At 68.6% G+C, this 57671-nt stretch carries 47 protein-coding genes and 2 pseudogenes (1 of these 49 running past the window's edge); 18 read left to right on the forward strand and 31 right to left on the reverse strand.

Annotated elements, in window-relative coordinates:
• The 4 genes and pseudogenes from U9983_RS04605 to U9983_RS04620 form a co-directional block, all read right to left on the reverse strand.
• Nucleotides 1–810 (reverse strand): annotated as a pseudogene (locus tag U9983_RS04605) (hypothetical protein); the annotation flags it as partial.
• Nucleotides 811–815: 5 nt separating this feature from the next.
• Nucleotides 816–1655 (reverse strand): hypothetical protein, encoded by an 840-nt coding sequence (locus U9983_RS04610; RefSeq protein WP_322752825.1) that lies wholly within the window; start codon nt 1653–1655, stop codon nt 816–818.
• A 72-nt stretch (nt 1656–1727) separates the two neighbouring features.
• Nucleotides 1728–2144 (reverse strand): DUF6112 family protein, encoded by a 417-nt coding sequence (locus U9983_RS04615; RefSeq protein WP_322749536.1) that lies wholly within the window; start codon nt 2142–2144, stop codon nt 1728–1730.
• Entirely contained in the window at nt 2141–4156 is a 2016-nt protein-coding gene (locus U9983_RS04620; RefSeq protein WP_322752826.1) for a hypothetical protein, read from the reverse strand. The genes U9983_RS04615 and U9983_RS04620 overlap by 4 nt, the downstream gene beginning before the upstream one ends.
• A 200-nt stretch (nt 4157–4356) precedes the next feature.
• On the opposite strand from U9983_RS04620, the gene U9983_RS04625 reads away from it, so the two are divergent.
• The 3 genes from U9983_RS04625 to U9983_RS04635 are packed head-to-tail and all read left to right on the forward strand — an operon-like array spanning nt 4357 to nt 6251.
• On the forward strand, nt 4357–4575 hold the full coding sequence (locus U9983_RS04625) for a helix-turn-helix domain-containing protein (protein WP_322749537.1): 219 nt from the start codon (nt 4357–4359) through the stop codon (nt 4573–4575).
• 50 nt (nt 4576–4625) lie between these two features.
• Nucleotides 4626–5252 carry a hypothetical protein gene (locus tag U9983_RS04630; protein ID WP_322752827.1) on the forward strand — a complete coding sequence of 209 codons (627 nt, stop codon included), beginning with the start codon at nt 4626–4628 and terminating at the stop codon, nt 5250–5252.
• A 3-nt stretch (nt 5253–5255) separates the two neighbouring features.
• Nucleotides 5256–6251, forward strand: coding sequence for a bifunctional lytic transglycosylase/C40 family peptidase (locus U9983_RS04635; protein WP_322752828.1), 996 nt, complete (start codon nt 5256–5258; stop codon nt 6249–6251).
• Nucleotides 6252–6265: 14 nt separating this feature from the next.
• Here the strand turns inward: U9983_RS04635 and U9983_RS04640 are convergent, their stop codons facing one another.
• The 3 genes from U9983_RS04640 to U9983_RS04650 form a co-directional block, all read right to left on the reverse strand.
• Nucleotides 6266–6418, reverse strand: coding sequence for a hypothetical protein (locus U9983_RS04640; RefSeq protein WP_322749540.1), 153 nt, complete (start codon nt 6416–6418; stop codon nt 6266–6268).
• A 170-nt stretch (nt 6419–6588) separates the two neighbouring features.
• Nucleotides 6589–8913, reverse strand: coding sequence for a serine/threonine-protein kinase (locus U9983_RS04645; RefSeq protein WP_322752829.1), 2325 nt, complete (start codon nt 8911–8913; stop codon nt 6589–6591).
• 36 nt (nt 8914–8949) lie between these two features.
• A complete protein-coding gene (locus U9983_RS04650) occupies nt 8950–11385 on the reverse strand; it encodes a protein kinase domain-containing protein (RefSeq protein ID WP_322752830.1) in 2436 nt (811 codons plus the stop codon).
• A gap of 548 nt (nt 11386–11933) precedes the next feature.
• Between U9983_RS04650 and pgi the strand changes: the two genes are divergently transcribed.
• A complete protein-coding gene (pgi, locus tag U9983_RS04655) occupies nt 11934–13607 on the forward strand; it encodes a glucose-6-phosphate isomerase (RefSeq protein WP_322752831.1) in 1674 nt (557 codons plus the stop codon).
• 312 nt (nt 13608–13919) lie between these two features.
• A complete protein-coding gene (locus U9983_RS04660; protein WP_322752832.1) occupies nt 13920–14300 on the forward strand; it encodes an STAS domain-containing protein in 381 nt (126 codons plus the stop codon).
• A 68-nt stretch (nt 14301–14368) separates the two neighbouring features.
• Here the strand turns inward: U9983_RS04660 and U9983_RS04665 are convergent, their stop codons facing one another.
• Nucleotides 14369–14656, reverse strand: coding sequence for a hypothetical protein (locus U9983_RS04665; RefSeq protein WP_322752833.1), 288 nt, complete (start codon nt 14654–14656; stop codon nt 14369–14371).
• A gap of 123 nt (nt 14657–14779) precedes the next feature.
• Here U9983_RS04665 and U9983_RS04670 point away from each other — a divergent pair, with 123 nt between their 5' ends.
• Nucleotides 14780–15208 carry a hypothetical protein gene (locus tag U9983_RS04670; protein WP_322752834.1) on the forward strand — a complete coding sequence of 143 codons (429 nt, stop codon included), beginning with the start codon at nt 14780–14782 and terminating at the stop codon, nt 15206–15208.
• Between the two features lie 18 nt (nt 15209–15226).
• On the opposite strand, the gene U9983_RS04675 is transcribed toward U9983_RS04670, so the two are convergent.
• Together U9983_RS04675 and U9983_RS04680 are read right to left on the reverse strand one after the other, a co-directional pair.
• Nucleotides 15227–18451: an AAA family ATPase gene (locus tag U9983_RS04675; protein WP_322752835.1), complete on the reverse strand. Its 3225-nt coding sequence runs from the start codon at nt 18449–18451 to the stop codon at nt 15227–15229.
• 99 nt (nt 18452–18550) lie between these two features.
• Nucleotides 18551–19051, reverse strand: a complete 501-nt coding sequence (locus U9983_RS04680; protein WP_322752836.1) for a MarR family winged helix-turn-helix transcriptional regulator — start codon at nt 19049–19051, stop codon at nt 18551–18553.
• A gap of 117 nt (nt 19052–19168) precedes the next feature.
• Between U9983_RS04680 and U9983_RS04685 the strand changes: the two genes are divergently transcribed.
• From U9983_RS04685 to U9983_RS04695, 3 genes are all read left to right on the forward strand, one after another.
• Entirely contained in the window at nt 19169–20680 is a 1512-nt protein-coding gene (locus U9983_RS04685) for a DHA2 family efflux MFS transporter permease subunit (RefSeq protein ID WP_322752837.1), read from the forward strand.
• Nucleotides 20681–20771: 91 nt separating this feature from the next.
• Entirely contained in the window at nt 20772–21344 is a 573-nt protein-coding gene (locus tag U9983_RS04690; RefSeq protein WP_322752838.1) for a hypothetical protein, read from the forward strand.
• A gap of 274 nt (nt 21345–21618) precedes the next feature.
• A complete protein-coding gene (locus U9983_RS04695; RefSeq protein ID WP_322752839.1) occupies nt 21619–23529 on the forward strand; it encodes an acyl-CoA dehydrogenase in 1911 nt (636 codons plus the stop codon).
• A 151-nt stretch (nt 23530–23680) separates the two neighbouring features.
• Here U9983_RS04695 and U9983_RS04700 read toward each other — a convergent pair whose 3' ends face one another.
• The 4 genes from U9983_RS04700 to U9983_RS04715 form a co-directional block, all read right to left on the reverse strand.
• The gene (locus U9983_RS04700) at nt 23681–23917 is read right to left on the reverse strand and encodes a hypothetical protein (RefSeq protein WP_322750716.1); all 237 of its coding nucleotides are present in this window, start codon (nt 23915–23917) and stop codon (nt 23681–23683) included.
• Nucleotides 23918–24168: 251 nt separating this feature from the next.
• Nucleotides 24169–25497 carry a dihydrolipoamide acetyltransferase family protein gene (locus U9983_RS04705; RefSeq protein ID WP_322752840.1) on the reverse strand — a complete coding sequence of 443 codons (1329 nt, stop codon included), beginning with the start codon at nt 25495–25497 and terminating at the stop codon, nt 24169–24171.
• Nucleotides 25498–25537: 40 nt separating this feature from the next.
• Nucleotides 25538–26524 (reverse strand): alpha-ketoacid dehydrogenase subunit beta, encoded by a 987-nt coding sequence (locus tag U9983_RS04710; protein WP_416211271.1) that lies wholly within the window; start codon nt 26522–26524, stop codon nt 25538–25540.
• 2 nt (nt 26525–26526) lie between these two features.
• Nucleotides 26527–27867: a thiamine pyrophosphate-dependent enzyme gene (locus U9983_RS04715; RefSeq protein ID WP_322752841.1), complete on the reverse strand. Its 1341-nt coding sequence runs from the start codon at nt 27865–27867 to the stop codon at nt 26527–26529.
• A 306-nt stretch (nt 27868–28173) separates the two neighbouring features.
• Between U9983_RS04715 and U9983_RS04720 the strand changes: the two genes are divergently transcribed.
• Entirely contained in the window at nt 28174–29082 is a 909-nt protein-coding gene (locus U9983_RS04720) for an LLM class F420-dependent oxidoreductase (protein ID WP_322752864.1), read from the forward strand.
• 31 nt (nt 29083–29113) lie between these two features.
• Nucleotides 29114–30328, forward strand: a complete 1215-nt coding sequence (locus U9983_RS04725) for a CapA family protein (RefSeq protein ID WP_416211273.1) — start codon at nt 29114–29116, stop codon at nt 30326–30328.
• A 21-nt stretch (nt 30329–30349) separates the two neighbouring features.
• Here U9983_RS04725 and U9983_RS04730 read toward each other — a convergent pair whose 3' ends face one another.
• The 7 genes from U9983_RS04730 to U9983_RS04760 all read right to left on the reverse strand — a co-directional run bounded on the left by U9983_RS04730 (nt 30350) and on the right by U9983_RS04760 (nt 36513).
• Nucleotides 30350–30868 carry a Fur family transcriptional regulator gene (locus tag U9983_RS04730; RefSeq protein WP_416211272.1) on the reverse strand — a complete coding sequence of 173 codons (519 nt, stop codon included), beginning with the start codon at nt 30866–30868 and terminating at the stop codon, nt 30350–30352.
• A gap of 69 nt (nt 30869–30937) precedes the next feature.
• The gene (locus U9983_RS04735; RefSeq protein ID WP_322750711.1) at nt 30938–32152 is read right to left on the reverse strand and encodes a pyridoxal phosphate-dependent aminotransferase; all 1215 of its coding nucleotides are present in this window, start codon (nt 32150–32152) and stop codon (nt 30938–30940) included.
• Between the two features lie 95 nt (nt 32153–32247).
• On the reverse strand, nt 32248–33246 hold the full coding sequence (locus U9983_RS04740) for a DUF2637 domain-containing protein (RefSeq protein WP_322752843.1): 999 nt from the start codon (nt 33244–33246) through the stop codon (nt 32248–32250).
• A 272-nt stretch (nt 33247–33518) separates the two neighbouring features.
• Complete coding sequence (locus U9983_RS04745) at nt 33519–34463, reverse strand: metal ABC transporter ATP-binding protein (RefSeq protein WP_322752844.1); 945 nt, start codon at nt 34461–34463, stop codon at nt 33519–33521.
• A gap of 251 nt (nt 34464–34714) precedes the next feature.
• The gene (locus U9983_RS04750; protein WP_322752845.1) at nt 34715–35314 is read right to left on the reverse strand and encodes an OmpA family protein; all 600 of its coding nucleotides are present in this window, start codon (nt 35312–35314) and stop codon (nt 34715–34717) included.
• 128 nt (nt 35315–35442) lie between these two features.
• The gene (locus U9983_RS04755; protein ID WP_322752846.1) at nt 35443–36039 is read right to left on the reverse strand and encodes a hypothetical protein; all 597 of its coding nucleotides are present in this window, start codon (nt 36037–36039) and stop codon (nt 35443–35445) included.
• Between the two features lie 195 nt (nt 36040–36234).
• Entirely contained in the window at nt 36235–36513 is a 279-nt protein-coding gene (locus U9983_RS04760; RefSeq protein ID WP_322752847.1) for a hypothetical protein, read from the reverse strand.
• A 321-nt stretch (nt 36514–36834) separates the two neighbouring features.
• Here U9983_RS04760 and U9983_RS04765 point away from each other — a divergent pair.
• Nucleotides 36835–37122, forward strand: a pseudogene (locus U9983_RS04765) (type II toxin-antitoxin system VapB family antitoxin); the annotation flags it as partial.
• Nucleotides 37123–37243: 121 nt separating this feature from the next.
• Here the strand turns inward: U9983_RS04765 and U9983_RS04770 are convergent.
• The 5 genes from U9983_RS04770 to U9983_RS04790 all read right to left on the reverse strand — a co-directional run bounded on the left by U9983_RS04770 (nt 37244) and on the right by U9983_RS04790 (nt 42179).
• The gene (locus tag U9983_RS04770; protein WP_322750542.1) at nt 37244–37600 is read right to left on the reverse strand and encodes a hypothetical protein; all 357 of its coding nucleotides are present in this window, start codon (nt 37598–37600) and stop codon (nt 37244–37246) included.
• A gap of 225 nt (nt 37601–37825) precedes the next feature.
• Nucleotides 37826–39115 carry a YibE/F family protein gene (locus tag U9983_RS04775; protein ID WP_322752848.1) on the reverse strand — a complete coding sequence of 430 codons (1290 nt, stop codon included), beginning with the start codon at nt 39113–39115 and terminating at the stop codon, nt 37826–37828.
• A gap of 208 nt (nt 39116–39323) precedes the next feature.
• A complete protein-coding gene (locus U9983_RS04780; protein WP_322752849.1) occupies nt 39324–40112 on the reverse strand; it encodes a YcnI family protein in 789 nt (262 codons plus the stop codon).
• A gap of 223 nt (nt 40113–40335) precedes the next feature.
• Nucleotides 40336–41019 carry a hypothetical protein gene (locus U9983_RS04785; RefSeq protein ID WP_322752850.1) on the reverse strand — a complete coding sequence of 228 codons (684 nt, stop codon included), beginning with the start codon at nt 41017–41019 and terminating at the stop codon, nt 40336–40338.
• Nucleotides 41020–41024: 5 nt separating this feature from the next.
• Nucleotides 41025–42179: a hypothetical protein gene (locus U9983_RS04790; RefSeq protein ID WP_322752851.1), complete on the reverse strand. Its 1155-nt coding sequence runs from the start codon at nt 42177–42179 to the stop codon at nt 41025–41027.
• Nucleotides 42180–42272: 93 nt separating this feature from the next.
• Here U9983_RS04790 and U9983_RS04795 point away from each other — a divergent pair, with 93 nt between their 5' ends.
• The gene (locus tag U9983_RS04795; RefSeq protein WP_322752852.1) at nt 42273–44111 is read left to right on the forward strand and encodes a copper resistance protein CopC; all 1839 of its coding nucleotides are present in this window, start codon (nt 42273–42275) and stop codon (nt 44109–44111) included.
• A 14-nt stretch (nt 44112–44125) separates the two neighbouring features.
• On the opposite strand, the gene U9983_RS04800 is transcribed toward U9983_RS04795, so the two are convergent.
• The 3 genes from U9983_RS04800 to U9983_RS04810 all read right to left on the reverse strand — a co-directional run bounded on the left by U9983_RS04800 (nt 44126) and on the right by U9983_RS04810 (nt 47638).
• Nucleotides 44126–45313: an RNA polymerase subunit sigma-24 gene (locus U9983_RS04800; RefSeq protein WP_322752853.1), complete on the reverse strand. Its 1188-nt coding sequence runs from the start codon at nt 45311–45313 to the stop codon at nt 44126–44128.
• 365 nt (nt 45314–45678) lie between these two features.
• Entirely contained in the window at nt 45679–47382 is a 1704-nt protein-coding gene (locus U9983_RS04805; protein ID WP_322752854.1) for a trypsin-like peptidase domain-containing protein, read from the reverse strand.
• A 109-nt stretch (nt 47383–47491) separates the two neighbouring features.
• Complete coding sequence (locus U9983_RS04810) at nt 47492–47638, reverse strand: hypothetical protein (RefSeq protein WP_322752855.1); 147 nt, start codon at nt 47636–47638, stop codon at nt 47492–47494.
• A gap of 376 nt (nt 47639–48014) precedes the next feature.
• Here U9983_RS04810 and U9983_RS04815 point away from each other — a divergent pair, with 376 nt between their 5' ends.
• The 5 genes from U9983_RS04815 (at nt 48015) to U9983_RS04835 (ending at nt 56134) form a co-directional block, all read left to right on the forward strand.
• Nucleotides 48015–49454, forward strand: coding sequence for a bifunctional glycosyltransferase family 2/GtrA family protein (locus U9983_RS04815; protein ID WP_322752856.1), 1440 nt, complete (start codon nt 48015–48017; stop codon nt 49452–49454).
• A gap of 697 nt (nt 49455–50151) precedes the next feature.
• Nucleotides 50152–50805 carry a hypothetical protein gene (locus U9983_RS04820; RefSeq protein WP_322752857.1) on the forward strand — a complete coding sequence of 218 codons (654 nt, stop codon included), beginning with the start codon at nt 50152–50154 and terminating at the stop codon, nt 50803–50805.
• Between the two features lie 262 nt (nt 50806–51067).
• A complete protein-coding gene (locus U9983_RS04825; protein WP_322752858.1) occupies nt 51068–51580 on the forward strand; it encodes a hypothetical protein in 513 nt (170 codons plus the stop codon).
• A gap of 47 nt (nt 51581–51627) precedes the next feature.
• Entirely contained in the window at nt 51628–54252 is a 2625-nt protein-coding gene (locus tag U9983_RS04830; protein ID WP_322752866.1) for a helicase-associated domain-containing protein, read from the forward strand.
• Between the two features lie 235 nt (nt 54253–54487).
• Entirely contained in the window at nt 54488–56134 is a 1647-nt protein-coding gene (locus U9983_RS04835; protein ID WP_322751775.1) for a DNA repair helicase XPB, read from the forward strand.
• 55 nt (nt 56135–56189) lie between these two features.
• On the opposite strand, the gene U9983_RS04840 is transcribed toward U9983_RS04835, so the two are convergent.
• Together U9983_RS04840 and U9983_RS04845 are read right to left on the reverse strand one after the other, a co-directional pair.
• A complete protein-coding gene (locus U9983_RS04840) occupies nt 56190–56783 on the reverse strand; it encodes a Uma2 family endonuclease (RefSeq protein WP_322752859.1) in 594 nt (197 codons plus the stop codon).
• A gap of 81 nt (nt 56784–56864) precedes the next feature.
• Nucleotides 56865–57671: the 3' portion of a phospholipid scramblase-related protein gene (locus U9983_RS04845; protein WP_322752860.1), read on the reverse strand. Its footprint extends 6 nt past the window's final position; only the last 807 of its 813 coding nucleotides appear in the window; its start codon lies off the right edge, out of view; the stop codon is at nt 56865–56867.

The raw sequence follows: 57671 nt of genomic DNA on the forward strand, positions 1-57671 counted from the left end.
GAGGAGGGCGAGTGGCGAGAAGACCGCGGCGGCCATAATCACAATGCCGCTGAGAATCGTCAGTGTCTGGTCCATGGCTGACCCGGTCGCGTCGCTGGCAATGCTCGCGCCCAGGGTGAAGATCGCATAGATGACGGGCTTGGCGAAGACGAGCGCGGCGATGATCTCCACCGCTCGCTTCATCCAGTTGCGGGTCGACATCGCCGGCTGCCCGGCAAGATACAGCGGGATGAACACGGCAACCGCGATGATGGCTACCTTGCGGATGTAGAGAACCAGGAAGAGCGCGAACGAGAACAGCGCGACGAGCAGCGACAGAACCATGTCGAGAGCGAAGTTGCCCTGTTGGGGGAGAGCTCGAAGCTGGGCCACCAGGCTTGCGCCCAGCGGCGCGCCGTCGCCGAACGATTCGGAGATGCCGTCGCTGGCGGAAAGCAGCATCTGTAGAAGAGCCAGCACGACAAAAGAACCGATGATCGCGGTGCCGGTGGACGCGAGAGCGCGGCCGAGAATGTGCGGGTCCCCGCGCACGGCGCCGACAATACAGGCACACATGAACAGGCCCGTGACGACCAGGATCGCCACGCCGAAGACGATGTTGTAGTTCTTGACGACGTAGTCCTGGTTCAGGTCGATCGCGGTCTTCTGCGCGGCGAAGCTGAACACGGATGCCGACAGGTCAGCCGCCATGTTGGCGAACGCGGCACCCACCGAATCCAGGAAGCTCGCGGACTTCTCAGAAACGGAATCCACGGTCCCGCTGAGAGGATTGAATCCGATTGCGAGAAGCTGTCCGCCTTCCGCGGTCACCGCGCTCACGTTGTCGGCCTTCCTATGAAGGTGAACAGCTGGATTGCTTCTGCTTCTCTACTTGTGATACTAGGACCGTCTGACCCGTCGTTTGCGTCAGAAAGCTTCCAGTCGCCGCCGTTCCATGAAACCTTGCAAATATCTGTGCCCCACTTTTCTTGCGGAGACAGCGTTGGATTATTGTCGCCGTATACCCCGACAGACGAGGTGGACCAGACGGAGACGGTCACGTTATCATTCTTGCTCGAAAGTGTTTTATACCCGACTACTCGAAGCAAGAAGCCAAGTTTTGGATCGTTTATCGAGGAGATGTCGAATTTTTTCGTCAGTTCCAAGTCTGCGTCCGAAACTTTTTTTGATAGTGATTCAATGCTAGTAGGGATTGCTATTGACTCAAATATTGGCCGGATCCTTGTCCCGTTTCTATTTCCGGGCGCTTGGATGGCTGAAATATAGTTGCCGCAGGCGCTTATGGCGCCGGCTTCGGTGTGGGGGTAGCCGACCGGAATCCCGAACTCGTTGGTGCGTGTCGGCATGCCCGGCAGTCCGCGCCCGGCCGGTGTCGCGGCGGGTGTCTGGGGCGGGTTGGTCCCGGGCTGGCTGGTACCGCTGTCGCTGGGCCTTGCCACGACGGCGGTGGACGCCTCCGCATCGGGCCGGGCGCTTCCCACTGGCTCGACCGGCGACCGGGCAACGGGTGCCTTCGATGCGGGAAGCAGGTAACGGCCGAGGAGGATGCCGATGATGATCGCCACCGCGCCGACTACCGCCAGGAGGCCGACGAGACTGCGTGAATCCCAGTCAGGCTCGTTGACCAACGTCCCCTCCCTCGGTGTGACAGCCATGGACGTGCCTGCTCCGGCAACGACAGCCGACCCATCATCCCAATATCAGCCGGTCGGGATGGCAGGAACAGGTCAGAACGGCCACGGCGGGGGCGTCTGGTCGTGGTCCCCGGGGTCGAGGACCCGGACGACAGCCGGTCTGTCCAGCGCCTTGGGCTGGTCCGGGGTGCCGGACGACGCGGTCGCTCCGGTCGCGAGGAAGAAGTTGACGACGGCCGCCGCGGCCCCGACGAGGAAGGCGAGCCCGAAGCCGGCGAGCACACCGCTCTTGCCGATCGTCGAGGCGCGGTCGAGGCCCATCCGCTCGCCGAGCGCCCAGGCGATGCCGCCGAGAAGCACGGCAGCCACGGCTGCGATCACGGCATACGCGGCGAGGCCGTTGACGAGATCCTTGAGCGCGTTGATCCCAGGCGCTTTGGTGTCGTCGGGCTTGATCTGGACCTGGGCGAGGACGACCGTTACCTGCGCGGTCGCGGCTTGAACGATCATTGCTGTTCCCTTCCTGGGTTCAGGTCGGCGCGCAGATCGTCGGATGATACGCCCGGAACTGAGCTGCGATCATGTACGGCGTGGCTGTGAACGGCGGTTGTGTCGTCGGTCTCATTGTTGTCGACGCCGATGTCGTCCGGCTCGCGGCACGCGTCAACGACGGTGGCGGCCAGCCGGAGAAACGCCCGCCGGCTGCGCCACCGCAGTCGGGAGAACGGAATCGGCACCGCGTTGCGCTGCCCTTGACCAGCGTTGTCTCCCCGCTTGGCGCTGTTTCCCGGACGGGTACGAGCTGCCTCCGTAACAGTGTCGTCCAGCCGTGCGTCATAGGGAATACGGACCATCGCATCGACCCGCCGAGCCAGCTTGGCCGCGGCAGACCGGGTCTGAGGCGACCATCGGCCGCGCCGGACCGATATTGCGGCGACGATCACGGTTGGCGGCGGGCCGCCAGGGTGCGTCCGAGGACCGCCTGAGCTGCGCAACGCGGCTGCCGCCTCGGCGAGATCGCCGGGGAGCGCCGGCACGACCAGCACGACGACGCCGGCTCCGCCGAGCGTGACCGACGCCAGCGGCGAGGTCGGGTCGAGCGGGGCGTCGACGAGCACGAGCGGGTATGCCGACTCCAGCGTGCTGAAGGCTGAGGCGAGTACCTGGGGGGTGAGCGGGCCGGGTACCCCGGCCGGCACCAGCGCGGGCGGGGCCGTTGCGGTGTGACCGGCCGGACCCGGTGCGCCAGCGCGTGGCCGGCCCGACGGGGGAGTTGCCGGCACGACGGGTTCGCTCGGCCGGCAGCCAGGCAGGACGTCCAGGCCTGCGCAGTCTTCACTCGGGTATGCGCCGTCGGTGCCACCGTTGATCAGCCAGCGGAGTTCACCGACCGGTCGTGCCGCTCCACCCCGGCGGGCCCGATAGGAGATCGCGTCCGCGACGAGGTCGCTGACGGTCGCCGACGGGCATGCGCCGGCGCGCTCCGCAAGCGGGATACCGAACGCGGTGTCCATGCCGTGGTCCGTCGCGTCCGCGGTGCGCTCCAGATCACCGGAGAGGTCGACGGCGACCACGGGTTCAGCGCGGACACCTGCGAGCGTCATGCCGATCATTGCGGTGACGGTGGTGCGTCCCGAACCGCCGGTCAGCCCGGTGACCGCCACTCGCCAGGAGCCTTGCAGCGGTGCGGCGGCCCGGTCCGCGAGCGACTCCCGGATGGGGATCTCCTCCCACGGCTCCAGCGCGGCGACGTCATCCCACGGTTCCTGCCAGGGCCACAGCTCCTGGCTGCTCCGGTGTTGGGACACCACCGCGGGTAGACGTGCGGACTCTGCCGGCTCAACCGGCTCAACCGGCTCAACCGGCTCAACCGGCTCCGCGGGCTCTGCGGGCTCTGCGGGCTCCGCTGACGGTGCCGGCTCAACCGCCTGTACCCGCGTTGGCGGCGCAGCCGCGGAAGCGGCATGAGTGCGCCGCCTTCTGCCGTCCAGGCGCACGACTGTGGGCCGGGCGTCGGTGGCATCCGGCGGGCCACTGACGGCCGGCTCCGGGTCGACGGCCGGGCGTGCGTTGACGGCCGGTGGGGGCGGCGGGGCCGGTGCCGGCGCCGCGGTCTGTTCGGGGATTTCGGTCTGTTCGGGGGTCACGGTCTGTTCGGCGATCACGGCCATGGGGCTGTCGGCGGCCAGCAGACCTGCCGTGTCATGGAGGAGGAAGGTCTCGGCCTGGCGGGGGTCGTCGACCGCGGCGCGGTCCTCGTCGTTCGGGCCACCGCGCAACCGGCGGCGCAGGCGACCGCCCGCCCGTCCTGCGCCCGCTGGGTCCTCACCGCCGGCGCCGGCGCTGGCACTGCCGGTCCCTGAGCCGGTAGCGGACCTGGGTGTCGGGATCGGGTCGGTGGGGGCCGCGCCACGGGTCGTCGAGGCCGGACGTGGGGTCGGCGCGGGTATGCGGGCACCGATCAGCGAGACGGGACGTGCGTCACCGTCCTCACCGTACGGTTCCTGCGATACATCGGTCACGCGCTGTCGACCTCCGTGGTAGTCTCCGGCTGGTTGATGCCTATTGCCGTTACTTGTGGTTAGTTGGTTCGAGCTTTGGACGGATCGATGTAACACGAGTAGTTCAAGTATGACAAGGCCCCTTCGGGGCTCGTCACGGTGCCTTGTATGGGTGTAACTTCCGGCGCCAGCGACGATGTGCTCGGGAAGGGGGTCGTCGCGTGGCACAGGAAGGCGTCCCGGTGGCGGCGTTGGCGACAGGCAGAGATCCTGCGGACGATGACGTGCTGACGGTCGACGAGCTTGTCGCGTGGTTGCGGCTCTCGGAGAGCACGGTGCTCAAGCTCCTGTCCGAACGGGAGATCCCGGCCCGAAAGGTGGGGCACCAGTGGCGCGTCCGCCGTGGCCGGGTCCGGGACTGGCTGGACGGCAGGGAGTGATCTGTCCTGGCTCGTCCGTTGAGTCGACGCCATCCCGGCGGGCGTCCAGGATGATCGTGCTCGTGATCGCGCTGCTGCTGCTGGCGGGTGGCGGGTCCGCCTGCGCGGCGATCCGTGACGTCGCGGCTCGGGCGAGCGCCGTCCCGTCCACGACCGGACCGCCGCCGGCCGCGAACGTGCCGCCCGGCCCTCCCCTCGCCACCGCCTCACCGCCCGCCTCCACTCCGCTGGACACCCATGATCCTGCAAGTGTCGCCGCGGACTGCTTCGTGCGCTGGCAATCCTTTGACGCGCGGGCCGACAGCGGGCCGAACGCCGGCCTGCCGCGTGCCCGCGACTGCATGACCCCGGACTTCTTTGCCCAGCTCAGTGGGCAGGGTTTCGGTGACGACTCCGCGCAGGGACCGACCAGGGCATGGCTCGAACTGCAGGCGGCCGGCACCCGGTCCACCGTCGTCGTCCTGGCGACATCCCCGCTGGGCGGTATAGACACCAGGGCGACCGGTCGGGTGGTGCTGCTGCTCAACGTGCGGCGCACGACAGTGAGCGACCACACCGGCGGCCGGGTGGAGACGGTGTCCAACCCGCTCCTGACGTTGCTGCGCCAGACCGACGGCACCTGGCTCGTGGCCGCGGCGGATCTCGCGAACTCCTACGGCGATGCGCCGGGCCGGTAAGCCATGGCGTCGGGAGCCGGCCGGGTGCATCGGCGGCAGTGGTTGCTCTGGACCGGTGTGGGCCTCATGGGCTCCATCATCGCGTTCGTCTTCGTGGTCATGGCAGTAGTTGTGATCATTGCCGGCCCCTTCATCGGCAGCAACGGCTCCGGCCGGAGCAGGGTCATCACCAATGGGGACGGGATCCCGCCCGAGTACCTGCCAATGATCGTCGATGCGGCGGCCAACGCCGGCTGCGGCGAGGTCACCCCGGCTGTGCTGGCCGCCCAGCTGCATCAGGAGTCCGGCTTCAACCCGACCGCCCAGTCCGGTGTCGGTGCGATGGGTATCGCCCAGTTCATGCCAGGGACGTGGGCGCTGCACGGCCATGGGGATGTGTGGAATCCGGCCGATGCCATCCCGGCCGCGGCCCGTTACGACTGCGCGGTGGCCGCGTCCGTGGCGTCGGTTCCCGGTGATGCGCAGGAGAACATGCTCGCGGCCTACAACGCGGGGCCCGGGGCCGTACTGGCCTACGCGGGTCTCCCGCCGTATCCGGAGACCCGCAATTACGTGCGGACCATCCTCGCGCGGGCGCAGGTCTACGGCGATTCCGTCGCGACCGGTGCCCCGGTGTCGGCCGCCGCGGTCGCTCCGGTGGTGGCATTCATGCGCTCCCAGCTCGGCAAGGCCTATGTGTGGGGCGCGACCGGGCCGGACACCTGGGACTGCTCGTCGCTGGTCCAGGCGGCCTACGCCCAGATCGGGGTGTCGCTCCCGCGGGTCACCGTCGATCAGATGCGGGCTGGCCCGGTCGTCTCCGGCGTCGATCCGCAGCCCGGTGACCTGCTGTTCATTCCGGGTGCGGACGGTACGCCCGCGGCACCCGGCCACGTCGGGATGTACGTCGGTGACGGCCGGGTGATCGCCGCGAAGGGTGCCCGGTGGGGCGTCGTCGAATCTGACCTGTCGGACTGGGCGTCGATCGTCGCGGTGACGCGTCCGCTCGCCGGTCCGTGAGTGTGCGGGCGTCGTCATGCGACAGCGGTGACAAAGTGGGAGATTCCGTCCGCGATGCTTGCGAGCAGACTGACCGCCGACTGGACCAGACCGGCCGCGTCGGCGGGTGTGTTCGCAACGTAGAAGATCACAAACGCGATTGCGCACACCGGTGCGAGCTTCTTCATGCCAGACCTCGCGGGGAAGACGGGGTGGACAGGCGCCGTCCACGATGACCGGAGCCTGTCGCTACTCACGGTGATCCGACACGCTGACAACTCGTTTGAGTAACCAGGTGGCTACGGATGGTGCATTCTGTCCGGACCGCCGGGTGACGTCGATGACCGATTCATCTGTTTCATTGGTTGTGCTTCAGCACGGTCGAAATGGACCCGTCGCCGGCGATTCGTCTGACCAGGCCGTCGTACTGCGCGACGTAGACCGCGCCGGTACCGTCTACGGCCACACCGGTCGGGCCGTAGACGCGGGCTTCGCGGGCGTCACCTCCGTCGCCGAGCACTGTCGCCGCATGTGCCCCGGCGACGGTGCTGATGCGGCCGGTGGCTGCGCTCACCAGGCGGATGGCGTTGGTCCCGTACTCGGCGATGTAGAGGTCACCGTTGGGCGCCAGCGTGATCCCGTCAGGCTCGTCGAGCGCGACATCAGTCGCCGGGGAACCGTCTCCGATGCTGCCGATCGCCGGCGGCGAAGGTGTGGCTGACGGCGTGAACGGCGTGGATGGCGTGGAGTGCGTGGAGGCTCCCGTCGGTGGTGCCTTACCCGCGACGCGGGTGATGATCCCTTTCGGGTCGATCTTCCTGACTGTCTCGGTGCCGGTGTCGAGGATGTAGATGCTGCCGTCCCCGGCGACGGCGATGTCCGTCGGTCGGGTCAGCAGAGCCTGGGTGGCCGGGCCGCCGTCGCCGGAGCTTCCGCTCCTGCCGGTCGGGCCGCCGGTCCCGGCGATTGTGTCAATCTTGCCGTCGGCGCTGACCCGACGCACGCGGGTGCCCTCGGTAATGAGGATGTTGCCGTCTCTGTCGATCGCAACACCCTGCGGGGAGGACAGTTCCGCGCTGGTCGCGTTACCCCGGTTGTTTCCCGTGAATCCCTGTTTTTTCGGACCAGTGCCCGCGACCACGGTGATGGCGCCGCTGCGTTCGATTGCGAAAACCTGGCCGTCAGAGGCACCGGAGACGACGTAGACCGATCCGTCCGGGCCGACCGCCACGGCGACCGGCTGATCGATCACCTCTTTTTGAGCCGCTGTCGGGCTGACCGGCTCCGTGCCGTTGGGCGGCCTGGTTGTCGACGGCGCGGTGCTTGTCGGCGTCGTCGCCGTGGACTGTGGCGGTGACCCCGCCAGCCAGGTGGCGTGCCCGGCCGGGTCGATGGTGATGACCCGGCCGAGGGTCGCGTTCGTGATGATGATGTTCCCGTTCCGGTCGATCGCGAGACCCGCTGCCAGCGGCAGTTCGTAGACCAGGGTGTCGCCCGCGTATGCGCCTGTGCCCGGCCTGGGGCCGGAATCGGCGAAGGTGAGCGCGAGCGCGAGCGCGGCACCGGTGGCGACCAGCGCCGCGGCGAGTGCGGCAGCCATGATCCGGTTGCGCCGTACACCGAGCAGGCGGCGTGGGCCGGGCTGTCGCCGCGTCGGATTCGGCCCTGCGTCGAGCCTCGCCGCCAGCACTGCATTCGGCCCTGCATTCGGCACCGGCACCGGCACCGGCACCGGATCGGCCGCCGCCCTGACGGTGAACGGGCCGGAGTTGGTGGTGTTCGCGGACACGCCGTCGCGGGCCGCAGCGGTGATGACGTCGGGCAGGGTTGTCGGCACCTCGCCGGCGGTCAGCCAGCCCGGGCCGAAGGCCCCCGCCGCGGCCACGGCGAGGTCGACTGCGAACGCCTGCGCGGATGCCTGCCGCGCCAGGGGGTTCTTCGCCAGGGCACGCCCGATCACGGCGGCGATCGCCGCCGGTGCCTCGACGAGCGGCGCCGGCGCTACGTTGAGGTGGTGGTGCAGGATCGCCGGGACCGTCAGGTTCTTCTCGAACGGCGGCCGCCCCGCGAGTAGCTCGTAGACGACCAGACCGAGCGCGTACAGGTCCGTTGCGGGGCTGAGGCGGTCGCCTGCGATCTGCTCGGGTGCCATGTAACGGGGCGTACCGACAAGCCCGGTGGTCGTCGCCGCCGTGGCTTCGAGGATCTTGGCGATGCCGAAGTCGGCCACCTTGAGCAGGCCGGTGTCGGTGAACAACAGGTTGTCCGGCTTGACGTCCCGGTGCAGCACGCCCTTCGCGTGCGCCGCGGCAAGCGCGGTGGCGGCGGCCAGCCCGATGGCGCAGGCCCCTGGTTGGCTGAGCCCGGATGCGAACCGTTGGCGCAGGCTGCCGCCGGTCAGCTTCTCCATCACCAGCAGGCACAGGCCGTCGCGTTCCACGTAGTCGTAGACGCGGACGACGTGGGGATGGTCGAGTCCGGCCAGAACCCGCGCCTCCGCCACGAAGCGTTCCCGGATGTCCTCGGCCCCGCTTGTGTGGTCATGCAGGACTTTGATCGCGACATCCCGGCGGATCAGCCGGTGGCGGCCGGCGAGCACGGCGCCGAAGCCCCCGCGGCCGAGTTCGTCACCGACGTCGTAGTCCGGCAACGCGGCCGCCACTCGCTCCCGATCGACTGGCATGTCGTACTTCCGCCTGTTCTGCTTGACCCTCTGGGACTATCCGGTCCTGGCGATGGTCGTGATGACACCTGTGGAGTCGACCCTGCGGACCCGGTCGTTCTTGTCGTCGGCGATGTAGAGGTTGCCCGCGCCGTCGACAGCGGTGCCGGTCGGGCTTGACAGCTGCGCCCGGGTGGCCGGGCCGCCGTCGCCTGCGTAGCCTTCGGTCCCATTGCCGGCCACGGTCGCGATCCGTCCGTCGGCACCTACTCGCCGGATGCGCTGGTTGCCGTAATCGGCTATGTAGAGGATCCCGTCGGGGCTGACCGCGACGCTCGGGATGCGCAGTTCCGCGGCGGTCGCCAGGCCGCCGTCCCCGCCGTAGCCGTAGGACCCGTTGCCGGCCACGGTGCTGATCATTCCGTTCGGGTCGATCTTGCGGACGCGCTCGTTGCCGAGATCCGCCACGTACAGCGTGCCGTCGGCGGCGATCGCCAGCCCGTTCGGGTTGTTGAACTCGGCCGCAGTAGCGGGTCCGCCGTCGCCGGCGAAGCCCTTGGTTCCGTTACCGGCCACTGTTGTGATCACACCGTCCGGACTGATCCGCCGGATGCGCTGGTTGCTGTAGTCGGCGACGTACAGGGTGCCGTCGGCGGCCAGCGCCAGCCCGTTCGGTTCGTTCAGCTGGGCCGACGTGGCCAGGCCGCCGTCCCCGGTGAAGCCGGCCGTCCCGGTACCCGCGATCGTCCTGATGATCCCATTTGTATCAATCTTCTGGATGTGGTTGTTACCGGAGTCGCTGAGGTAGATGTTCCCCGCCGCGTCCAGGAGCGTCGCGGCCGGGCTGTGTAACTGTGCCTGGTTCGCGGGTCCGCCGTCCGGGGTGGAGCCACTGGTCCCGGTGCCGGCGACGGTGACCACAGTCCCGTTTTTACTGATCTTGTGGACCTGGTGGCTCGTCCAGTCGGTGATGTAGAGCGCGCCCGCCTTGTCGATGGTGACGTCATAGGCGTCCAGCCCCGCCACGGTCAGCGTCGGGCCGGCATAGGCCACGCCGGGGGAGTACGTCGCGGACAGCGCGGCTGACCTGGTGCGGTGGTTTCTGGCTGTTACCAGTGCGACACCGGTGATCAACGCGAGTACCACGGCGCAGGAGACACCCACGACGAGCCAGGTCCGGCGCGACGGCCGGGCTGATTGCGTAGGGTAGTTTTTCCATTCCGGCGGATAGCCGGATGTCGGTTGCGGTCCGGACGGTCCGGACGGTCCGGACGGTCCGGACGGTCCGGACGGCCCGGGACCCCGACCGGCCGGTGGGACGAACGGGTTCGCCTGCCACCAGCCGGAGCCGGCCTGCGCCGGCTGCGGCCGAGGTTGGCGGGCCGCCGCGGGATCGGGATGGGCCGGCGGGAACTGCCCCGGGGCGAGCCGGGTTGGCGGCGTGACCGCTGCCGGCGGTACCCACGGGTCGGCATTCAGACGCTGTCCGCGTGGATCGCCGGGCGCAGCGGTCGCCGGCGGCCGGAGACCGGACCGGCCCGGCCACGGGTCCTGGCCGCCCGGTATCCGGCTGCCCGGCGGGTGTGGGTTCGACCGGGCCGGCGGCCGCTGCGCCGCGTGTCGGATCTCGTCGTCGAGGCGGACCTTGATGCCGGACTCGGCGAGCCAGTCCGGGCTGAACGTGTGCGCGGCGGCCCCGGCCAGTTCGAGCGCGAACTGGGTCGCGCTCGGGAACCGGGCGGTCGGGTCCTTGGCGAGCGTGCGCATGATCATCGCGCTGATGGCGTCGGGCACGCCGTCCAGCGGCGGTGGCGTCACGTTGAGGTGATGGTTGACCAGCGCGCCCACGGACAGGGTCCGACCGAAAAGTGGCCGACGGGCCAGTAGCTCGTAGAGCACCCCGCCGAGTGCGTAGAGATCGGTGGAGGTGTACAGGCGACCTCCGGTGATCTGCTCGGGGGCCATGTATCGAGGCGTCCCGAGAACACCGCTCGCCGTCGTCTCGGTGCCTTCGAAAATCTTGGCCACGCCGAAGTCCGTGACTTTGAGAAGCCCGTCCGAGGCGAACATCATGTTGTCGGGCTTGATGTCACGGTGCAGGACGTTGTGGGCGTGCGCGGCATCCAGTGCGGCCGCCGCGGCGAGGCCTAACGCGCAGACGGCCTCGGGCGACATCGGGCCGACCGCCACGCGCTGACGCAGTGTGCCGCCGGGAAGCAGCTCCATGACCAACAGGCAGGTGCCCTGATGTTCGACGTAGTCGTGGATACGCACGACATGCGGATGGTCGAGTTCGGCGAGTACCCGCGCCTCGGCAAGGAAGCGACCGCGCAGGTTCGCGTCGTCGGCGGTGTCGAGCAGGATTTTGATCGCGACATTCCGGCCGATCAACCGATGGCGGCCGCCGAGCACCAGCCCATAGCCGCCACGGCCCAGTTCACCGTCAACCTGGTAGCCGGGGAGCGCGGCCTGCACCAGCGAGCGATCGATCAACAAAGGTCAGGTTCCGTTCGCCACCGTACGGATGACATTGGCCGCATTCGTGCCCGTCGGTGGCCGGGCCGACAACCGACATCTCTTTCTGTGCTCCAGAGACCGCGGCCACCGCGTGCGCGATCTGACGATCGTCGCGCGCCCGTTGGCCCTCCAGTCACAAATCAATGGCCTCCGGGTGTGCGATCTGACGATCGTCGCGCACCCTTTGGCCCTCCAGCCACAAATCAATCGTGAGTGTACGACTGTGGCCACCCGTCGCTCTCCCGGTGGTCCCGGGCGACTGTGACAAATTGGTGACAGACATCACAGTAGCTCCAGATTGATGACCTTATGGATCCATTTGTTTACTTTCTGTTATAGGGTGGCATGTCCGCGATGGCGGCGATCCGGTGCCCCGCGGCACCGCCCGCCCGGTGACTCACCCGGTGACGCGCGCGGTGACCTGGCCGGTGACGTGGTGACGTGGACCTGGCGTGGGGCATGCAGGATCGTGAGCGTGTCGCCGACGCGCCCGCGGCCATCGGACTGGGAGGTCCCGAAAGATCATGTCGCCTATCGAGCCGTCCATTGATGCTGTCCAGCACGCGTCCCCCATCATGGGAACGCCGGAATGGGCAGCGCTCGACAAGCACTTTGCCGAGATCGCCGACGTCCACCTGCGCAACCTGTTCGCCGACGACCCGAACCGGGGCGAGACATTCGCCGTGGAAGCCGACGGGCTCTATCTCGACTATTCCAAGAACAGGGTCACCGACCGGACGGTGGCTTTGTTGACGGCCCTTGCCGAGCGGGTGCGACTGCGCGCGCAGATCGAGGCGATGTTCACGGGACAGCGGATCAACACGACCGAGCGCAGAGCCGTGCTCCATGTCGCGTTGCGCGCTCCCGCGGATGCCGTCGTCGAAGTGGACGGCGTGAACGTCGTTCCCCAGGTTCACGCCGTGCTCGAGCGGATGTCGGTGTTCGCGGACAAGGTCCGTTCCGGCGTCTGGACCGGAGTTACCGGCAAACACATCCGGACTGTCGTCAACATCGGGATCGGAGGTTCGGATCTCGGGCCGGCCATGGCATACGAGGCTCTGGTGGACTACTCCGACCGGTCGATACAGTTTCGTTTCGTATCGAATGTGGACGGCACCGACATCTGGGAGGCGACCGCCGACCTCGACCCGGCCGAGACGTTGTTCGTCGTGTCGTCCAAGACCTTCACGACCCTGGAGACGCTCGCGAACGCCCGCACCGCGCGGGCCTGGGTGGTCGACGCACTCGGTCCGGACGCGGTTCCGTTTCATTTCGTGGCAGTCTCGACGAACACGGAAAAAGTGACGGAGTTCGGTATAGACAGCGCGAACATGTTCGAGTTCTGGGACTGGGTGGGCGGGCGCTATTCGCTGGACTCGGCGATCGGCCTGTCCCTGATGCTGGCGATCGGGCCGGACAACTTCCGGGACATGCTCGCTGGATTCCACGCGATGGACGTCCACTTCCGGACCGCTCCGTTCGAGCGGAACCTGCCGGTGCTGCTCGGTCTGCTCGGCCTGTGGTATCGGGACTTCTTCGGTGCGCAGACCCATGCCGTGCTGCCTTACAGTCATTATCTCGGCCGCTTTCCCGCCTATCTCCAGCAGCTGGACATGGAGAGCAACGGCAAGTCGGTGGACCGGGCCGGGCGGGCTGTTCCCGTCCCCACCGGCCCGATTGTCTGGGGAACTCCCGGTACCAACGGCCAGCATGCCTACTTCCAGCTCATCCACCAGGGAACCGCGTTGGTTCCCGCCGACTTCATCGGTTTTGTCACGGCGAATCACGACGTGCGCCAAGGCGGTGCGGACCACCATGTCCTGCTGATGGCGAACTTCTTCGCCCAGACCGAGGCGTTGGCCTTCGGCCGGACCGCCGAGCAGCTCGCCGCCGACCGGGTGGACCCCGAAATCATTCCACACCGGACATTTCCTGGTAACCGTCCCACCAACACGATTCTCACCGACCGGTTGACTCCCTTCCGGCTCGGCCAGCTGGTGGCCCTGTACGAGCACAAGGTCTTCACCCAGGGTGCGATCTGGAACATCAACAGCTTCGACCAGTGGGGGGTGGAGCTCGGTAAGGTACTTGCGGAGAGGATCATCCCCGAACTGTCGGCGGACGGGCCGCTGGAGTTGGCCCACGACAGCTCCACCAACAGCCTCATCCGCCGTTTCCGCGCCGCCGGCACGGGCTGAGAGTCCCGGACCTGTCTGGCCGATATATCCAAACCATCCGGTTCAGGACTGATTCCCGAATCTGCCGTGACTCTGCGTCGGCGGAATTCGGAATCTTGGTTACCGTCGGTAGTATCGCTGCATCGGGTGTACGTATCTCGTGACTCGGGGAGAGACCACGCTGTTGGCGATTCCGGTCCGGGAGACCTGCCGGGTCGCCAGGACAACGCAAGCCAGGAGGTGTCGCCCCGGTGTCAACCGGCCGGGGGGCGGGGCCAGGGGTCGGGCGGCGCGGTACGACGAGCGTCGGCAGGAGTAGCGGGGGGCGGAAACATGCAGGTCGAGGCTGGTCATCTGCGGATGTCGGTGACCCATTCCGGGTGCGATGTGGTCATCGTGCTTGACGGCGAGCTCGACACCCGCGGCCGGCTGCGGTTTCGCCAGGAGATCCATGAACTGCTGGGGCGTGGCGGCACCGCCGTGACCGTGGACGTCGCCGGCCTACGGGCCATCGACATCGCCGGGATGGCCGCCCTGCTCCGGGCCGAGTTGCTGCTGCGAGGCGTTCACTCGAGCCTGCGGGTTCGCGGCGCGTCCCCGGCGTTCATGGCGTTGCTGCGTTCGACCGGCCTGACCGGTCGCCTGCAGGTCGACGCGGGGCCACGCTGGTCGGGCGCGACCGCATCCGCCACCACCGGTGGTACCACCCGTTGAGGCCGGGCGGCCGCACGCCCCGCTGGCCGGGCGGCCGCACGCCCCGATGGCCGGGCGGCCGCACGCCCCTATGGCCGGGCGTTCGTGGACTGGCGCGACACGATCAGTCGCAGCAGCCGGGTCGGGGGCGGTCCGCCGCCGCTGAGGTCACCGTGGGGCTCGTCGTCGGGATCCGGGACCAGTCGGAGTCGGGGCCGGCGTACTTTCTCGATCATTTGTTCCACCTGGTGCATAGCCAACATGCCGATCATGAGTACCAGTGGGAATCCCAGCACAATTGCTACGGATCCGGCCATCGCGTCCTCCGAGCTTCGCCCGAAAACACGGAAAGTCCCGTTGTGATCTTTCTGTGTCATCCGCAGTCCTGTTACCCGCGGTCGCGCGAAATTCACATCCAGGCGACGGTTTCGTGCGTCCGGGGTGAGTGCCGCCGCGTCCCTAGTGCCGGGCGCCCTTGGCTTCCTGTCACCATGTCTGGTATGTCGAGGCCTGCCGCCACACAACCGGCGGGCTCCGGCGGTGCCCAGCCAGGTGGCCCGGCAGGTGGCCCGGCAGGTGTTCCGTCCGCAGGCCCACCGCTGCGCGGTCCCTACCGCGGTCCGTGGCCCGTCCAGCGCGCCATCCCGACCGAGGCCCACCTGCGGGCGCGGATGCGGATGCTGGCCGAGCAGATCGAGATCTCGCAGGCCGAGATCGTCCTGTATCGGGCGGCCTATGAGCGGGCCAGCGAGGAGGAGACCGCGGACCGCCCATGGCTGCGCGGTTCCCTTGAGCGCCTCGCCATCCCCCGCCTGGCCCGGGCGCTGGCCCGTGAGCTCGACGCCATGGAGCGGTTCCGGTTGTGGGCGGAGGAGCTCTACTACCTCCAGGAAGAGGCCCGCGCCAACGGTCTGCTCCGCTCGACGTAGAACTCACACCGGTGCCGCTCACACCGGGACGGAGAGCTCTTCGAAAAGTCGGCGGGCCTGGGCGGCTCCGGTGATGTTGCCTTTCTTCTCGTAGCAGGAGATGGCTGCATCGATCTTCGGTCCGGCCGCGTCGACCTGGCCGGTTCGGTGGAGCACCTCGGCGTAGGCCAGCCACGCCTGCGCCTGTCCGTCCCAGTCGTCGGTTCGCCCGGCCAGGTCGCATGCGGCCTCGGCGAACCGGACGGCCTCGACCTCGCGTTCACGGCCACGCATCGCCAGTACCTTCGCGTGTACCCCGCACCAGCCGGCCTGGGCGGGGACCTGGTCACCGGCAGCGGCGTCGCGGGAGCGGGACACGTAGGTGGCCGCCTCGTCGAGGCGGCCGAGTTTGACCAGGACGTCGGCGAGGGCCGCGGCACGCGTGGCCAGGTGCGCACGCTCGCCCATCCGGGCCAGCCGACGGCAGCTGCGCCGCAACTCGTGCTCGGCCGTGTCGAGGTCGTCGGTGAGCAGGGCGACGCGGGCAACGACGAAGCCCCCGTAGAGCGGGTCTCCGCGGGGGCTCCGGACGTCCCAGACGATCTCTTCAGCCCGGCTCAGGTGGTCCCTGGCGGCGTCGAGGTCCCCCGCCATGGTGAACAGCAGGGCCAGCTGGGCGAGCAGGGAACGGCGCAGGCCGCGGTCGTCCCCGACGCCGGCCAGCGCCCGGGTGGCCCGCTCGACCGATTCGCCGATCGGGCGCGGGGCGAAACTCAGCAGGTGGACGAGGTCACGGCGCATGGTCTGGGCGTCACGCAGCACGCCGGACTCCTCGGCATGGCGGACGGCGGCCTGCATGGCCCGCTCCGCCTGGGCGTAGCGGCCGGCCGCCATGTGGGCGGCGGCCTGACCACGGCAGGCGAGCGCGGCACCGACCTCGTCCCCGTCCCGGATGAAGATCGGTAGTGCCCGGGTGGCCTCACCGAGGGTCTCGGCGACCAGCCCCTCCGGGCTTGTCGTGAACATGAGCCGCAGGTGGGCGAGGCGCGCGTGCGCCCGCAGACCGGCGTCGCCGATCCGGGCGGCCCGGTCGGTGGCTTGGCGCAGCATGCGTTCGGCGTCGCTGAACCGGCCGAACGAGTGCAGCGCCCAGCCAAGGTCGATCTCGGCGCGGATGCGTAGTGGATCGGTGACAGGCAGAAGTTTGATCGCTCGTTTGAGTAGGCCGGCCGCTCCTGTCTCGTCGCCCTGGCGGACCCGGTCGGCGGCTTCGATCAGACAGGTCGCGGCGTGGCGTCCGAGCTGCGCGGTCTCGGCGTCGCGCAGCCCGAGCTCGACCCGGTACCGGTAGGCCTGTTCCAGGTGATAACCGACCAGCTCGTCGTGCTCGCCGGGACGCCCGATCATCCGGGCCTGCAGCCAGGCGGCGAACCCCTGGTGCAGCTGCGCACGCTGGCGTTTGGACGTGGCCTGGTAGGCGCAGTCGCGCAGCAGGACGTGCAGGAACCGGAAGGCGTCCACGCCGGGCAGGTCTGAGCGGTCGGCATGGACCAGTTCCTTGCGTACCAGCGACTGGCAGTGCGCGGCCACGCCGGCCCGGTCGGCCGGGGCGGACAGCTCGACCACGGCGTCGAGGTAGAACCGTTGACCGACCACGGCAGCGCGTTCCAGCACCCGCCGTTCGTGCATGTTGAGCCGGTCGAGACGGGCGGCGAGCAGCGCGGAGATCGTGGGTGGAACCTGGACCGAACCGAGGTTGCCGGTCGCGATCCACCGGTCGCCCTCCCGGCGCAGCAGCCCGTCGTCGACCAGGGCCGCAAGCGTCTGCTCGACGAACAGCGGGTTTCCCGCGGCCGAGTCGGTGATCCTCGACACCAGCGCCGGGTCGAGGTCGTTGGAGCCCATCAACGTGCGGATCAGTCGCTGGCAACGTTCCTCGCTCAGCGGCTGCAACAACATCGACGTGGCGTTGAGCTTGCCTCCGCCCCAGGTCCGGCGCTCCTCCAGCAGCTCGGGCCTGGCCAGGCACAACAGCAGGATCGGCGCCTCCCGGGACCAGTCGGCGACATGCTCGATCAGATCCAGCAGGGTCGGCTCGGCCCAGTGCACGTCATCGAACCAGATGATCAGCGGACGCTTCTCGGCGAGCGCGGCCAGAAACGTGCGGACTGCCCAGAAGCTCTCCTGCGCACCGACCTCGGCTCCGCCCAGGCCGATCAGCGGCGCCAGCCCGTCCACCACGGCGGCGGCGTCGCCGATGACGTTGTCGACCCCGTCCAGCAGCTCGCGCAGGCGGCGCCGGCCCTCGGGCGCGCTCTCGTCCGCGGACATGCCGGTCGCCTGGCGGACCATCTCCATCAGCGGCCAGTAGGTGATGCCCTCGCCGTAGGACAGGCAGCGTCCGGTGAGCACCGTCGCCCGCGGCGCCATCGCCTCACAGAACTCCCCGACCATCCGGGATTTTCCGATGCCGGCGGGACCGAGCAGGGTGAACAGGTGGCAGGTGCGTTCCTCGATCACCTGTTCGAGGACGTCGCCCAGGCGACGGCGTTCCCGGTCCCGGCCGATCACCGGTGCGGCGAAGCCGTCCGGGGCGAACCGCGCGCCGGGGCCGATGCCGGGGTGCGCCAGGCCGATCAGGCGGTGGGCCCGCAGCGGGGCCTTCTTGCCCTGGACGACCAGGGGTCCGACCGGTTCGCTCCGCACATCCGAACGGATCATCCGCAGGGTCGTGTCGGCGATGAGGATCTCGTCGGGGTCGGCGGCCTCCTCCAGCCGGGACGCGATGTTGACCGCGTCCCCGGTCACGCCGCCGCCGGTGCCCGGCCCGCCGACGGTGACCTCGCCGGTGTTGATCCCGATGCGGATCCGGAACCGGAATCCCCAGTCCCGTTGCAGATCGGCGTTGAGCGCGGCCATGCTGGCGCGGATCTCGAAGGCCGCGCGGGCGGCGCGCAACGCGTCGTCCTCGTGCAGCACGGGGATGCCGAAGACGGCGAACACCGCGTCCCCGATGAACTTCTCGACGGTGCCCCCGTGGGCCGAGATCACTTCGCGGGCGGCGCTGAAGAACCGCCACATGACCTGCTGCAACGGTTCGGAGTCGAGCTGTTCGCCGATGGCGGTGTAGCCGGTGACGTCGCAGAACATGATCGTGACAGTCTTGCGTGCGCCGATCCCGAACGTGGGCAGCGGCGTACCGCAGGAGAAGCAGAAGCGCGCTTCTTCCGGGTTGGCCTTTCCGCATGTCGGGCAGGCGACCATGTGCCGGATCGTAGGCCGCGGGGATGCCAGACGGGACGCTGATACACGTGTCAGTCGTTTCGGATGATCGTGATCTGTCCCACAGCCCTGGGCGGGGGATCAGCTACAACCGTTTCCGGCGACGGTTTCCGGCGGCCCGTCCGGCCCGTCCGGCCCGATGTCGGCGGCGGTGCCCTCGATGGCGTCGAGCACCGATCGCAGTAGCTGGAGGAACTCCTCGCGCTGGGCCGCGGACAGATGTCTGGTCATGGCACCGACCTCCGCGGTCCGGTGTCGGTCCGCGGCGGTCAGTCGAGCGCGACCGGCGTCGGTGAGGGCCACGAGCAGGGCGCGCCGGTCGGTCGGATGCGCGGTGCGGATGACCAGCCCCTCGCCTTCGAGCCAGTCCACCGTCTCGGTCATGGTCCGGGCGGTGACGTCGGTGGCGTCGGCGATGTCGCGCAGGCGGGAAGGTCCGCGCCGCTCGACGAGTTGCAGGACCTTGAAGCGGGAGAGCGTGAGCCCGGCCGTGACCTGAAGGGTGTCGTTCACGCGATGACGCAGTCGGTGACTGACTGCCAGCAGAGTATCGATGATCTCATCGCCGGTTTGCGGCTTCATTGTTCAGCCATCTTTATTTTGAGGGACATGGATAGTGAGGTAGCCTCATAAAGTACCACCCAGCCGACCGAGGTTGCGATCCGTTGCGGTTGGTCACCCATGGTTAGGGAGAGGCCTATGAGTCCCGTCCGGAGCCCTGCTCGGATCCGGCGTGCGGCGCCCGCGCTCGACCAGCGCGTCGCGGCCGCGGTCGTCTTCGCCGCGACGATGTTCATCAGCATCATGGACGTCACGATCGTCAATGTGGCCCTGCCCTCGATCGCCCGTGACTTCGGCGCCTCGACCGGTTCGATCGAGCTGGTGGTGATCGGCTACCTGGTCAGTCTCGCCGTCTTCATCCCCGCGTCCGGATGGTTGGGTGACCGGTTCGGGACCAAACGGGTCTTCCTGGTGGCGCTGGCGGCGTTCACGGCCGCGTCCGCGCTGTGTGGTGCTGCCACCAGCCTTGATGCCCTGGTGGGGTTCCGGATGCTACAGGGAGTCGGCGGCGGCATCCTGATGCCGGTCGGGACGGCCATGCTGTTCCGGGTTTTCCCGCCCGAGCAGCGGGTGCGGGCCGCACGTGTGGTCATCGTTCCCACTGTGATCGCGCCGGCGGCCGGTCCGGTGCTCGGTGGCATCCTCACCGACCACCTGTCGTGGCACTGGGTGTTTCTGGTGAACCTACCGGTCGGGTTGGCCGTGTTCGTGTTCGGCCTGGTCTTTCTGGCCGAACACCGCGAGCCTGGCGCTGCCGGCCGCTTCGACCTGGTCGGGTTCGTGCTCGCGGCGGCGGGATTCGCCCTGATTCTCTATGCGCTCAGTAGCGGGCCGGGCAGCGGCTGGGCATCGGCCAAGGTCGGTGTCGCCGGGTCCGTCGGCCTTGCCGCGACTGTCCTGATGGTCATCTGGGAGCGTCGTCGCGACCGTCCGCTGCTCGCGCTGAGACTGCTCGGCGAGCGGCTGTTCCGGGCGACCAACCTCACGATGCTGTTCGCGACGATGGCCTTCCTCGGCACGCTCTACCTGATCCCGCTGTTCCTGCAGGACGCCCGTGGCGTGAACGCGACCACGGCCGGCCTGGCGCTGTTTCCTGAAGCGCTGGGGGTGCTGGCCGGGTCCCAGCTAGCCGGGCGCGGCTACCCGCGGATAGGGCCGCGGCGACTGATGGTGTTCGGACTGCTCCTGGTGGCAGCCATGCTGGCGTCGATCTCGCGGATGGACCTGGCCACGTCGATATGGCTGATCCGGGCCATGATGTTCCTCGTCGGCACCGGGATGGGATTTGTCTTTCTTTCCGCCCAGACGGCCGCGTTCGCACGTATTTCGCCGGTGGACACCGGTCAGGCGTCCACCCTGTTCAACATGCAGCGACAGCTCGCGTCGGCGCTCGGTGTCGGGTTGGTGACAACGGCGTTGACCCTGTTCGCGCCGGCCGGCGCAAAAACCACGGCCGCGGCTGCGGGAAATGCCGCAGCGTACCACGGCGCGTTCCTGGTGGCGGCTGCGCTCGCCGTCGTCGCCGCGGGGTTCGCGTTGACGGTGCGTGACTCGGATGCGGCCAACACCATGCGTCCACACACGCCTGACGGGCTTACCGCGCCACGGGACGACGACCTGGTCGACGGCGGGATCCCGGTGGCCGCCTGAGGCGGTGACCAATATCCACCGGGCGCTCTAAACCGGGTGTTCACGGACTATGTTGCTCCGCGTATCGGCAGTCCTACCTAAGCTGGTTGGTGTGGCGGCTGGACATCGAGGAGGCGACACCGCGGGTAGCGCGGCTCGCGCGGGCACCGGGGCGGTCAGCGGCGTGGGGCTTGCGGCTGCCGTCATCGCGGCGCTCGGCCTGTTGGCCGTGCTGCTGGTCGGGTGTGGCTCGACCGACGCCGGCACGCAGGCACGGACACCGTCCCAGCCCTTGGCACCGTCACCGCTAGCCGCAGCCCCGCCCGTGACCACCCCGCCCGTGACCACCCCGCCCGAGACAGGCCGGGACGATCCGTCGCAGCCCGGCGGTGGTCCGACGGAACGGATGCGTGCTGTGTTCGTTGGGGAACCGTGTGTTCCAGCCGTTGATTCTGCCCCGCGGCAGGCCGTCAACGGACTGTTCCTTTATTGCGGGCCGAGCGCTGCGGGCCAGCCGCGGTGGGGCGTGACGAGTCCGCAGCCGAGGCAGCTGGTCGTCCCGGCGCCGGGTGCCGAGTGCAACGCTGCGACGGACGGTGACGAGCTTCTCCAGGACGCGAACGGGCGCCCCATCGCCTGCCTGCGTGATCATGATGGCAGCTTCCGTTGGAGCGATGTCTCGTAACTCCTGCACTCCTGCACTCCTGCGCTCCTGCGCTCCTGCGCTCCTGGTGATCGGTTCGGACAGACGCTGTCCGCATGCTGTGTGCGGCGCGCATCATGCCGAAATATAACTGAGCGTAGCCATTGTGGTGGCATATTGTCAGTTGTCTCGTTGTCCTGGTATTTGTTCCCAGGATGGTTACCGGCGGGTAGCATGGGTATTAGTTACTGGCCAGTAGGAGTACGCCGGTTCCCTCGGTGACAACCGATGCCGGCACTTCCCCGGGGAGACCGCCATGGGGCACTACAAGAGCAACCTCCGCGATATCGAGTTCAACCTGTTCGAGGTACTGGGTGTCGACCAGACGCTGGGTCATGGTCCGTTCGCGGAGATGGATCGCCAGACGGCCCATGACGTGCTCGCCGAGGTCGACAGGTTGGCCACCGGTCCGCTCGCCGAGTCCTTTTCGGAGGCTGACCGCAACCCGCCGGTGTTCGACCCGGAGACCGGCACGGTCACGTTGCCGGCGGCGTTCAAGAAGTCCTATGCCGACCTCATGGACGGTGAGTGGTGGCGGCTGTTCCTGCCGTCACACCTGGGCGGTCTGGGTGCACCTCCGTCGGTCATCTGGGCCGCTTCGGAGCTGATCCTGGGGTCCAACCCGGCGGTGTTCATGTACATGAGCGGTCCGACCTTCGCCGGGATTCTCGACCGGCTCGGCAATGCCGCACAGAAGAAGTTCGCCCGCCAGGCGATCGAGCGGCAGTGGGGCGCGACGATGGTGCTCACCGAACCCGACGCGGGTTCGGACGTGGGGGCGGGCCGCACCCGGGCGGTGGCGCAGGCCGACGGCACCTGGCACATCGAGGGCGTGAAGCGTTTCATCACCTCGGGTGACTGGGACGTTCCGGAGAACATCTTCCACCTCACCCTTGCCCGGCCGGAGGGAAACGGCCCCGGCACCAAGGGCCTGTCCATGTTCCTGGTTCCGAAGTTCCTGGTGGATCCGGCGACTGGCGAACCCGGCGAGCGAAACGGCGTCTACGTCACCGGCGTCGAGAAGAAGATGGGCCTGAAGGTCTCCGCCACCTGCGAACTGCGGTTCGGCGAGAAGAACCCAGCGGTCGGCTGGCTTGTCGGGGACGTCCACGACGGCATCGCCCAGATGTTCGAGATCATCGAATATGCCCGGATGATGGTGGGTACCAAGGCCATCGCGACGCTGTCCACCGGCTACCTCAACGCTCTGGCGTTCGCGCGGACCCGGGTCCAGGGCGCCGATCTGACCCGGTCGACGGACAAGGCCGCGCCCCGCGTCACGATCATCCATCACCCGGACGTCCGGCGGATGCTGATGGTGCAGAAGGCGTATACGGAAGGCATGCGGGCGCTCGTCCTCTACACCGCCACCGTTCAGGACCGGGTCGCCGCGGCCAACGTCGCGGGAACAGTAGACGATCTCGCCGAACGGCTCAACGACCTGCTGCTGCCGATAGTCAAGGGCGTCGGTTCCGAGCGATCCTATGAGCTGCTGGCGACGTCCCTGCAGGTTTTCGGTGGCTCGGGCTACCTGCAGGACTATCCGATCGAGCAGTACATCCGCGACGCCAAGATTGACACCTTGTACGAGGGCACCACGTCCATCCAGGGCCAGGACTTCTTCTTCCGGAAGATCGTGCGAGATCACAGTCAGGCGCTCACCGCGCTGTTCGCCGAGATCCAGACCTTCGCCAAGGACGGCGCGGGGGACGGTTCGCTACGCCGGGAACGGGAGATCCTGGGCGCCGCGCTGGAAAACGTGACATCCATGGTCGGTGTGCTGGTCGGCTTTTTCACCGACGCCGCGACGGATACCCGGCAGGTGTACAAGGTCGGTCTGAACACCACGCGGCTTCTGATGAGTGTCGGCGACCTCGTCATCGGCTGGTTGCTGCTACGCCAGGCCGAGGTCGCGACGGACGCGCTAGCGGGCCAAAGGGCGCGCGACGATCGTCAGATCGCGGGCCCGGAGGCCGCAGTCCTCGGAGCATTCACGGGATCGGCACCAGCCAGGGCCGTGCCAGCCAGGGACCGGGCCTTCTACGAGGGCAAAGTGGCCACGGCCCGTTGGTTTGTCGCGAACGTGCTGCCCGAGCTGTCAACCCGACTCGGTGTTCTGCAGGCAACCGACCTTGATCTGATGGACCTGCCCGAGGACGCGTTCTGACGCAGGTTGGCACCTGACGCCCGTCAGATCCGGAGCGGGTGGCCGCCGGGCGCGCGAGCTGGAGCTACGATCGCGCGCCCGGCGGTGACGCGTCAGTAGGACGTGCCAGGTGTTGTGGTAGGGCGGGGCGAGCCGCGAACCACCGGTCGTTTCATGATGTGCGCAGCGGCGGGAAAGCCTGGTCCAGCTCATTGCGCATATCCCGCTTGAGCAGGTCGTCTGCCTCGGACGTGCCCTGCCCCTCCAGGAGGAACCTCGCTACCCGCAGGGTCAGATCGACCCGTTCAGCGAGGTTGAGAGCGCCGTTGAAACGGCCGCTGGAGCCTGCGGAGGTCAGGACCTTGGCGACGAATTCGTCGGCGGCCTGTAGTGCCTCCACGCGCGTCATGCGTTTCACCCCTTTGTACGGAAGCTGTGCCGGAAGCCGTAAGCAAGGCGCAACCGTACCAGGCGAGCTCCTTCCTCCGTTGTCCGCCCCATCCCGTGCTCTTTGCCCTGGTTGAGGTTCCAGGTTGGTCCGTTGTGTCCGGTCTTGCCTGCTCCTGTGCGTTGCTCGCCGCGCCCTCGCCATCGTCACTCAGAGCAAGCATGGATGGGCCCGGTCCGGCTATTCGGAACAGGGCCGATCAAGGAATTGGATCAGTTCCAGGCGAGGGCCACGGCCGGGTCGGCGAGCATTCTGGCGACATCCGCGAGCACCTTTGCGCCGAGCTCGCCATCGACGATCCGGTGGTCGAAGGTCAGGGCGAGCTGCGCCACCGTCCGGACAGCAAGGTTCCCGTCATGCACCCACGGCATCGGGCGGATCGCGCCGAGGGCGAGGATTGCCGCCTCCGGCGGATTGAGGATGGGTGTTCCGGTGTCAATGCCGAACACGCCGATATTGGTAATGGTGATGGTCCCGCCGCGTAGTGCGCCTGGTGTGACTGTCCCGGTCCGGGCTGCCGCGGTCAGCTCGTGCAGGGCGTGTCCGAGCGCGACCAGTCCCATCTCCTGCGCAGCCGGAATATTCGGCACGACGAGCCCGCGGGGTGAAGCCACCGCGATCCCGAGGTTGACGGTCTCATGGATGACGATCTGCGCAGGCTCGTCGCCGGACGCTTCCTCCCAGCAAGAATTGATCATCGGATGACGCTGGACGGCGGTCAGCAGCGCCTTCGCGACGAACAACAGCGCGGTCACCTTCACACCCGCGAACTCGGGCAGCGCGGCGATCCGGTCACGCGCGGCCATCGTCTCGGTGACGTCGACACTGACGAACTCGGTGACCTGCGGCGCGGTGAACGCGCTGGTCACCATGGCCGCCGCGGTCGCGCGCCGGACGCCGGTCACCGGCACCCGGCGGACCCGGGCGCCCCGCTCGTCGTGGGCGGAGGTGCGGGCCGCCTCGACATCCGCCCGGCTGATCGTTCCATGCGGTCCGGTGCCGGTGACCCGCCAGATGTCGACACCTAGATCCCGAGCGAGCTTGCGGACCGGTGGCTTCGCGAGTACAGGCCCGTCCCGGTCTGCTCTGGCCTGGTCTGCCTTGACCGGTGTGGGCTGGACGGTCGGCGCGGTCCGGCGCCGGGTCCGTGCCGGTCCAGCGGATGTGCGCGGGCCATACCCGACCAGCACCGGTGTCCGCCCGTCCGGTGGGCGGTCCGGTGGGCGGTCCGTCCCCTGGTCCGGTCCATGAGCGCCGTTCGGTGCTGGTACGCCGTTCGAAGCTGGTACGTCGTTCGAAGCTGGGACGTCGACGGTGACCAACGGTCGTCCCACCTCGACGGTGTCGCCCGGTTCGGCGTGCCGCACGGCGAGCACGCCGGCCAGTGGTGAGGGCACCTCCACCAGGGCCTTGGCGGTCTCCACCTCGACGAGCGGCTGATTGACCGCTACCGGCTCGCCCACCTCCACCAGCCACCGGACGATTTCGGCGTCCGGTAGGCCCTCGCCCAGGTCGGGGAGGCGGAACTGTTCATGTGGCACGGGTGACCTCCAACTTGCTGCCCGGCATCGGACCCACCGGTCAGTACTGGAAGGAACGGTCGACGGCGTCCATGATCCGGTCGACGTCCGGTAGGTAGTGGTCCTCCAGCCGGGCCGGCGGGTACGGGGTGTCATAACCGGTGACGCGTAGTACTGGAGCCTCCAAGGAGTAGAACGCGGCCTCGGTCACCCGGGCCGCGATCTCCGCGGACAGGGACACGTTCGACGGCGCCTCGTGAACGACGACACACCGGCCGGTCCGGCGCACGGACGTGAGCACCGGGGCCAGGTCGAGCGGGGACAGGGTGCGCAGGTCGATGACCTCAAGCTCGCGACCCTCGTCGGCCATTGCCACGGCCGCGTCCAGGCAGGTCCGTACCATCGGGCCGTAGGCGACCAGTGTTGCGTCGTCGCCGGTCCGCACGACCCGGCTGGTGTGCAACGGGATCGCCCCGGTCAGCGGCTCGTCGGTTTCGACATCTCCCTTCTCCCAGTACCGGCGCTTGGGTTCGAAGAAGATCACCGGATCGTCGGCCGCGACCGCCTGCCGGATCATCGTGTGGGCATCGGTCGGGCTGGAACAGGCGACGACCTTGAGGCCGGCGGTATGGCAGAAGTAGGCTTCCGGTGACTCGCTGTGGTGCTCGACAGCGCCGATGCCACCACCGAACGGGATGCGGACCGTCACCGGCAACCGGACCCGTCCCCGGGTCCGGTAGTGGATTTTCGCCAGCTGGGTGACGATCTGGTCGAAGGCCGGGTAGACGAAGCCGTCGAACTGGATTTCGCATACCGGCCGGAGCCCACGCATGGCCATCCCGATCGCGGTTCCGATGATCGCGGACTCGGCCAGCGGTGTGTCGATGACGCGCGCCTCGCCGAAGTCGGCGAGCAGCCCCTCGGTGATCCGGAAGACGCCGCCGAGCCTGCCGACGTCCTCACCCATCACCACGACCTTCTCATCGGCGGCCATGGCCGTGCGCAGTCCGGTATTGAGAGCCTTGGCCAGCGTCAGCGTCGAGCGCACCGTCAGTTCGCCTTTCGCGGTTCGAGCGTTGCCGGTGCCAGTTCGAGCTCCAGACAGGCGTCCCGCGCGGCGCTCAGGGTCTCGGGTTCGTCCACGTACACGTGATCGAAAAGGCTCTGCGGGGACGGGTCGGGCAGCCGCACGCACCGGCTGCGCACCGTCGCCGCGAGGGCGTCGGCCTCGGCGTCGAGAGCGGCGGCGCCAGCGTCGTCCAGAAGCCCGCAGCCGCGTAGGTAGGTGGTCATCCGTGCCACCGGGTCCCGCTGGCCCCAGTGCGCCAGCTCCGCTGCGTGACGGTACCGGGATGGATCGTCAGCGGTGGTGTGCGCGCCCATCCGGTATGTCACCGCCTCAACCAGTGTCGGATGTCCCCGGCGGGCCGAGTCCAGCGCCCAGCGGGTCACCGCGAACGTCGCCAGCACGTCGTTGCCGTCAACCTGGACGCCCCGGATACCGAACCCGGACGCTCGCCGGTAGATCGGCGCCAGGCTCTGCCGTCGGGCCGGTTCGGAGATCGCCCACTGGTTGTTCTGGCAGAAGAACACCACCGGAGCTGCAAAGACACCCGCCCAGTTGAGCGCCTCGTTGACGTCCCCCTGGCTGGACGCCCCGTCACCGAAGTAGACCAGCGTCGCTGACATGTCCTGGTCCTGGTCCTGGTTCCGGCTCTGGCCGTTGCTGCTGCTGGTGCCGGTGCTGCCGGTGCTGCCGGTGCTGCCAGTGCTGCCAGTGCTGCCAGTGCCAGCGGGGCCAGCGGGGCCAGCGGCATGCTCGCGGGAGACGGCCATCGCATAGCCGGTGGCGTGCAGGGCCTGCGAGCCGACGACGATCGCATAGCACTGGAATCCGTGCTTGTCCGCGTCCCATCCGCCGTGGGTGACCCCGCGGAACAGGCCGAGGACGTCGAGCGGGTCGACCCCGCGGCACCAGGCCACCGCGTGTTCGCGGTAGGACGGGAAGACCATGTCGTCGTCGCGCAGTGCCCTGGCCGAGCCGACCTGGGCCGCCTCCTGACCACGCAGGCTGGCCCACAGGCCGAGTTCGCCCTGACGCTGGAGAGCCGTTGCCTCGTCGTCGAGGCGGCGCGCGATCACCATGTCGCGCAGGAGCCCGTACAGGTCGGCGTCGGTGAGGTCCGCGAGGTAGGGATCGTAGGTCGGGTCGGGGCGCCGCTCGCCCTCGGGCGTGAGCAGCCGTACCAGCCCCGGGTCGGCATCCCGCGCGTCATGTGGATCGCGCGGGACGGGCGGGACGACGCTGTTCGGCCGGTCTGTACCGGGAGCGGACTCCGGATCGGGCACGGACTCCGGATCGGGCACAGGCTTCGTGTCAGGCACGGACATCGTGTCCTCCGGTCATACGTGGCCGTCCCCGAGATCGTCGGTCGCAGCCGCCGGTTGGGGCAGCCGGCCGCCGCGGGTAAGCGGGACCGTTCGCCGCGGAGCTGACGATAGTCGTCCCATGGTGGCGAGCAACCCGGACACGGGCTGCGGGTACCCGCCGTGGTTGACGCACCCGGATAGCGTGGTGCAGTGACAGCTGCCCCCTCATCCGCGACCGTCGCGGACACCGCCACAGCCACCGATGCCACCGCCGGCGCGGGTGTCGATGCCGGCGCGAGCGTCGATGCCGGCGCGGGTGCCGGCGCCGTGCGCCCGCCCGTCCGCCGCGACCTCGGCCGGGTCGGGATCTGGAGCGGCCAGTTCGACTTCTCCCCGGCCTCGGTTGTCCAGGCGGCCGTCGCCGAACTCGATGAGCTGGGCTATCCCGCGATCTGGACGGGTGAGGTCAAGGGCAGGGAGGTCCTGGTGACCGCGGCCCTGATGCTCGCGGCGACATCCCGGCTCACGGTCGCCACCGGGATCGCGCAGATTCTCGCCCGACATCCCCAGACGATGATGGCCGGCCACATGACGCTTGCCGAGGCGTTCGGGGACCGTTTCCTGCTCGGCATCGGCGTGTCACACGCGTCCCTGATGGAGATCCGCGGCGTTCCCTACACCAAGCCGTTGTCGCAGCTACGGGCCTACCTCGACGAGATGGACCGGGCCGCTGCGGAGCAGTACCGGGCGGTGCCACCGACATCGTCGACGCGGGTCCTGGCCGCGCTCGGCCCGAAGATGCTGGAGCTGGCGCGGGTCCGGGCGGACGGCGCGCACACCTACTTCGTGCCGCCGGAGCACACGGCCGGCGCGCGGGAGATCCTGGGGCCGGGCAAGCTGCTCGTCCCGGAGCAGGCGTTCGTCCTCGACACGAACCCCGAGACCGCGCGGGAGCTGGCCCGGCGGCACACTGGTTCGTACCTGCGGCTACCGAACTACACGAACAACCTGCGCCGCTTCGGCTTCACCGACGACGACCTCACCGGTGCCGGCTCAGACCGGCTTGTCGACACGATCGTGCCGTGGGGTGATCCCGACGTCCTGCTTGCCCGGATCACCGAGCATCTCGATGCCGGCGCCGACCACGTATGCGTTCAGGTCCTCGACCCGGACCGCCGTGGTCTGCCCCGCCGGCAGTGGCGTGAACTCGCCCCGGCCCTGCGCAGCCTCGGCTAGGGCCGCTGCGGTGGGACGTGCTGGCGTGCGGATGCCGCTGGTGTGGCTGCCGCTGGTGTGGCTGCTGTCGCCGTGGATGTTGTTGGCGTGGATGCTGGCGGTCTGGACACTGCTGGCGTGCGGCGGGTCCGGTCCACCGTCGGCGGGCGGCGTCCCGGCGGCGACGGTACCGGCCCTCGACGGCACGGGGTTGATCGTGTCCTCCGCGGGGCCGGTAGCCGGCGCTCCAGCGGGGACGGCGCCTCCCAGCCCGCCGTCCGGTCCGGTGGGCGTGTCCGGACGGCGTCCGACGGGCAGTCCGATCACGATCGCCTTCGGTGGGGACGTGCACTTCGCGGGTAGGTCCGGGGCCCGCCTGGCCGCTGATCCCGCCACCGCGCTCGGGCCGATCGCGCAGGCGCTGAGTCGCGCCGACCTGGCGATGGTCAACCTGGAGACGGCGGTGACCACTGCTGGTACACCGGTTCACAAGGCCTTTGTCTTCCGCGCGCCATCGTCGGCGTTCGTCGCGCTGCGGGCCGCCGGCGTCGATGTCGCCACCCTGGCGAACAACCACGGCATGGACTACGGCGTGGACGGTCTGCGTGACACCATCGCCGGTGCCCGGTCCGCCGGATTCCCGATCGTCGGGATCGGCCTCGATGACGCGCAGGCCTACGCCCCTGTGCGTACGACCGTGAAGGGCCAGCGGATCGCCGTCATCGGCGCGACCCAGGTGATTGACGACGAGCTGGCTTCGGACTGGACGGCCGGACCCGGCAAGCCGGGCCTGGCCAGCGCGAAGAACATCCCACGGCTGCTGGCGGCCGTCCGGGCCGCCCGTAGCGGAAGCGACACTGTGATCGTCTACCTGCACTGGGGTGTGGAACGCGCATCCTGCCCGACACCGGCACAGCGGGCGTTGGTGCCACAACTTGTCGAGGCCGGCGCGGATGTGATCGTCGGGTCGCACACGCATGTGCAGCTCGGCGGCGGTTGGGGGCCCGACGGTGTGTATGTCGATTACGGCCTGGGCAACTTGGTCTTCTATGCGTCCGGGGACGGCCCGAACACCATGTCTGGTGTGCTCACACTGACAGTCGCCGGACGAGCGGTCACCGCGGCGGAGTGGATGCCGGCCCGGATCGCCGACGGCGTACCGGTGCCGCTGGCTGGTGCGCAGGCCTCGGCCGCCCGCAGCGCCTGGGATCAGCTCCGCACATGCGCGGATCTCGCGGCTGAGCCGCCGAGGCACGGCCCGGAGTAGGTCGGTCCCGGTCGGTCCCGGTCAGTCCGGGCTGGCCGCGCAGGTGGTGCAGGTGCCATAGATCTCCAGGGTGTGGGCCACGTCGGTGAAGCCCGCGGCCGTCGCGACGCGGTCCGTCCACGCCTCGATTTCGGGTCCTTCGACCTCGACGGTCCGTCCGCAGTGGCGGCACACCAGATGATGGTGATGGCTGTCGGTGGCACAGCGGCGGTAGAGGGTCTCACCGTCGTCGCGCCGCAGTACGTCGACCTCGCCACGGTCGGCGAGGACCTGCAGATGCCGGTAGACGGTGGTCAGGCCGACGGGCTGGCCGGAGTCGCGCAGGTGCGCGTGCAGGTCCTGGGCGCTGGTGAAGGCGTCGATCTCGGCGAGCGCGGCGGAGACGGCATCGCCCTGACGGGTGGCCCGGACGGTTGTTCCCCGGCCGAGCGCGGACCGTCTGTTACCGGCCGGGCCGCTTGGGCCGCTTGGGCCGCCTGGGCCGCCTGGTGCCGGGGTCGGCGCGGGTTGGCTGGATTCGGCACTGGACACAGCGTCCACTCTCTCACCGCACGGCAGGTCCGGGAGCTGACAAAGGGGCCACAGTCGTGGTCGTAGATCACCCTGCCATCAGCGCTGTGCGTAGGTCGCGAGGAACCTGCCGATACGGCCGACCGCGTCGGTGAGATCGTCCACACCGGGCAGGGTGACTATCCGGATGTGGTCGGGTCTGGGCCAGTTGAAGCCGGTGCCCTGCACGACGAGAATCTTCTCGGCCAGAAGCAGGTCCAGGACGAGCCGTTCGTCATCGACGATCGGGTGAACGGCGGAATCGATACGTGGGAACGCATACAGCGCTCCACGTGGCTTTACGCACGATATGCCGGGAATATCGTTGAGCAGTTTCCACACCACGTCGCGCTGCTCGTGCAGCCGACCACCGGGCAGGACGAGATCGCCGGCGCCACCGTCATCCGCAAGCGCGGCCTGCATCGCGTACTGGCCCGGGACGTTGGCGCACAGCCGCATGTTCGCCAGGATGTTGAGGCCTTCGACATAACTGGAAGCATGCATACGTGGACCGGAAAGAACCATCCAGCCGGAGCGGAAGCCGGCGAGGCGGTACGCCTTCGACAGCCCGTTGAACGTCACACACATGACATCCGGGGCGAGCGCCGCGGTGGAGACGTGCTCGGCGTCGTCATACAGGATCCGGTCGTAGATCTCGTCAGAGAAGATCATAAGGTTGTGTCGGCGGGCGATCTCGATGATGCCGGCGAGGACCTCACGACTGTAGACGGCGCCGGTCGGGTTGTTCGGGTTGATCACCACGATTGCCCGCGTCCTGGCGGTGATTTTGCCGGCGATGTCGTCGACGTCGGGCGTCCAGTCGGCGGATTCGTCGCACATGTAGTGGACGGGCCGGCCGCCGCAGAGGCTGACCACCGCTGTCCACAGCGGGTAGTCCGGTGCCGGGAGCAGCACCTCGTCGCCGTCGTTGAGCAGCGCCTGCAACGACATCATAATCAATTCTGAGACGCCGTTACCGAGGTAGACGTCGTCGGTGTCGATACTGGCGATACCCTTACCGGTCGCGTACCGGACCACGGCCGCTCGTGCGGATGGCAGGCCCTTGGAGTCGCTGTAACCCTGCGCGTCGGCGAGGCTGTGTATCACTGCCTGGAGAACCGCCGGTGGGGCGGCGAACCCGAACGGCGCGGGGTTGCCGATGTTCAGCTTCAGGATGCGCTGACCCTCGGCTTCCAACCGCGTCGCCTGGTCGAGGACGGGACCCCGGACGTCATAGCAGACGTCGGCGAGTTTGTCGGACTGGGTGAACTCCATCTGCCAAGGGTAGGCGCGCCGTCCACCGGATTTTCTCACCCTGGCCAGGGGAGTCGGGCCAGGTGCTGCGGGGTCAGTGCGGGGTCAGTGCGCAGTCAGGTGTTGCGGGGCAGATCGGGGGTGAGACCGCGGCCCAGCCCGCGGCCAAGACGGACAGGATGGCGCACCGGCACCGGCAGCGGCAGCGGGCCGGTGTCGAGATCGGCGAAATGGGTCTCCTTACGGACCTGGTAAACCCAGCTTTTGCTGACGCTGATGCCGCGGGCGGCGAGCAGGGCCGAGGCCTGCGATGCCGATCCGCCGGTCTGTTCCAGCGCGTGGATGATGGCGTCGCGCTTTCCGGTGGTGTCCAGCCCCGGGGACTCCGGACCGGACGCCTGCGCGGCAGCGTCGTGCAGGTCGGCCTCATCCTCCGCACCGGCCTCATCCTCCGCACCGGCCTCATGCATGCCCGGACGGTGTCCACCGGGCAGATCGACCAGATCGGCTGCATCGGCCGGCTCCACGGGGTCCGCCAGATCCGCCAGATCCGCCAGATCCGCCAGATCGATGGCGTCGGCGGGATCTGGCGTCGGCACCGGGGCGGGGGCGAGAAACAGCGGCGACCGTCCGACCGTGGACTGCTCCGCGCGCGGGCTGGGAATGCTTGCTGTGCCGCCGGCATCCGCGAGGCGCCGTGCGGCAACGCCCGTGACGCCCGTGACGCCCCTGGCCTCGTGGTGAGCGGCGGGGTTGGAGCCAGTGGGATGGATCTGGCGCATGAGCAGTTCATAGGAGCCGAGCAGCGCCAGCGGTGGCCATGCCGCGATGACCCGGGCTGTCAGGGTGGGTTCCGCATGCAGGACGTTTGCGGCCAGTGACGCACATGCACCCAACGTAAGGAGCGCGTAGGACAGCCCGGAACGGCGCCGTCCCGTGCGGCGATCCGCCAGCATGGTCATGGATGCGGCTACGATCATGCCGTCCACGCTGAACGGCAGCACCGCCGCCGTCATGGAGTCCTCGCCGTGTCCAACCGCGACGCCGCGCATGTGGCGGTAGGAGACGAAGGCCGCCACCGCCGCGACCAGGGTGACGGCCGCAACCGTCGTCACCCGAATGGCCCGCTCTGCAAACGCATCCGATTGACCACCAAGAGACACCGGACGACCCATAGTCACAACACATCCCTCCTTGCACCCGCAGCACCGTCAATAATGCCCGTCATCGGATGCCCGTCATCGGATGCCCGCCATCGTGGCGCGGACCGGGCCGAGCTCACCGACATCCGGCTGGACTCCGGTGTGTCTACTACGGGTCGAAACCGCCCGGTTGCATAGTGAAGTCGTAGTGGTTGAAGTCGAAGTGGTCGAAGTCGAAGTGGATGTCACTGGGCTGCAATTGTTGCCTCTTGCAGTGGTGCCATCTCGCTGCCACCGAATGCGGCCGTGAGCCTGTGGTGGGTCAGGGTGGACGCGGTGGGGCCGAAAGTCACCTGAGGGTCGTTGAGCAGGAACACGTCATCGCAGGTCAGATGTGCGAGCGCCAGATCACGGGTCGAGATCACGACGCTGGTGCCGCCTGCCCGCATGGTTGCGAGCGTGGACAACAGAGCGGCCTGGCAGAACACGTCAACCTCGGTAAACGGCTCGTCAAGCAGCAGCAGGCGTGGCTGCTGCGCGATGGCACGGGCGAGCATCACCCGTTGGCGCTGGGCGCTCGACAGCGTCCCGAAACAGTCGCGGGCATGATCGGCGAGTCCGACTGTCGCCAGTGCCCGGGCGGCCGCCGCCCGGTCGGTGAAGGTGGGTCGCCGCACCCATCCGATCCACCGGTACCGTCCCATCAGGACGATCTGGGTGACGGTTACCCGAACCTTGGCGTCAAGGGTCTCGGTCTGCGGCACGTATGCGATCCGACGGCGGGCCCGGGTCGGTTGTTGACCGAACACGGTGACCGATCCGCCGGTCACCGGCGCCAGCCCGAGGACAGCTTTGATCAAGGTTGATTTTCCGGCACCGTTCGGGCCGATCACGGCGACGGCGTGGCCGGTCTCGACGGTTCCGTGGACGGTGGTCAGGACCGGAGTCCGGTCATAGGCGACAGTGGCCCGGTCGAAGACCACGGCCGGCCCTGCGGTCTCGGGAGTTTCCGGTCTTTCGGATGCACCGGATGCACCGGATGCACCGGGTATTCCGGCCGGCCGGCTCCGGACGTCCACTTCGATCAGTCGCTCGGCGGCCTTGCTCGCTGGTCGTTCCCCGGCGGTTTTCACCGGTGCGTCCGGTGTGCTGTATGTGCCGCCCGACAGCCCCCGCATTGCCTCGGTCATGCTTCGAGACGGTACGGCCATTGCGCGTGCAACGCATAGCGGACTGTGACCACGCTGGCGACATCACCTGTTCGGGTGGATACGACCCGCCGCTGCGGCGACCTGTCGAAGATCAGTGATCTTTCGAGGTTTGTGTGCCGAAAACAGCCCTGTTGATCTTACAAACCTAGAAAGATCGTTTCTGTCGAGTCCCGGCAGCGGATCGCGACCGTGCGCGGCGGCTGGCGGCTGGCGGCTGGCGGCATGATTGATCATGATGTGCGGTAGGTGATGGTCACGCGGCGGTTCTGGGCGCGGCCGGGGCTGTTGTCCGAGCCGTCCGGGTTGGTGTTCGGGGTCACCGGGTTGGCCGAGCCCTGTCCGGTAGCGGTGACCAGCACATCGCCGGGGGCTTTCGGGCGCAGCAGGTCCGCGACCGCGTTCGCCCGTCGTTGGGACAGGATGACGTTGTACGCGGGCGTGCCGGTGCTGTCGGTGTAGCCGTTGACTGCGACCGTCCCCTTGGCGTTACCGATCTGCGGGGCGATGTCGGTGAGCTGGCTGCGGGCCGCATCGGTCAGCTCGGCGGAGTCGAAGGCGAACAACACATCCGAGCTGATGGTCACGGCCACCCCGGAGCCGTCATGGCGCTCGGTCCGCAGCGCGAGGACAGCCTTGTCGACATTGATCGGACGGACCGCATCCACCAGGTCGATCTGCAGGACCGATTCGGCGATGGCCTGATCGCTCACTGTCTCCACGGGTGCGGGAGGCGCCGGCGCGGCCCAGGCGCCCGGTGTGCCGACCGAGAAGGTGGCTCCAGTGGCCAGGGCGACAACCACGGCGGTGGTACCCACGGCGGCGACTGCCACGGCGACCAGCGCTGTGACCTGGATGGTAACCCGTGTGACAACCCGTGTGACAACCCGTGTGGCGACCGTAGCGGTCGGATCCCGCCGATTCGGTGTGCCGCCATCGCGCGTTGGCCCGGTGGCGGGCGTCACCGGCCGACCGGGGCGTCGTCGAACAGCAGGCGATCATCGGCGTAGACGTCGACGGTCCGTACGTCCACCGGTGGTGCCGCGAAGGTGTACGAGGCGCTGACCGGGGTGTTGTTGACCGTCTTCGTCCTCGGACCGTTGGCGCCGAGTTCGAGATTGTGGCTGTCCTGCACGACGAAGTAGCGCCTCAGGTTGACGCTGTCGACGAGGGTCATCGCCGGACTGTGCGCCGCGAACATGTCGAACACCGAAATCTCCTTGTTCTGCGGGGAACTGGCGTACCTCGGTGTCCACACAACGGTGAGTGTTGCCAGGCGTCCGTCCACCTTCAGGCCGACGAAGCCGACGTCGATGGTTCCCGCGCCGCCGCCCGGAGCGCGGAAACTGGTCGTCCTGCTGGCGACGGCGCTGTCCACAGTGCCCTGGTTGCCGGCGGGCGAAGCCGCCCCGGTGGCCGGCGCGGCTCCCGCGGTAGCCCCTGTGCCGCCGGTGGGTGCAGCTTTCTGGGAGTCGCCGGAACATCCGGTGGCCACCAGTACGATCACGCCGAGTGTGGCGGTGAGCAGAGTGGTGACCAGGGTCAGGCGGGTTCTCATCCTGTGGAGCATCCGGACCTCCCGCATGGGTACGACAACGGTGCGCGATCCCGATTATGCGGACACGGGCAGGTCCGGATCTCCTGGCTCGGCGGATCTGTGGACAGCCGGCCTGTGGACACAAGCAGTCGTCCGTACCGCTGGGGGCGCGAGCCGGGCGTCAGGTTAGACGATCCGCAGCAACCGACGGAGTTCCTAGGGGCGAGCGGCGTTGAGGTGCGCGACCAGTTCGGGTGTATAGGCCGCGATCAGGTCCGGCTCTGCCAGCGCATACGCGGTGAGGTCGATGCCTGTCCTGGTGCCATCGGGCAGGCACAGGATGGCATCGGTGACCGATATCGCCAGAGCGGTTACACGGTGCTCACATCCGGGCGCGATGATCGTCGGGTGCGGATCGCTGTGACCCGGTCCGGTAAGCCACGCAATGACATCCATCGCAGGGCCGGGAACATGGCGCAGGGAACCGGCAAGCACGAGTCGCTCACCGTGCGGCCCGGGTATGTCGACGCGTGCCGGCAGGGCCTTCCCCTCGGCCTGGGTCAGTTTCGTTGTATTGAAGTTAGGTTAACTTAATTTTGTCCACAAGTGGTGAACGGTTTCAGCACTGCTTGGTTCACATGATAGGTATTGTTGGATTGGGTTTGTTGCGAAAAATGTTGATTCTTGGTTCCTCTGTCGATCCACAGCGATGTAGAGACAACCGATGTGGAGGGTGGTCGCGATCCGCTGGGTCGGCGGAGGATTCTAGGCTGTCAGGTGTTCCGCGAAGGTGTGCCTTCGTCGAGGAGGTGTTAGTTGATCTTTAGATCTGTGGGTGATGGCCGCCCGTATCCTGACCATGGCCTGAGTCAGCGGGAATGGGCCGCTATCCCACCGCGCCAGGTCCGGCTGGACCAACTGATCACAACGAAGCGGGTGCTCGCGCTTGACGTCCTCCTCGACGAGGACTCGACCTTCTATGGGGACCTGTTCCCGCATGTCGTGGAGTGGGACGACCGGCTCTACCTTGAGGATGGCCTTCATCGGGCCGTGCGTGCCGCGCTGCAGCAACGCAACTCCATCCACGCGCGGGTGCACGTGCTCCAGCACGGCCGGGCAGCGGACGCGGCCGGGTCCGCCGGCGCAGACACGGCCTTCGGTGACACCGCGTTCGGTGACACGGCGTTCGGTGGGGCGGCAGCCAGGGTTGCTCCGTGGTTGGGTGTCAGCCCCCGCTGATCAGATAGGTCGTGTAACGGTCTTGGTCAACCTTGCCGAAGATGTGCTCCGGGCAGTCGCGCGAGGGTCGGTAGGCAACGATCGGCCGCCAGACCGGCAGGCGGCCTACCTGGGTGAGGGCGCCGCCGGCGAGTTTGCGAGCGTCTGCCTGGGTGCGGTCCGGTTCGTTGCTCAGCTCGTACCATGACCCGCACCAGTGGATCTCCTTCGGGCGGCTCGTCCAGGCAGCGGTGTGGAAGAACCACAGCAGAAACATCTCACGGAACACCAGAGCGATGATCGTTATGATCAATAGCGCACGGACGAAGTTTCCAGCTCGGCCTGAGGCGAGAACGGGGCTCACGGGACGCGAACCCAGCAGCGCGATCGATTGATCATCAACGGTGCTCCACCGTGCTCCCGCCACCCGCCTCTGCGTACCTGTGCGGCCCAGCCGTGATCGCGTCTGTCTGCCGGTCTCGCCGGGGCCCGTCCACCCCGAACACACCATAGGGGTATTTAGCCCTCTTCCGCGGTAGCCGGCGTTTCGACGCGCCATCCTGTCCAGGCGGGCGCCCGGAATGGATGCCTAGAGCGCGCGGCGGGCGGCCACGAGTGCGGCGATGCCGGTGGTGATCGGTACCGACAGGACCAGGCCGATGGCACCGACCGCTGTCCGCACGACCTCCGCGGCGACCAGGTCGCCGGTGACGACGTCAAGGGCGGAGCGGTCCGCGAGGGTGAACAGCAGCAGCGAGGGCAGCGCCGCGCCTGCGTACGCCATCATGATCGTATAGATGGAGGATGCGATGTGGTCCCGTCCGATTCGCATGGCTGACCGGTAGAGCTCCGGCGGCGCCGCGTGCGGCGAGGCGTCGGCAAGTTCCCACACCGCCGACGCCTGGGTGACCGTCACGTCGTTGAGCAGGCCGAGGGAACCGATCACCAGGCCGGCGAGGATCAGTCCGGTCAGGCTCAGTCGGCCGTCGAACGCCTTCAAGGAGGCTGACTCGTCCGAGCCGAGCCCGGTCAGTGTGGTCAGCCGGATCGCCAGGTATCCGAGCACGCCGGTGAGGCCGAGGCCCGCCAGCGTGCCGAGCAGCGCGCACGAGGTGCGGGCGGACGGGCCGTGCGCGAGGTACAGCAGGACGAACAGCACCGCCGCCGCGCTGACCAGCGACACCGCCACCGGTGACCGTCCGTCGAGCAGCGCCGGCAGCAGGAAGAACACGAGCATCAGGTAGGTCAGGGCCATGCCGACCAGCGCGGCGAGCCCGCGCCAACGGGCGACCGCCACGACCACCAGGGCGAACACCAGCGCGAGGATGCCCAGCGGTCGGCCGCGCTGGAAGTCGCTGAGATAGTAGTCGACGCCGCCGCCGGGCGATGTGCTCCGGCCGAGCCGGACCTTGTCCCCTGCGCTGAAGGTAGGACCAGCCGGGTCGACGGACTGTTCCAGCGGTCGGGTCCGGCCGGCGTCCGGGCCACTGGTGATCAGGACCGTCAGCTCCAGACATGCGGTCGCCGATGCCGATGCCGGTGGTGGTGACGCCGCCTCGCTGACGGTTCCGCCGCCGCACGGACCGCGCTCCGCCCGTTCGATCGTCGCGTTCACCAGCGTGATGGGCGTGCCGTCGGGAGCACGGAACACGTCCGGGATGGGCCGGTGGCCGGTACCAGGCCACAGCGCGCCCACGCCGACGGCTGTTGCGGCGAACAGCGGTACGAGCAGGACGGCGAGGACGATCCGGCTACGGCGGCTGGCGGCCGCGGGGCGTCCGCCGCCGCCACCGTGACCGTGACCGTGACCGTGATCGGCTTCGGCTTCGGCTTCGGCTGAACCGAGTCCGCGTCTGTTGGCGCTGTGAGCCCCCGGCACCGTCCGAGTGTGGTCCGCGATAGAGCATCACAACAAGGGGGAATCCGGATGTGTCGGAGCGGATCATCCTTGTTCGGTGAAATCCCGACACATCCGAATCCCGACACATCCGAATCATGGAACGACCGAATCATGGAACGACCGGAGCCTCCGGGCGGGCGAACAGAACCATGATCGCGCGCCCGGAGGCCCCCCCTGGGACGCAGCGCTAGGGCATGGTGCTTCGGCGGCGACCGGAGCGCAGGGCGAAAGCGCCGAATCCGATCCCGGCGATCCCGACGACCAGGCCCGCGATACCCAGAGCGCGAGCTGTTCCGTCCGAGCTGTCGGTGCTCTGGGAGGCGGCCTGCATCGCCGTTGCGCTACTCGTCCCCGTGTTACCGGTCCCGGTCCCGGTGTTGCTCGACGCGGTAGTAGTCGCCGCTGAGCCACCGTGCGCGTCCGTGCTGTCGGTACTCGCGGCGGTGAGGGTCAGCGTGGGCGCCGGGTGCTCGGGCTCGGCCTGTCCAGGCTGGGCGATGTCGATCCATCGCACGACCTGGCCGTCGCTGTAGGTCTGCAGGGTCTTGAACGCGAGCGCGCCGGGCTTGTCCGGCAACGGCCCGGCCGAGATAACGAACTGCGCGAACTCGCCCGACTTGATGGCCGTGTCGCCGGACGAGGCAGTCCAGATGATCTCACTGACGCCCTCGGAGATGGTGCCGTCATCCGTAGTGATCGGCTTGTCCAGTTTGACCTTCTTGACCTCGTAGGTCCAGCCGGGGAAGTTTTTGATCAATACCGACGCGATCGGAGCGTCGCTCGGGAACTGGACGTCGACCTTGGTTGTGGACGCGTCGTCGCGTTCGGTTGGAACCTGGAACATCAGCGTCGTGTACGCACCGGCGACGGCCGTCGGAGGCTGGACGGTGACGTGTGCCGATGCCGGCAGCGCGAAGGCGATCACGCCGCTGAGGGCGGCGCCGAGCACGGCGGCGCCACGGATTGTGCGAGACATGCTGATCATCTCGAATCGTCTCGAAGGAGATTGCTCGCGAAAGGCGTGCTCTGGGCACGCGAAATCGGTGGCAGGAGTATTCGGCAGGTTGCCGATGGTCACCATGGCGGCCACAGTGGCGGTCGCTGTGACCGCAGCCGGCCCGAACCTCGGTCATCCAGACCTGTGTCCGCGGAACCCGTGTCTTGCTCAAGGCCGGGTTGGTTCAGGCAGCGCAGGCGGTTCAGGCAGCTTTGGCCGAGCGGACGAGCGGTGGTCCACGTCGTCTGCCGGCGCGGACGAACAGGGCTCCGGCCACGGCTGCCGGCGGCATGAAGCCCGCGGACCGGTCGTTACCGCGCCGTCGTGCCGAGGGCCTGACCTCTAGCGCGGTCCCGGACACCGGGAAAAGAAGCGCGGCTGCGAACCAGCGGGCGGCGCGTAGCAGCACCGCGGCGGTCCGTGCGCGCGCACGAGCGCCGGCGACCGCGGCGCGCAGGCTGGCCGCGTTCCACAGCCCCCGCTCAGCCATGGCGAGCATGGCGGCGACAAGGGCGGCCGTGTTGACATGGGCAACGGCCATCGTCATGCCGTCGGCGAGGACCGCTTCACCCGCCATCCCGGCGCCGTGCGAGGTGAGCGCGAACGTGACGTGCAGCGCAAGCTGGGTGAGCCCGATGCCGGCCAGTACGGCGATGAACCGCCGTTCCCGTCCGGCGAGTCCGTATGCGATGCGGGTCAGCAACCCGAATGCGCAGACAACCAGCGTCGAGGATGGGCGGTGGCCGCCGGCCGCGGTGTGGGCCGCGACGGCGAGGCAGACCGACGACCCGGCAAAGGTGGACGCGCGCGCGAGGCGTCCCGCGGTCGTCATGGCGACGGCGGGCCTTCCAGCGACGCCGGCAACGGCTGCCGCGCGTACGTTCACGGTGGTCAGCCTGCCATATCGGGGCGAGGCCGCATCGTCGGCGGCTCCGTTCCGACGTCCGGCCCTGGTTGCGGCCCTGGTTGCGGCCCGCCCTCGCCCGACGTGGTCCGTTCCCGCCAGCCATGGCGTCGGGTCACCACGGTCACCGCACCGAGTAGGCCGACGCCGATGCCGATGGTGACCGTGGTGAGGGTCCGGGCGAGGGCAAGGGGCCCCGCGACCGGGGCACCCGACCGGTACAGCAGGCCGATGTCAGCGAAGCCGCCGACCATGGCGATGACGAAGCCGGCCGTCGCGGCAAGGTAGACCCCGGTGGTCGACCCGCGGACCAGCAGGACGGCCGCGACCAGCCCAAGGGTCCAGGCGACCATCTCCACGGTGTTGCCGAGCAGGAAGCCCGACAGTCGGCTGTCGGCCCGCGAGAACGCGATCAGTACCGAGTGGGTGACGTCCGCCGCGACGATGGTCGTCACTGCCGCGGCCAGTGCCCTACCCGCGCGTCGCAGCAGCCCGAGAGCCACCACCCCGGCGGCCAGCGCGATCACGAGAACGACCCACGGGGCTGGGGACGGTCCCGGAACCCAGTCGAGGGCGCCGGTTACGCTGACCGCCCGGCCGTCCACGGTCAGCGGGATCATCCAGGTGTAGATCTCGTGGAAGCGGTCGGGCGCCGCCAGGACGACCGGCGGGTCCTGCGTCCCCATCCAGTGGGTTCGGTGGTCGTGCCAGACGGTGGCACCGCTGTCGCCGATCTTCTCCCAGCGGGGTGGCGCGGTGTCGTCACTGCCGGCCGGCAGGCTCGACGACCCGTACCGGCTGGCGTTGAGGTAGGTGGCGGATGACAGCGCGTTGCGCCAGACGCCGGTTGGGTCGATCCGTAGGTACGGTTCGCCAGAGTATCCCCGGACGATCACCGTGTGGTTGCCGCTGACGGTCAGCCTGACCCTGCTGCCGTTCTCCACGGAAGCGAGGGTGACGCCGTCCACGGCGGGGTTCATCCCCGTCAGGGTCGTGTGCAGGTTGGTGGATCCGCCGCCGCTGACAGAGTGCGCCGATGCGGGCGAGGCCCCGATGATCAACCAGCAGGCCAGTGCGCCGAGAACGAGGAGCGCGCGGGGTGGCCTGTGCCATAACCGGGCGCTCTGATCGGTCACGTTCATCGACGCGAAGCCTACGGTGCCGCTCCGGCGGATCGGGACGGGAGCGAAGGGGGAGCGAGCGGGATCCGGGACCGCGCGAGGGACACTGGGGCGGTGGTAGAGGTTCGCATCATCCGCCGGGTCGGGTTCCTGCTTGTCGCCCTGGTCGCGGTACTCGTCGCGACGGCCGGTCCGGCGTCGGCGCACGCCGTGCTCGACCGCAGCGACCCGGTCGGTGGGTCCACCCTGGCGGCCCCGCCGTCGGCGGTCATGCTCAGCTTCAGCGAGTCGGTGACGACGGACCCGCGTTCGATCACGGTCATCTCCGCGGCCGGCAAACGGGTGGATTCCGGCGACGTCCGGCATGGACAGGCCGGCAACCAGGTCGTGGTCGGACTACCCGCCGGGCTCGCGCGCGGCACCTATGTCGTCAGTTGGCACGTCATCTCCGCGGACAGCCATCCGGTCGCCGGCGGATTCATCTTCGGTGTCGGGGTGGCCCCGGACGCCGCCGCCGCGGCGGCCGTGTCCACCAACAGCGGTTCGGCAGGCGTCAGCGTGCTGGCCGGCGTCATCCGTTTCGTGGCGTTCGCCGGGCTGTCCGTCCTGCTCGGTGCGGGCTTCTTCCTGGTGGCACTCTGGCCGGCCGGGCTGCAACGGACTGGTCCGAGCCGGCTGCTGTGGACGGGATGGGGAGTGACGCTCGCCGGCGCTGTCGGCCTGTTGCTGGTACAGGGTCCCTACGGTGCGGGTCAGGGGCTGTCCGCGCTCACGCAATGGGCGCCATTGTCAACGACGTTGCACACCAGGTTCGGACATCTGGTGCTGCTGCGCATCCTCGCGCTGCTGCTCGCGGTACCGCTGCTGCGCGCGATCGTGCTCAGCGGCCGCCGGGCCATCGCGGAGCTGGGTGGTCTGGGGCTCGTCGTCGCCGTGACCCAGGCGGCGTCCGGGCACGCGGGTGTCGGTGACGACGCGTGGCTGGCGACCACGAACCTGACCCTGCACGTGTTGGGAGTGGCCGCCTGGACAGGCGGCCTGGCAGTGCTGGTGGTCTTCCTGCGCACAACGTCCAGGCGCGGTCCAGCCGATGATCGGAATGCTCGACCGGACGCCCGCGTGCCCGACGCCCGGGTGCCCGCTGCCCGCGCCGCCGAACTCGCCAGGGTGCTGCCGCACTGGTCACGCACGGCGATGGCGGCAGTTGGCGTCATCATCCTCACGGGGGTCTATCAGACCTGGCGGGAGGTGGGGGGGTTGGCGGCGCTGACCGCCACCGCCTACGGCCGTCTGCTGCTGCTGAAGGTGTGGTTCGTCGCGCTGATGCTCGGAATCGGCTGGCTCGCGCACAGATGGGTCGTGCGCCACTACCGGCCGGTCGTCGCGGCCCTGGCGGCGAGTCGCTCGGACACGGGTGCCGGCGCGGCCGCACGTCCGCCCGGGTCGTCATCGACCGGTGCCCAGGGGCGGCTCCAAGCCACTAAGCCTGCGGTCACCGAGCCTGTGGTCACCGAGCGTGCGGTCACCGGGTTGCGTCGTGGGGTGATGTTCGAGGCCGGATTGGCCGCAGTGGTACTCGCGGTGACGGCCGTACTGGTCAACTCCATTCCGGCGCGGACGTCATATGTGCCGCCGTTCGCCGACACGGTGTTCGCCGGGCCGCTCACCGTCCAGGTCGACATCAGCCCGACCAGGCACGGGCCGCAGACCCTGCACATCTACACCTTCGACCCGGTGGGGAAGGTCGCGCCGCTCGCGGACGCGTCGGCGCAGCTGTCACTGCCTGACGCCGGGGTCGGGCCGCTCCCGGTGTCGCTCACCCAGGTGGCACCGGGCCACGCGATCGCCCAGGCGATGCAGGTGCCGCTGCCCGGGACGTGGCAGCTGCGGCTGACGCTGCGCGTGAACGATTTCGATCAGTATGTGACCACCCTGTTCTACCAGGTGCGGTAGTCGACAGGCTCTGGTCAGACCGGCTGAAGGCCGACGACGGAGTCTGGTTGCGTGAGCTGCTCCGCGCCGGCGGCGGTGGTCCCCGACGTCGGCACGGTCGTCGCCGACGTGGCAGCGTCGGGAGTGGCCGAGGGGATCGTCGGTTGTGTTGGCGTGGCCGGTGGCGTTGACGGCGGTTCGGCGCCGGAAGGCGGTGCGTTTGTCGCGGAGCGCTCTGCCGGTGTTGTGGGTGCCGCTGCCACCGGTCTCGCGGTCGCTCGTGACAGCGAGCCGATCATATTGGGTGGACCTGGCTCGGGTGCGGCCTGCGGCCTGATCGCCTCGGCGGTGGATCGCTGGGCCACCAGAACCATCTGGTTCGCGCCGTCGACCTCAGGCACGGTCGGTTCGGTCCGCTGGCCGGACAGCCGCCTGGCGAACTCACCGGCGACCGTCGGAATGATCATTACAGTCTGGTTCCGGTCGGTGGCGGGAGGTCTTGGTCCCGGCGTCGCCGGGCCGAGCGCGACATCGGCGTAGGGGACGCCGACCTCAGCCGCGGTGGGCCAGTTGATCGCGGCGGCGATGCCCACGACGGCGAGGAGCAGCGACGCGGCGACCGTTACCGTGGGCCGGACACGCCGGTCGTTCGGCTTGGGGGAGCTTCCACTGGGACGGGTGGCGGGGAGCACAATGGCTGTCGGCGTGTCGTCGGGGTCACCCGCTCCACTGCTCGCGGTGCCCGCGGGTACGTCCGGCACCGATGTCTGAGCTGGCACCGATGTCTGAGCTGGCACCGATGTCTGAGCTTGCACCGGTGCCTGCGCTCGGGACGACGAGGCGGTGCCGTCGGCAGCCGTCGCGGCGCGGTCGAAGGTGCGGACGAGTCCTTCCCGCAGCCGTGCGGGCGCCGGAGTGATCCGAACCTTCGCGAGCATCTCCTCGGGCGCCACCGCGTGCTGTATCGGGCCACGGCGGGCCTGGGGCGAGCCGGACCACGCCAAAGCGCTGCCGCGGGCCAGCTCCAGTAACCATGAGCGCAGCCGGGTGGCATCGCCGAGGGTGGCCAGCCGCGTTCGGGCCACCAGGGCGAACGCCGTGCCCGCAGCTGCCTGGGCGACCTCGGCCTCCCCCAGGATGAGCAGGCACATCGAGAAGACGTCGTCGGCATAGTGCTGGTAGACGGCGTCGAAAGCATCCCGCTCACCGCGCCGGATCCGCATGACGAGGTCGATGTCCGACTCGGGGGTTCGCGGCCGTGGTCCGTCAGGTCGCTCGCCCGAGCGCCGGTCGGCAGGGGCCGACACAGCGTGCCTGGGGCGTAAACCGGTCGCGGCTGCCCCCTCCGGGTTGGTACGGCGGATACCGCCAGTCATCAGTGCATTCTCCCGTATCCCCCATTGGCGGGATGAGTCATGACGGTGTCCTGGCGCGGACGGAGCGACACCGGCATCGCTCGCTACGTTAGAGGGTTCCGGCCATGCCATGAGGGGAACGTCGGGAAAACTTTGCTGTCACATGCTGGACCCGTCAGGCCGACGATTGTTTGATCATGGCTTGGTCGTGGCTGCCGCGGAGCCGTGGGCGATCAGGACGGTGGCTGCTGAGTCAGGATGACCTCCGCGGTATGTGGCTGGCCGCCGCGGGTGTAGGTGATGGTCACCTTGCTGCCGATCGGCTGGGACCGGACTGCCGCGATGAGCCCGTCAACGCTGGTGATCCGGCGGTCTCCCAGCTTGGTGATGACGTCGCCGTCCTGAAGTCCGGCCTGCTGGGCGGGTCCGTTGCTGACCAGATTCTGGATGGTGGCGCCGCTTCCGTCACCGTTCGGGTCGGTCTGGCTTGCTCCGGCGGTTGAGGCGTTCACACCGAGATACGGGTGTACCGCGGTCCCCTTGCTGATCAGTTCACCGGCGATGGTCTGGGCATAGTTGGATGGGATCGCGAACCCGACACCGATGTTGCCGGCCTGCTGTTCCTGTTGGCTGCCGAACCCGCCACTGCTCGAGCCCACCGTTGCAATGGCCGAGTTGATGCCGATCAGTTCGCCCCTGCTGTTGACGAGCGGGCCGCCGGAGTTGCCGGGGTTGATCGGAGCGTCGGTCTGGATGGCGTCCAGGACGGCGTTGCTGTCCTGGACGTTGGTGTCGCCGGTGCGCACCGGCCGGTGCATGGCGCTCACGATCCCTGACGTGACGGTGCCGCTGAGTCCGAGCGGGCTGCCGACCGCGACCACCAGTTCGCCGACCGAGAGCGCGTCGGAGTCGCCGAAGGTTGCCGCCTTCAACCCGGTTGCGTCAATTTTGACCACCGCGAGGTCGGAGGTCGGATCGGTTCCGACGATCTTTGCGGTGAAGTCCTTGCCGTCCTGCGTGGTCACCTTCAGGGAACCACCCTGTGCGGCGTCGGTTACCACGTGGTTGTTGGTCAGAATGTAGCCGTCCTGACGAATGATCACCCCGGAGCCGGTGCTCGCCTGGTTTCTCGATGTGGCGGCAATCGTGACCACGCTCGGCAGGATGGTCTGCGCGGCGGCTGACACCGTGCCGGATGCGGCTGGTGAGGTTCCCGCAGTGCTGGTGCCACGCTGCAGGCCGGCGGAGGACACCACGGTCGTCCCGTCGTTGCCGCCTGCGACCAGAGCGCCGACGCCGCCGCCCACCCCGGCGCAGACCAGCGCGAGCGCGATCGCGGCGGCGGCGAGCCGCCTGCGTCGCGGCGGCGGGGCCGGTTGCCCGACGGTCTGCGGGGGGCCGTAATACGGACCGGACGGCGGTGGTGTCGGCCCGAACGGCGTCGACCCGAACGGCGTCGACCCGAACGGCGGTGTCGGTCCTGAGCTCGACGCCAGCCCTGAGCTCGACGCCGCCCCGGAGCCGGAGCCTCCTGGGTAGCCGGAGCCTCCTGGGTAGCCGGAGCCGCCTGGGTAACCGGAGCCGCCTGGGTAACCGGAGCCGGGGCCGCCCGAGGCGGCTGCGGTCGTCGCGTCGTCGGAGCCGCTCGCACTGGGCGCGCTCCAGGGCGTTCCCCACCAGGTCCGGCCGGACCCGTCGGCTGAGCCCCACTCGGGGGGCGTCCGGGGGTCTGCCGCACCCGGGGCGGCTGGGCCCGGGGTTGCTGGACCCGCCGGTGCCTGCACCGCGGGCCGGTGGGTGGGTGGGTATGGCTCGGCATCCGGCGCCGCCCAGACCGGGGCATCCGGCCCGGACTGGCGGTCGTTGCCACCGGCGTCGGGTGCCCGCGAGTCCGAAGGACGTCCGTCCGGGGAGGTGAAGGGGGGCCGCGTGCTCATGGTAGAAACCTTCCCCTCACAAGCTGAGTGAAGACTGAAATGCGACCAACAGTCGGCTGAGGCACGGCGTCCGGGAGCGTAGGTCCCAGCGTGGCCATTCTGGTCACGGTCAACGGGCCCGGCCGTCGGCGAGTGGGTCGGCGATCGATGCGGCGAGCCGTGATGGCACTGCGACGGTGAATGCGACGGCGGCGACAACGGCGACCGCGGGGTCCACCATGTTGGCACCCATGGGGAAGTGCGTGAAGCACGTCAACCCGCTCCCTGTCCGACCATCCAACTGCCCGAGTGCCCAACCCGCTGACCTGTCCCGTCACACGATGGCGAACGTCGTGACCGCTGTGGCAGTCGGGTCGCCTGATTTACAGACTGTGACGACACGCCAGTGATCGGGCCACCGTCCCCGGGTGGCTGTCACGCGGTATGGGAGGGCGCCCGCGAAGGTGCTCTCAGTAGCTTCTCAGGTCTACTTCAGGCTGTCCTCAATGCCTTCCCCAACCCTTGGAGAGGTGAAGCTGCCGAAGCGTCTGCGGGGCCGCCGCGACTGCGAACCATCACGGGCTGCACCGGGCACTGCGGCGCCGATGCCTGGCGGTGGGAGCGGGCAGACCGGGGTGCTCGTGAATCCCGTCGTGGCACTCCCGAGGGCCGTCGCGGCGCCGACCACCGTGACGCTACCAGCTCAATGGCGACCGCAACCTGTCGTTGAGGTGGTGGTCCCGGTCTACAACGAGCAGGCGGCCCTTGCCGACAGCATCCGGCGACTGCATGACTTCCTGACCCGCCGTTTTCCCTTTGACTGGCGTATCACGATCGCAGACAACGCGAGTACCGACGCCACGCCCGCGATCGCCCGGCAGTTGGCCGCCGACCTGAGTCGGGTCCGGGTGACACGGCTGGAGGCCAAGGGCCGCGGCCGGGCGTTGCGGGCTGTCTGGTCGGCGTCGGATGCCGATGTCGTCGCATATATGGACGTGGATCTCTCCAGCGGGCTTGAGGCACTGTTGCCGTTGGTCGCGCCGCTGCTTTCGGGCCATTCGGACGTCGCGATCGGTTCTCGGCTGGTTCGCGGGTCCAGGGTCGTTCGTGGACCGAAACGGGAGATCATCTCCCGTTGTTACAACTGGATGCTGAGGGTCACCTTCCGGACGTCCTTCCGGGACGCCCAGTGCGGCTTCAAGGCGGTCCGGGCCGACGTGGCCCGCGCTCTCCTGCCCGCGATCGAGAACAACCACTGGTTCTTCGACACCGAGCTGCTGCTGCTCGCCGAACGTAACGGTCTCCGTATTCATGAGGTTGCGGTCGACTGGACGGACGACCCGGACTCCCGGGTCGATGTCGTGGCGACGGCGATGGAGGACATTCGCGGAATGATCCGGGTCGCCCGTCGGATCATCGCGGGGCGGGTCGGCGTGGATCTGCCACCGCAGGTGCGTGCGGCCCGGCTGCCCGGCGGAATGGGCCGTCAGCTCCGGACGTTCGCGGCGATCGGGCTGTGTTCGACCCTGGCATACGTCCTTGCCTACGCGATGTTCCGGGAGATCGGAACGTCGCCGCTGGCGGCCAACTTCGTCGCGTTGCTCATGACCGCCGTTGCCAACACCTGGGCGAACCGGCGGCTGACCTTCGGGCAGGTCGGCGGCGACGGGGCGGTGCGTCAGTTCGCCGAGTCGGGCGTCGTGTTCGTTGTCGGACTGGCGGTGTCCTCCGGTGGGCTCGGGCTGCTGCACCGGTTCTGGTCGTCGTCCGGCGTCGTAGCCGAGATCATCACCGTGTTGCTCAGTGGTACGGTGGCGACAATCGTACGCTTTGTGCTGATGCGCGCCTGGGTCTTTCATCCCGCCAGGTCGCCGCGGACAGTCCCGTCGAAAGCTTCCCGGATCTCCCCAGTCGACGTCCCCGGTCGGTATGGCCCCGGTCGGTATGGCCCTGATCGGTACCGCCGGGCCGGTTCAGACCCGGTCGGCTCCGCCGATGCGGCGCAGACCCGGTCGGCTTCGCCGCTGCGGTGGGAACCCGGCGATTCCGCGGACTCCGAGGTCCTGGACGGGCCACTGCCCGGGACCCGCTGAGCCCAACTCCCTGCCCAACCCCCTGGTCAACCCCCTGCTCACCCCAACCTCCTGCTGAACCCAACCCGCTGTGGGGGGTTGGGTTCCTGCTTTGGGCGGCCAGGCCACGGCGAAGATCAATTCGTGTCGGATGTGGTGTTGGGCTGGGGTGTGTTGTGCCACTGAAACCTCTTACGGATACGCTGAATCTCGCTGTTCTGACGACATCGACACAACCACTGCCGTACGCGTGTGACCGGAGGATGCCCGCGTGGTCCGAGGAGACCCCGAGCCCCGGGGCGACCGACGAGATGATCATCGAGGCGACCCGTGGGTGAATCCGCGTGGCGTCCCGCCCGGGGACGATGACACGACGTGGCGACCCGGAGAGTCGGCGCACCCGCAATATCAGGAACCGAGCGGGCCGCGTCCCTCGATTCCCGGCTCGCAGCCTGCGGTTGGACAACTGCCCGCCACATCGGCACCGGGCTCGCCCGGCCAGCCACCTGGCCGGCAATCGGTCCGGTCGGGCGCTGGGGGTTCCGTGGGTGCTGGGGGTGACCGCAGCCGCCCCGGGCGACCGGTCAGTGCAGGCCGGCACCTGGTGGCTTTTGGCACGTTGCCCGGGCAGCCCGTGGCCGGGGGTGCGGGGGCCGGCGCCGCGGGCGGTGGCCCTGACCGGCAGGCAGGCCCTGACCGGCAGCCTGGCCGTGGCTGGGTGGCTGACGCTGCATCCGGCTTGCGCACCGCCCCCCCACGGGGAAGTGATCGTGCGCTGGGCGGCGCGCCTGGGCGGGGTGCTGCGGCGGGGACCGCCACCGGGCCGAGGCCCTACACCGGCCCGCCGACGGAAGGCTTTAACCCGTTTCCGGATCAGGCAAAACAGGCTGATCGGGAAGAGATCGGCGCCACCGACCAGTTCGCCACGATCCCCGGGGATGACGACAGGTCAGTTGTCGCCGCGCGGCGTCCGCGGGCCACGGAGGATCGGGCCACGGACGGTCGGGCCACGGAGGATCGGGCCCAGACGGGCGGTGGGACCAGCGGTACGGGTTCCCGGCCGGTCAGGCCGGCCCAGGCAGTCAGGCCTGCGGCCGCCAAGGTTCGGGACGGCAGGGCTCAGACCAGTGCGCGGGCACCGTCGGACAAGGGGCGGTCCGCGGGTACGGGAACGCGCGGGCGCACCTCGGGCAGACGCCCGGCCGTGATCGTGCTGACCGTGCTCGCCGCCGTGGTTTTCATGATCGTCGGCTTCTCCATCGGGCAGGCGCTCGCGTCGCCGGGGTCTGCAACTGCACAGTCGCGGGTCGGGACCTGGGCACGCGATCATCATCTGGCGTTTCTGGTTGACGGTGTGGAGAAGTTACGTTGATCCGCGGCCTCGCAGTGGCGTGCGGCGGTATACAGCCGATATCAGGTTGAAACAGAAGAACAGCTGAAAAGGTGCGTAGCGCCAGGTTTTTGGTTTATGTTCTACTGTTGCGACAAGCATTTGGCGTCAGACTCTTGCGTTCGGAGGCTCGCCCGTGTGGAATCTGCATTGACGGGTCTGTCGCACTCTGTCACAGGATGTGCGGCTTCACGTGATGTCGGCTGGGTATCGTCGCAGCCTGTCACTCGCGGCAGGAGAGCCTGTGCGTCCGCATTCCGCACCTCGACACGGCGCTGGTCCACGTGTCATCCGTCCGGTCGTCCGGCGGACGGCGGACACATCCGCCATTGATGTCGGCGGAGCCGACGCCGGCAAGGTCGATGTTGACAGGGTTGATGTTGGCGGTTCCGCTCGGGTCCCCGCCGCCGCCGTGTTCGACCGCAACGTATTTCCCGTTCCGTCCGGTCGGGCGCCGACAGCGGACGAGATCGACGCGATTGCCAGGGCGGTCTTCGCGAGCCCGCTGGTCGCGCTCGTCCCAGCGGGCCGGCTGCAGGTGACTTCGATCATAATTTCGACCGGCCCGCCGGACTGGGCCTTCGCAGCGCTCCTTCCACGCGAACTTGATCTTGATCCGGCGGTGGCCGTGCTCCGGTTCGATGTCAGCGGTGGCTGGGTTCTCGATCAGGTGGGCACGGCCGAGGTCGGTGTCGGCTTGTTTTCCCCACGGGTTTCCCCACCGGTGGTCGACGAATCTGACCACGACAGGCGGTAGGGCGTGCCGGACCCTGCACCTGGCCGGCTACCGTTGTGAGGGTGTCCATGCCGGCGGACGGTCCTGACGTCTCCTCCACCCTGGCCGGGTGGTTGCGGGGCCTTTCGGACGACGCGCTCACCCGGCTGCTCGCTCTGCGTCCGGATCTGGCCACGCCGCCGCCGCCCGACTTCGACATCCTCGCCGCCCGCCTGGAAATCCGCGTGAGCGTGACCCGCGCGCTTGAGCGGCTTGACACGTTCACCCTTGAGGTCTGCGAGGCGTTGACGCTGCTTCCATCGCCGGTGAGTGCCGAGGACCTCGTCAGGTTCTGTGGGGCCTCGGATGTGGCAGTGCCCGTGGCGACATTGCGTGAACGTGCACTGATCTGGGGGGATGACAGTGCCATCCGGCTTGTCGCAATGGTCCGCGACCTTGTCGGTGAGCGTCCACTCGGTCTAGGTCGGCCGTTACGTGCCTGCCTGTCCGGGCACCGGCACACCCATCTCGCCCGGCTCGCGCTGGCGATCGGGGTCACTGCCCAACGTGACCGCGATGGAGCCGTGCGCGGCTCTTTCCTCGACGAGCTCAGCGCCGCACTGGCCGCGCCGGAGCGGGTGGCGACCCTCGTCCAGGAGTGCGGTCCGCGGGCCCGTCAGCTCCTTGAGCGGCTCGCCGCCGGGCCGGCGCTCGGGCACACGGGCGACGCGAGACGGCTGCTCCATGCGTCTGACGCCCGCACACCCGTGGAGCAACTGCTTGCTCGGGGTCTGCTGGTCGGCGTCGAGGAGACCATGGTTGAGCTTCCCCGGGAGGTCGGGCTTACCCTGCGTGGTGACCGTCCGGCCGGGACGTTGCATCGCGAACCGCCTGCGCTCACCGGCAAGACTATTGATCGTGGCCAGGTTGACGGCGCGGCCGCCCTCGCCGCTGACACAGTGATTCGTCTGGTGACGGCGCTGTTGGAAGCCTGGGGTGCAACCCCGCCCATCCCGTTGCGCACGGGCGGTCTGAGTGTCCGGGACTTCCGCGCGGCAGCGAAGCTTCTCGACGTCGCCGAACCGGCCGCGGCGCTGGTGATCGAAATCGCCTATGCGGCGGGGCTGGTCGACAACGCTCCCGGCACGGATGTCATGATCATGCCAACGACCGCCTACGACCGGTGGTGCGTGGAGACCCCCGCGATGCGCTGGGCCACGTTGGTCCAGGCGTGGCTGGGCTCCCCCCAGGTGCCCGGTCTGGTGGGGGAGCGCGACGACAAGGGCCGTCAGGTTGCCGCGCTCTCCATGGAGCTGCGCCGCCAGAGCGCGCCGGAGCTGCGCCGCCTCGTGCTCGACGCCTTCGCGGCAGCTCCGGCGGGCCTTGCGCCGACATCCGAGTCGGTGCGCGCACTGCTTGCGTGGCGGCTACCCCGCCGGGGTGGGCCGTTGCTGGACCGGATGGTCGACTGGACGTTCGCCGAGGCGGATCTGCTGGGTGTCACCGGACGCGGCGCGCTGTCAGCGGCCGGGCGGGCGCTGGTCGGTGGCGAGGCGACTGACGCGGACGGCGCCCGCCGCTTCGACCTCGCTGCCGCGCTCAGTCCGATGTTGCCTGAGCCCGTCAGTGAACTGCTGGTACAGGCCGACCTCACCGCGGTGGCGCCAGGTCCCCTGGTGCCGGAGATCGCCGCGGAGCTCGCCCAGATGGCCGATGTCGAGTCGTCCGGCGCGGCAACGGTCTTCCGCTTCTCCGAAGCGTCCCTGCGGCGTGCTCTGGACGCTGGTCGGGTCGCCGAGGACATCCGCGATTTTCTTGCCCGCGTCGCCCGCGGGGACGTCCCGCAGGCGCTGGACTACCTCGTGGATGACGTCGCCCGTCGTCACGGCCGGTTGCGGGCGGGGCCGGCTGCGGCCTATCTGCGCTGCGACGACACCGCGGTGCTCTCCGAGGTGGTCGCGTCGCGGCGGACCCAGGCCCTCGGGCTGCGGCGGGTCGCGCCCACCGTGGTGATCTCATCGCTACCCATGCCCAAGTTGCTGGAGGGCCTGCGCGCGGCGGGGTTCGCCCCGGTCGGTGAAGGACCGGACGGACGCGTGGTACTGAGCCGACCGGAGGTGCACAGAACGCCCGGCCGTCCGCGCCCGAGCACCGCGGACGCCGCGGGTGCCCGCAACGAGCAGGTCCGGGGCGTGGTGCGGATGATCCGTCGGGGGGACGACAGCGCCCGGGCGGCCCGGGCAGCCAGCGCTGCGATCGGCTCCGTGTCCGACGGGATGCTGCGATCAGCTCCGCTGATGTTGCTGAGCCTGCAGGGAGCGGCACGCAGCGGCCGGCGCATACTGCTCGGGTATGTTGACCAGCAGGGAAAGTCTAGTGAACATATTGTTCGTCCGATGATTGTTGACGGGGGCTGGGTGACCGCGTGGGATGAGCGTGCTGCGGCGACCCGGCGCTTCGCGTTGCACCGTGTCACCGGCGTGCTGGATGTCGAAGATGTGCTCCCGGCCGGTGGGGCCGCCGGTTACGACTGGTCGTATGAGTTGGGTGTCGCGGGCGCAATGCCGGGCACCACCGGTGGCGACCTGGCCGGTGCCCTTGCGAGCGCCGGCACAGGCACAGGCACGGGCACAGGCGCTGTTGGGCCGATGTCCGTACCGGACCAGCAATACCCTGAATTCGTGGATCCGGAGGACGTTGCCGACCTGCCATGACGGTAACCGGTTCGATGGCCGGTACCTCGCGGGGCATCCGTCGCGGCCTGCGGCGAATATGCGAGAATCGGCAGACTGGTTCGATCCGGGTTGGTACGGCCGACGAATGTTGCCGCAGGTCGGTAGGTCGGTAGGTGGCAGATCGCTGCGCGACCCGATGGAATCTCAGGGTGTGCGATCATGGCCTTCATTGCGCGTCCAGAGGCCGCGAGGAATCGTGAGAGGACGGTGAGAAGTGGCCGATGGACCGTTGATCGTCCAGTCTGACAAGACCCTGTTGCTGGAAGTCGACCATCCGCTGGCTGGCGAGGCGCGGGCCGCGATCGCCCCGTTCGCGGAGCTGGAACGCTCCCCCGAGCACGTCCACACCTACCGGGTCACGCCGCTGGCGCTCTGGAATGCCCGGGCTGCCGGTCACGACGCCGAACAGGTCGTTGACGCACTCGTCCGCTTCTCCCGTTACGCGGTCCCGCACGCGTTGCTGGTCGACGTCGCCGACACCATGGACCGTTACGGTCGGCTACGGCTGGAGAACGACCCGGAGCGAGGCCTGGTCCTGCGGACCGTCGACCGCGCGGTGCTCACCGAGGTCGTCCGGTCCAAGAAGGTCGCGCCGCTGCTGGGTCAGCGTCTGGATGAGGACACCGTCGCGGTGCACCCGTCCGAGCGGGGACGACTCAAGCAGGCGTTGCTCAAGATTGGCTGGCCGGCCGAGGACCTCGCCGGGTATGTCGACGGCGAGGCACACCCGATCGAACTGCGCCAGGACGGCTGGGAGCTGCGCGGGTACCAGAAGGGCGCGGTGGCGGGGTTCTGGGAGGGTGGTTCGGGCGTGGTGGTGCTGCCCAGCGGTGCCGGCAAGACCATCGTCGGTGCCGCGGCCATGGCCCATGCCGGTACTACCACCCTCATCCTGGTCACCAACACGGTGGCCGGCCGGCAGTGGCGTACGGAGCTGCTCAAGCGGACATCACTCACCGAGGACGAGATCGGCGAGTACTCGGGTGAACGCAAGGAGATCCGACCCGTCACGATCGCCACATACCAGGTGATGACCGCCCGTCGCAAGGGCGAGTATCTGCATCTGGACCTGTTCGGCGCCCGCGACTGGGGTCTGATCGTCTACGACGAGGTGCACCTGCTGCCGGCGCCGGTCTTTCGGATGACCGCCGACATCCAGTCCCGGCGGCGGCTCGGCCTGACCGCCACGCTGGTCCGTGAGGACGGTCGGGAGGGCGACGTCTTCTCCCTGATCGGCCCCAAACGGTACGACGCGCCGTGGCGGGAGATCGAGGCCCAGGGCTGGATCGCCCCGGCCGAGTGCACCGAGGTGCGGGTGACCCTCACCGAGGACGAGCGGATGGCCTACGCCGTTGCGGAGGCCGAGGAGCGCTACCGGATGTGCGCCACCGCGTACAGCAAGCGTGCGGTCGTGCAACGGTTGGTCGAACGGCACGCAGGGGATCGGGTGCTCGTCATCGGCGCCTACCTTGATCAGCTTGATCAGCTTGGCGAGCTGCTCGGTGCCCCGGTCATCCAGGGGTCGACCCGTAACCGGGAACGTGAGCGTTTGTTCGAGGCGTTCCGCAGTGGGGAGATCCGGACCCTGGTTGTTTCAAAGGTCGCCAACGTGTCGATCGACCTGCCCGAAGCGGGGGTCGCCATCCAGGTCAGCGGTACCTTCGGGTCACGCCAGGAGGAGGCGCAGCGCCTCGGGCGGGTGTTGCGCCCCAAGGCGGACGGCCGCGGCGCGCATTTCTACACGGTGGTCTCCCGGGACACCATCGACCAGGAGTACGCCGCGCACCGCCAGCGCTTCCTGGCCGAGCAGGGCTACGCCTACACCATTGTCGACGCCGACGACATTCCCGACCCGACATAACCATCCAAAACCAACATAACCATCCTGACCCGACATAACCGTCCGGCGGGAGGCGTCACTCTGGATGCGGGGGGTCGATCAGGGTTGCCGGGATGATCGTGCAGGCGACCGGGTTGGTCACGCTGAGTTCCTGCTGCCCGGTCGCGGACCCGACCTGAACATAGGCTCCGTTGACGAGATCGTAGGCGTCGACAGTCGGGGTGTCGGGGTCGACCAGCCAGCAGCTGGGGACGCCGCGGTCGCGATAGACGTCGAACTTCAGGGTCCGGTCGTAACGCCGGTTGCTGAGCTCGGCGACTTCCACGACCAGCAGGGGCAGGTCCGTGATGCGGCGGGGACGGTCGTCGTCGCCCGCCGCCGCGACGATGATGTCGGGCACGATCTCGCTTCGGGGCTCGATCCGAAGGCTCACCCCCCGGGTGTGGACGCGCATGTGCGCGGGGGTCACCTCGACGAGTAGCCGGACGAGACGCTTGGTCACCCTGGTCTCCAGCGGCGTCGGCCACGCACGGACCAGGCACATCCCGTCGATGAGGTCGAAGCGCGGATCCTCAAGGCCGAACTCGTCGAGGTCTGCGACGGTGAGCGGGGGGGTGGGCAGCACCATGGTGGGGCGGCGCGAGCGTGGCGCGGAACCAGGCTGGATCACGCCAGTAATGGTGCCGCTTCCAGCTGCGACTGTCGAAACCTTCACCCTCGGCGACCAGATTCTGTGGTCTGTGGCTCGCCGTCAGCCGAGGCCGCGGGAGTCCTGCTTGAGAGCGGTATCGATGGTCAGCGCGGAGGCGACCACCAGGCTGCGCAGTGGGTCGGCAAGGGGTCGGTGGATCTGCACGACATAGTTGTCGGCCGTGGTGAACAGCGTCCGGGCCAGTCCCTCCCAGGTCTTGGTCACCCGGGCAATCTCGGTGTCGGTATGGTCGACGATCGAGAAGTTCCACGCCCGCCAGTTCTCCGCTTTGATCATCCCGATGGGGGTGCCTGCGCTCTGGAGGGCAAAGCGGATCTTTCCGAAGACGTTCTGCTGGACGATTGTGCCGATCTCGAATCCGTCCGGCCGAGATACGATCACCCGCGACTTGAAGACCTTCGCCGGTCGGGTCAGGGTGAGATGGGGAACACCGGCACTGTCGCGGACCTCAAGGCGGTGGGTGAAGAACTGATCGAGTGAGCTGACCAACCGCACCGCTTTCTTGACGGCGCTCTGACCGACTTCCACGACCGATCCGATCTGGTTCCCGGACTGGTCGAACACGGCGTACTCGTTCGTCAGCTCGATGAGTTTGGTTTTCTGGTTGACCACGAGGATCGGTTCGGTGAAGAGCGTCCCCTGCCCACCGTGGACGGGTTCGAGGCCCGCGTTTCCCTGCACCTGGCGCTGGATCCGGTCCGGCGTGTAGTTGGTCTGCACGGGTACGCCGCCGGGTGCCCCGGGTTGGGTATTACTTACCTGGTCGGTCCACCGGCTGCCGTCCCAGTAGCGGAAGGGGTGCTCGCCAGAAGGGTCGGCATACCAGCCCGCCGGCGGCATGGTCTG

Origin of the sequence: Protofrankia sp. Cas3 (assembly GCF_963555955.1) — a bacterium.
Lineage (GTDB): Bacteria > Actinomycetota > Actinomycetes > Frankiales > Frankiaceae > Protofrankia.

Excerpts from the sequence above, each read along its gene's own strand:
- U9983_RS04640 (WP_322749540.1), bottom strand. The coding sequence starts at position 6,418 with ATGAAGAAGCTCGCACCGGTGTGCGCAATCGCGTTTGTGATCTTCTAC.
- U9983_RS04800 (WP_322752853.1), bottom strand. The coding sequence starts at position 45,313 with ATGCGGATCCGGCGCGGTGAGCGGGATGCTTTCGACGCCGTCTACCAG.
- U9983_RS04700 (WP_322750716.1), bottom strand. The coding sequence starts at position 23,917 with ATGACGCGCGTGGAGGCACTACAGGCCGCCGACGAATTCGTCGCCAAG.
- pgi (WP_322752831.1), top strand. The coding sequence starts at position 11,934 with ATGTCGCCTATCGAGCCGTCCATTGATGCTGTCCAGCACGCGTCCCCC.
- U9983_RS04725 (WP_416211273.1), top strand. The coding sequence starts at position 29,114 with ATGCCGCTGGTGTGGCTGCCGCTGGTGTGGCTGCTGTCGCCGTGGATG.
- U9983_RS04745 (WP_322752844.1), bottom strand. The coding sequence starts at position 34,463 with ATGACCGAGGCAATGCGGGGGCTGTCGGGCGGCACATACAGCACACCG.
- U9983_RS04660 (WP_322752832.1), top strand. The coding sequence starts at position 13,920 with ATGCAGGTCGAGGCTGGTCATCTGCGGATGTCGGTGACCCATTCCGGG.
- U9983_RS04790 (WP_322752851.1), bottom strand. The coding sequence starts at position 42,179 with ATGAACGTGACCGATCAGAGCGCCCGGTTATGGCACAGGCCACCCCGC.
- U9983_RS04630 (WP_322752827.1), top strand. The coding sequence starts at position 4,626 with ATGATCGTGCTCGTGATCGCGCTGCTGCTGCTGGCGGGTGGCGGGTCC.
- U9983_RS04665 (WP_322752833.1), bottom strand. The coding sequence starts at position 14,656 with ATGACACAGAAAGATCACAACGGGACTTTCCGTGTTTTCGGGCGAAGC.
- U9983_RS04830 (WP_322752866.1), top strand. The coding sequence starts at position 51,628 with ATGCCGGCGGACGGTCCTGACGTCTCCTCCACCCTGGCCGGGTGGTTG.
- U9983_RS04680 (WP_322752836.1), bottom strand. The coding sequence starts at position 19,051 with ATGAAGCCGCAAACCGGCGATGAGATCATCGATACTCTGCTGGCAGTC.
- U9983_RS04610 (WP_322752825.1), bottom strand. The coding sequence starts at position 1,655 with ATGGCTGTCACACCGAGGGAGGGGACGTTGGTCAACGAGCCTGACTGG.
- U9983_RS04645 (WP_322752829.1), bottom strand. The coding sequence starts at position 8,913 with ATGCCAGTCGATCGGGAGCGAGTGGCGGCCGCGTTGCCGGACTACGAC.
- U9983_RS04780 (WP_322752849.1), bottom strand. The coding sequence starts at position 40,112 with ATGTCTCGCACAATCCGTGGCGCCGCCGTGCTCGGCGCCGCCCTCAGC.
- U9983_RS04635 (WP_322752828.1), top strand. The coding sequence starts at position 5,256 with ATGGCGTCGGGAGCCGGCCGGGTGCATCGGCGGCAGTGGTTGCTCTGG.
- U9983_RS04805 (WP_322752854.1), bottom strand. The coding sequence starts at position 47,382 with ATGAGCACGCGGCCCCCCTTCACCTCCCCGGACGGACGTCCTTCGGAC.
- U9983_RS04735 (WP_322750711.1), bottom strand. The coding sequence starts at position 32,152 with ATGGAGTTCACCCAGTCCGACAAACTCGCCGACGTCTGCTATGACGTC.
- U9983_RS04755 (WP_322752846.1), bottom strand. The coding sequence starts at position 36,039 with ATGAGAACCCGCCTGACCCTGGTCACCACTCTGCTCACCGCCACACTC.
- U9983_RS04670 (WP_322752834.1), top strand. The coding sequence starts at position 14,780 with ATGTCGAGGCCTGCCGCCACACAACCGGCGGGCTCCGGCGGTGCCCAG.
- U9983_RS04715 (WP_322752841.1), bottom strand. The coding sequence starts at position 27,867 with ATGTCCGTGCCTGACACGAAGCCTGTGCCCGATCCGGAGTCCGTGCCC.
- U9983_RS04675 (WP_322752835.1), bottom strand. The coding sequence starts at position 18,451 with ATGGTCGCCTGCCCGACATGCGGAAAGGCCAACCCGGAAGAAGCGCGC.
- U9983_RS04615 (WP_322749536.1), bottom strand. The coding sequence starts at position 2,144 with ATGATCGTTCAAGCCGCGACCGCGCAGGTAACGGTCGTCCTCGCCCAG.
- U9983_RS04685 (WP_322752837.1), top strand. The coding sequence starts at position 19,169 with ATGAGTCCCGTCCGGAGCCCTGCTCGGATCCGGCGTGCGGCGCCCGCG.
- U9983_RS04695 (WP_322752839.1), top strand. The coding sequence starts at position 21,619 with ATGGGGCACTACAAGAGCAACCTCCGCGATATCGAGTTCAACCTGTTC.